Below are 55,387 nucleotides of genomic sequence, written 5' to 3'. Positions count from 1 at the left end.
TCAGCATGTGGTCGCAACCGATGTGGTGGACCTCAATTTCAATTATCCCGCATTACCCGATCAGGCCGATCGCCTGCGCGATGCCCTGCGCAATCTCTCCAATGCTGGCGATATTGAATCGCTGCTACGCTATCAGCCGCATGCCGGGAAAGAGAGCGACCGGCATACCATTGCATCATGGCTTAGCTCAACCGGGATCACGCCTTCGGCTGATGACATTTTGATTGTCAATGGCGCACAGCACGGCCTTACCATAGCGGTGATGGGATTGCTGAAACCAGGGGATGTTGTGGCAGTAGACGCGTTGATTTATCCCGGCTTTAAGGCGCTGGCGGCGCTTTATCATCTTGAACTTGCCGCCATACCTGCTGGGCCAGACGGTCCTGATTTCAATACATTAAAACAGATTTGTCAGCGCAGACGCGTCCGTGCGATTTATACCATGCCTACGTTGCACAACCCGCTTGGCTGGGTTCTGAGTGCTGCTCAGCGCAGAGAGATCGCCCTGATTGCCCGAACATTTGATCTTCTGGTAATTGAGGATGCCGCCTATGCTTATCTGGTGCCTTGTCCGCCGCCGCCAATGGCTTTTTATGCCCCTGAAAGGACCCTTTATGTAACCGGCTTTGCGAAAAATATCGCTACCGGGTTGCGCGTCGGCGCCGTCGTCTGCCCTGCTGGCATGCGTGCAGCGCTTGAGCGCGCTATTCGTGCCACTACGTGGAATACCCCTTCTCTGATGGTCTCGTTAGTGTGTGGCTGGATTAAGGATGGGACGATCAAACGTCTGGAAACACTGAAAAGACGGGATGCTCGTGAGCGCCAGTCGATCGCCCGCCAGATTCTTGCGCCCGAGGATTTTATCAGCCATCCCAACTCTTATTTTCTCTGGCTACCGTTGCCATGCGAAGTCAGGGCTGAACGGGTGGTACAGCGTTTAATCCACCAGCAGATCTCGGTATCTTCAGCTGAACCGTTCAGTACCTCAATCAATGTGCCGCATGCCATTCGTCTTGCGTTGGGATCGGTCAGCAAGGATAAACTGCGGCTTGCCGTGGCGGCGGTGAAAGAGACCATCGATTATGAAAGAGACCTATAAAAACACAGTCTCATCGCGTTATTGCGCCGCCGGGAAATTACGCTTGATGGGCGCAAACGCTTCCACGCTTTTCCCCAGCAGACGCTGCGGACGGAAATCGCTCAGCAGCTCACTTGCCACATCGCCGATCAGCTCTTCAGCCACCAGCTTGCCAATCAATGGCGAAAGGGTGATACCGCTGTGTGTCACCGCCACATACACGCGCTGATGCGCGGTGACATAGCCCAGCGCCGGTAAACCATCGGCAGGTCGTGCGCGTTGCCCCACCACAATCTGTTCAATCTGCAACTCGCCCGCATCCGCAAACAGCGCGTGGTAACGCGCGCGGAACTGCGCGGCGATATCGCTGGTGATTGAGGGTGGCGCAGCAGAATCGGCCAGGTGATCCAACTCTAAGGCTTGCAGCAGCAAACGTCCGCCGCCGTCCGGGCGTACGTTAAGTTGCGGAGAGATGAGATTGGCATTGAGCGATAACGGCTGCGGCGCGGTGCGCACCAGGAAACTACAAGCCACCGCGTTCGGTTTGCTGGTATCCAGCAACGCCAGATTAAGTCCCAGTGAATTTAGCAGCTGATTGGCCCAGCGTCCGGTGGCTAACACAATACGATCGCCCTGCCACTGCTCACCATTTTCCAGCTGCAGCGTAACCCGATCGGCACTTTCACTGATGCTATTGATACGCTGATGCTGGTACAGCACCGCACCGCGCGCTTTGGCTTCTGACCATAAGCGCGCCAGATAGAGCGCCGGATGCAGCACCGATTCTGTCGGGAAATGCCACACGCTGCCGCTGATGGCCTGCGCCCGCAGCTCCGGAATATCGCGCAGCACATCTGCTGGCGACACTTCACGCGCCGCATAACCTGCTGATTGCAGCGACGTGGCACGCTGCAGCAAACGTTGCTGCGCATCGCCCTCGGCGGCCCACTCCCATGTACCGCCAGTTTCCAGCCAGCGCAATCCGTTCGGCTGCGCTTGCTGCAGTTTGAGGTGCTCTTCCATCGAGAGCGCATTAAGCAGGTGATAACTGCACGGCTGTTTGCCATTGGAGTTTACCCAGGCAAACGTCGTGCTGCTGGTGCCCGCGCCAATGTGCTTTTGTTCGAAAACGGTGACTTCAACGCCCTGCAACGCTAAGGCGCGCGCCACCGCTAATCCGATAACGCCGCCGCCAATAATTGCAATTTTCTGTGCTGTCATAATGGGCTCCTGAATTAAGTGCCGATATCATAACAGCCTGGCTGAACGAAAATTGCTATCGCTAAATAGGGATTATTACGCAGGATATAAGAATTTCGTCTTAATCCGGATGCTTAAATTATACCGATGTCAGAATCTTCCCATCGGCAAAATAGGCCCGTAAATTCTCCAGCACATTATTGGTCATTTGCGCACGCGTTTCGTGAGTTGCGCTGGCAATATGCGGCGTTAACAGCACATTATTTAGTTCACGCAGCGCGGGATTAATTTTTGGCTCATCCGGATACACATCCAGCGCAGCCCCTTTAATGATTCCCTGCTGCAGTGCAGCGATCAGATCGGGTTCAGTGATTACTGTGCCACGCGCAATGTTGATCACCACGCCCTCTTGGCCGAGCGCCGCCAGCACCTTCGCGTTGACCAGTTGCACATTCTCTTTGCTGCCCGGCAGTGCCAGCACCAGAAAATCGCTAAAGGCGGCGAGCTGTTCGATCGTATCGCAGCGCTTATAGCTGACGTCTTTCGCCGAACGCGCGGTATACGCCACTTCCATACCAAAGGCTTCGGCACGGCGCGCGATGGCTAAGCCAATCGCGCCTAACCCGGCGATGCCAATTCTTTTTCCGCTGGCGCGGCTGGAGAGTTCGACGCCGTTATTTTCCCATGCCCCGGATTTCGCAAACTGATGGTAAGCGACCAAATTACGCGAGAACGCCAGCGTCATTGTCATTGCCAAATCGGCAACATCGTCAGTCAGAATGTCGCGGGTGATGCTGACCTGAATATCGTTTTCGGCAGTGTATTTCAGGTCAATACGATCGGTGCCGACACCGAATACAGCAATGACTTTACACTCCGGCAGTTGCTCCAGCAGTGCCGTTTCCACCCCGACATCGCCGCGCGTAACGATGGCATTGATCGCTTTGCCATGCTGCTGGATAAATAGCATTGCGTCATGCTGCTCATATAAACGATGGCAATGGAAATGTTGCGTGAGCTTTTCATCTAACTGCGGCATTAGCGGCTGAATAATCAGCACGGCAGGTTTGGTATTCGTCATTTTATGTTCCATTAGCGGTATTTATTGACCACCAGCCTAACGGAGTTATTTATGTTACGGCGTTGCTGTTACTTTTTTCGCTGATAAGATCACGCGGAAATAGATGGCATGCCGTGCAGCAGCGTAATGATTTAATCGTTGCTAAATGAGAAAACGAAACTTATCTAATGCGCTTACTGTCATCGGTAAACCCTGGCGTAATAACGAATCCAGATAAACCGTAACGCCCATTGCTGGTTGTCTAAAACTCGCGCGTTGCGCATTCACTGCCTTCAAAACCAGCGCCTGATTTAAGTCGAACAGATCCATGATGAATTCGTCAGGATGAAGAGCTTCAATTTCGAATTCAGCCATGAGGTTTCTCGGGAAATCCTCCAGATTCATTGTGACAATCACTTCAGCTTTACACCGTATAGCGGCAGCGACAACATGGCAGTCATTGGAATCAGGTAATGTAATGCCAGAAATAAGCGGTTCAAATCCCGATACCATTGCATCTGGAAGCGCTTTATTCATCAATGTCTGCGTGCGCGCCAACTGATCTTCAGCAATATCTGGTCTGTTAGTGCGTAAATTACGCTTCCATTCATCCTGAATGGTGGCCGTCATTTTGGCTGGTAGAGCCCCGTCAGACCGAGGCGAAGCAGTACATCGCGCAGTATGGATGGATACAACACACATGCATCCAGTACCACGGCATAGGGTGAATGGTTCATCAGTAGAAATTGAGATCCTGTCCCTGGTCTGCCAATTCCTGCATTGCATCATTGCTCTCTTGCGCACGCTTGTCTTTAAACTGCATAAGATCCGCAAAAAGCACGCGACGATGGCGACCTGTTTTATGGTACGGAAGCTGACCTTGCTCTAACAGTTTCACCAAATGTGGGCGTGAAACGTTTAAAATATTTGCCGCTTCCTGCGTAGTTAATTCAGCGTGTACAGGCACAACCTGAACCGCATTTCCCACCGCCAACTCGCCCAAAACAGCCATGAGTAGTGTCAGGGCAGACGTTGGCAGCTCAATCTGATGCGTTTCGTTGTGCGCATCCTGAATCGATATTTTTTGCGTTTCCTGCTTGGTGGATAGATAAGTTGCGAGCTCCCTCTGCCCGCGCGAAGCGGCCTCAATCCCCTTCGGAGCCGGAAGGCTCAAGCTATCCAGAATTGAGTGTTTCATGCGTTTTCCAATTGATAGTTTGTGGTTTCAAATTGCAGTCACCGAATGATAATCGCAATAAACGAAACAATCAATATTCGAAATAAACGAAATGATCTCTCTTTAGCCGACGCTTGAGCATTACTTCTCTACGTAATCCTCATCCATTATCGGGTTTGGAATGGTTTAACCACGCTGCCCTCGCTGGCAAACTTACCTTACGCAGTCTACGGTTAATCAAAAAGCATAATAATTTCATCAACCATGGATAGCCATTATGACCACCCATGTCGATAGCACAGCGCATCAGACAAGCGAACTGCTTCAGCTGCAGCAAATTTTACAGGCGCATCTCGAACATTTACTGCCTGCAGGACAGCAAAGCGATCGCGTGCGTGACGCGATGCGTGCCGGTACGCTGGCGCAGGGCAAGCGCATCCGTCCTTTATTACTGATGCTGGCAGCGCGCGATATGGGTTGCGAGCTGACGCAAAATGGCATTCTCGATCTCGCCTGTGCCGTGGAAATGGTGCACGCGGCATCGCTGATTCTGGATGACATCCCATCAATGGATAATGCGCAGATGCGCCGTGGTCGCCCTACCGTGCATCGTGAGTTTGGTGAAAACGTGGCGATTCTCGCCGCCGTCGCGCTGCTGAGCCGCGCATTTGAAGTGATTGCCATCGCACCCGATTTGCCTGCGGTGCACAAATCTGAAGCGATTGCCGAACTCTCCGCCGCCGTGGGCCTGCAGGGATTAGTGCAAGGGCAGTTTCAGGATCTGCACGACGGCACCCAGAGTCGCAGTCCGGAAGCGATCGCCTTGACCAATGAACTGAAAACCAGCGTGCTGTTTCGCGCCACGCTGCAAATGGCGGCGATTGCCGCTGACGCTTCACCGCAGGTGCGGCAACGTCTTAGCTTCTTTGCTCAGGATCTGGGCCAGGCGTTTCAGCTGCTCGACGACCTCGCCGACGGCTGCAAACACACCGGTAAAGATGTGCATCAGGATCAGGGTAAATCCACGCTGGTACAGATGCTCGGGGCTGACGGCGCAGAACGTCGTCTGCGCGATCATCTGCGCAGCGCCGATGCACACCTTGCCTGCGCCTGCCATCGCGGCATCGCCACTCGCCAATATATGCACGCGCTGTTTAATCAACAGCTAGCGATGTTCAACTGAGCGCGGCTAAGCCGTTGGGCCACTTTGCGGTGATCGCGCCGCCGCTTTACAGCCACTTTCACGCGTTGCAGGCGTTAGCACAAACGCTGCTGGCGCGTGGCCATCGCATCACCTTCATCCAGCAAGCCGACGCCCGCACCTTGCTCAGCGATGAACGCATCGATTTCGTCGCAGTAGGCCAGCAGACGCATCCGGCCGGTTCGCTGGCGCCTGTGTTGCATCGGCTGGCTTCGCCGGGCGGCCTGTCGCTGTTTCGCGTGATCAACGATCTCGCTTCCTGCACCGATATGCTGTGCCGCGAACTGCCAGCGGTACTGAAATCGTTGAACATTGATGGCGTGATCGCCGACGAGATGGAAGCAGCCGGCGGATTGGTCGCTGAAGCGCTGCATCTGCCGTTTGTTTCGGTGGCCTGCGCCTTGCCGGTCAATCGTGAGGCCGGTATTCCGCTGGCGGTGATGCCCTTCCGTTTTACTCAGGATGTGAACGCGCTAAAACGTTTTCAGGCCAGCAGCGATATCTATGACCGCATCATGCGTCGTCACGGCGACGTAATCCTCAAACACGCGCGGGCGTTTAATTTGACGGAGCGGCGCGGATTGCATCAGTGCCTGTCGCCACTGGCACAAATCAGCCAGATGGTGCCTGCTTTTGATTTTCCGCGTCAGCAACTGCCCGCCTGCTATCACGCCGTCGGGCCACTGCGCGCGCCGGTTGCACCTGCACCGCTCAATGCGCCCTGGCCGGCACTGCGCCAGCCGGTGGTTTATGCCTCGCTAGGTACGCTGCAAGGCCACCGCTTCCGCCTGTTTCTGCATCTGGCGCAGGCGTGCCGCCAGCAGCGGCTGTCGCTGGTGATCGCCCATTGCGGGGGATTGAATGCCGATCAGGCGCATCAACTTGAGCTCGCTGGCGCGGCGTGGGTGACGGATTTCGTCGATCAACGCGCCGCCCTGCAGCACGCGCAGCTGTTTATCACCCACGCCGGATTAAATAGCGCGCTGGAAGCGCTGGAATGCGGTACGCCGATGCTGGCGCTGCCGATTGCCTTTGATCAGCCCGGCGTGGCGGCGCGCATTGAGTGGCATGACGTTGGACGTCGCGCATCGCGCTTTAGCCGCGTTCTTCAACTGGAGCAGCATCTGCAACAGTTGCTGACCGACGATCGCTACGCGGTGCGAATGTCAGCGATACAAGCGCAACTGCAGCGCGCAGGCGGTTGTCAGCGTGCGGCCGACATTGTCGAGCAGGCGCTGTGCCAGCAGCAAGTTGTGCTGGCGGAGGCCACCTGATGCGCGCGCACTACGATGTGATCTTAGTCGGTGCCGGACTGGCGAACGGTTTGATCGCGCTGCGCCTGCGTCAACTGCAGCCGCAGCTCAAATGCCTGTTGCTGGAGGGCGACGCGCACCCGGCAGGCAATCATACCTGGTCATTTCATCACAGCGATCTCAGCGCCGAACAGCTGCGCTGGCTGCAACCGCTGATTACGGCGCGTTGGCCTGGCTATCAGGTGCGTTTTCCCGCGCTGCGCCGCAATCTGGACGGGGATTATTGTTCGATCGCGTCAGACGATTTTGCCCGACATCTTTACGCGGCGATGGGTGACAATCTGTGGACAAACGCGGCAGTCGAACAGGTAAAACCCTCGCAGGTGACGCTGGCGGATGGCCGTGAACTTGATGCGCAGGTGGTGATTGATGGTCGCGGCCTGCAGCCGACGCCGCATCTGCAGCTGGGTTATCAGGTGTTTCTTGGACAAGAGTGGCAGCTGGCGCAGCCGCACGGCCTGCAGCAGCCGATCCTGATGGATGCCACCGTCGACCAGCAAGCGGGCTATCGTTTTGTCTACACGCTGCCGCTCAGCGCCGATCGGTTACTGATTGAAGATACTCATTACGTTAATCAACCTACGCTGGCGGAGAACACCGCCCGCCAGCACATCGCCGACTATGCCAAACAGCAAAGCTGGCGGCTTGGTACGCTGCTGCGTGAAGAGCACGGCATATTACCGATTACCCTGAGCGGCGATATTGATCGATTCTGGCAACAGCAGCGCGGCCAGCCGTGCAGCGGCCTGCGCGCCGGGCTGTTTCATGCGACAACCGGTTACTCTTTGCCATCCGCCGTGGCGCTGGCGGAGTTGGTGACTAGGCTGTTGCCCACCGATGCCAGCACGCTCAGTCAACACATCGAACGCTTTGCCCGTCAGCAGTGGCGCGAGCAGCGATTTTTCCGCCTGCTGAACCGCATGCTGTTTTTGGCCGGTAAGCCGCAGCAGCGCTGGCGTGTAATGCAACGTTTTTACCGGCTCAATGCCGGGTTAATTAGCCGTTTTTACGCCGGACAACTTCGTCTGCATGATAAAGCGCGGATTCTGTGCGGCAAGCCGCCGGTGCCCATCGGTGAAGCGCTGCACGCGCTGTTGAATTCTGTCGAACCAGGGAAGAAAAAATGAAACGCACTTATGTGATTGGCGCAGGCTTTGGCGGCCTGGCGCTGGCGATTCGCCTGCAAGCGGCGGGCATACCAACCACCTTACTCGAGCAGCGCGACAAACCGGGCGGACGCGCCTATGTGTTTGAAGATAGCGGCTTTACCTTTGATGCCGGGCCCACGGTGATCACCGATCCCAGCGCTATCGAAGAGTTGTTCACGCTGGCGGGAAAATCGCTCAGCGATTACGTCGAGCTGATGCCGGTCACGCCCTTCTATCGCCTGTGTTGGGAAGATGGCAAACAGCTCGACTATGACAACAATCAGCCGTTGCTGGAGCAGCAGATCGCTACCTTCAATCCACAGGATGTCGCCGGTTATCGTCAGTTCCTCGCCTATTCGCGCGAGGTATTCAAAGAGGGTTATCTGAAACTCGGCACGGTGCCGTTTCTGCAGGTGCGTGACATGCTGCGTGTTGCACCGCAGCTGGGACGTTTGCAGGCGTGGCGCAGCGTCTACAGCATGGTGGCGAAATTTATTCAGGACGATCACCTGCGGCAGGCGTTTTCCTTCCACTCATTGCTGGTGGGCGGTAATCCTTTTGCAACGTCATCAATCTATACCTTAATTCATGCGCTGGAACGTGAATGGGGCGTATGGTTTCCGCGCGGCGGCACCGGCGCGCTGGTGAAGGGCATGGCGCGACTGTTTGAGGATCTGGGTGGCGAGCTGTTACTGAATGCCGAAGTGAGCCAGCTGGAAACCAATGAAAATCGTATTAGCGGCGTCCAGTTAAAGGATGGACGACGCTTCGATGCTGCAGCCGTAGCCTCCAATGCCGACGTGGTGCATACCTACGACAAGCTGCTACGCCATCATCCGAAGGCTAAGAAACGTGCGACATCGCTGAAGCGTAAGCGCATGAGCAACTCGCTGTTTGTGCTCTATTTTGGCCTCAATCAGCCGCATGAACAGCTCGCGCATCACACCGTCTGTTTTGGTCCGCGCTATCGCGAATTGATTGATGAGATTTTTAATAGCAGCCAACTGGCAGAGGATTTTTCACTCTACCTGCACGCGCCCTGCAGCAGCGATCCGTCGCTGGCACCACCCGGCTGCGGCAGCTTTTATGTGTTAGCGCCGGTGCCGCATCTCGGCACCGCTGACATCGACTGGCAACAGGAAGGACCGCGCTTGCGCGATCGAATTTTTGCTTATCTGGAGCAGCACTACATGCCGGGATTACGTCAGCAATTAGTGACACACAGAATGTTTACGCCGTTTGATTTTCGCGACACGCTGCATGCCCATCACGGCTCGGCGTTTTCGCTGGAGCCAATTTTGACGCAAAGCGCCTGGTTCCGACCGCATAACCGCGATGCCGATATCAGCAATCTCTATCTGGTGGGTGCGGGTACGCATCCGGGCGCGGGCGTGCCCGGCGTAATTGGTTCTGCCAAGGCCACCGCTCAGCTGATGCTGGAGGATCGCGCTGAATGAATCGACAGCCTTTACTCGAGCAAGTGACACAAACCATGGCGGTGGGCTCGAAGAGTTTCGCCACCGCCGCCAGGCTGTTTGATGCACCGACACGCCGCAGTACGCTGATGCTTTATGCATGGTGTCGTCATTGCGACGATGTGATTGATGGGCAAACGCTGGGCGAAGGCGGCACGCAGCATGCCGTCGAAGATGCACAGGCACGCATGCAGCATCTGCAGATTGAAACCCGCCGCGCCTACAGCGGCGCGCACATGGATGAACCGGCGTTTAGGGCGTTTCAGGAAGTGGCGCTTATTCATCAACTGCCGCAACAGCTGGCGTTTGATCATCTGGAAGGCTTCGCCATGGATGCGCGCGACGAACACTATACGAGTTTCGATGACACGCTGCGTTACTGCTATCACGTCGCGGGCGTAGTCGGTTTGATGATGGCGCGCGTAATGGGCGTGCGCGACGAAGCGGTGCTCGATCACGCCTGCGATTTAGGGCTGGCGTTCCAGCTTACTAACATTGCGCGCGATATCGTCGAAGATGCCGAAAATGGTCGCTGCTATCTGCCGCAAGCCTGGCTCGATCAGGCGGGATTACGCGGCGATATGCTGACAGCACCGCAACATCGTGCGGCACTGGCCACGCTGGCAGCGCGTTTAGTGACGGAAGCGGAACCCTATTATCACTCGGCGCGGTCCGGCTTGCCGGGTTTGCCGCTGCGCTCGGCGTGGGCCATCGCGACGGCACGCGGTGTTTATCGCGAAATCGGGGTGAAAGTTCAGCACGCCGGTGTTCACGCCTGGGATTCACGACAGCGCACCAGCCGCAGCGAAAAACTGGCGCTGCTGGTGAAAGGGGCCGGCCTGGCGATCACTTCGCGTGTGGCTCGTCCGGCGCCACGTCCGGCTGGTCTGTGGCAGCGTCCTCGTTGATTTTTCTCCCGTGGCGCTGACGCAGCGTGGCTTGCAGCTTATTGAGCGGTGGCGCGTAGAGGAAACCAAACGACACGCAGCCTTCACGCCCGCGCACTGCATGATGCATGCGGTGCGCCATGTATAAGCGCTTGAGATAGCCTTTGCGCGGGATATAGCGAAACGGCCAGCGTTGATGCACCAGGCCATCGTGCACCATGAAGTAAAGCGCGCCGTAGGTCGTCATCCCGGCACCAATCCACTGCAGCGGCCACATGCCTTGCACGCCGACATAGATCAGCACGATCGCCAGCACCGCAAACACCACCGCATACAGATCGTTAAGTTCAAACTTGCCGCTGTGCGGTTCGTGGTGCGACAAATGCCAGCCCCAACCCCAGCCGTGCATGATGTATTTATGCGACAGCGCCGCGACGATTTCCATCACCACCACGGTTGCCAGCAAGATAAGCACGTTCCATAACCAGAGCATTGTTCGTCCATTTTTGGAAAAGGGAAATACTAAAGGTGGACGCGGATGAGCGATGGCGCAAGGTTTACCATGTTTAGAAATTTTAAAAGTCCACAACACGTTAGAAAGCTGCATTGCAGAAAGCGCAGATTTCACCCATACTCACCACACTGATTTATACACGTGTTAACTACACGGGGGATTTATGCCTTCTACAGCCGTAAGACAAAAAAAAACTGTCAGCGTGACACTTGAACCTGCATTACTCGAGCAGGCTAGAGAAGCAGGGCTCAATTTATCCGCCATCCTATCTAAAGCTTTACATTATGAAATTCGCACAACCGAAGCGGAAAGATGGAAGCGTGAAAACAGTGAAGGTTTGCAGGAACTCAATCGCATAACCGAAGAACACGGTTTATTGTCGGATGAATACAGGACGTTTTAGACATGCAATATTTTATTTATCGCAATACCAATAGGAACAGCGAGTACCCTTATCTGGTAGACGTTCAAAGTGAGATTATCGGCGAACTGGCGTCACGAATCGTTATCCCGCTCTACCCTCTAAACCAGTTTAAAAAAAAGCAAGTTGAACGACTTAATCCGGTAATCAAGGTTGAAGGCGAGGAATTTCTGGTCATGACTCACGAAATGGCCAGTGTGCGCGTGTCGCTTCTAGGCGATCAGGTGATGGATGCACGTGTGTATCGCCAGCGGATTAAAGACTCGGTTGATTTTGTCTTTGATGGGTTTTGATACTTTACATCCTAAAAGCCCCTCGTTAGTATTGCCCTCCTTTCAGCAGTTAATCGCCGCTGCGTAAGCGTTAACGTCAACCAACGCACCATAAGCAGACTCGCTCTGCCTCATTGCTATGGTGCGAAAATATGACCCATACCGTTTTATCTGCGAATCCTGCTCTGCGTCGTTCTGGTTTTTTCCTGTTCTTACTGCTGCTGACAGCGGCCAACTTGCGCACGCCTATTACCGCGGTTGGGCCGGTGCTGGAAAACATCCGTATGACGTTTGGCTTGAGCGCCAGTGCGGCGGGCGTGATCAACTTCTTGCCGCTGTTGATGTTCGCTACCTTAGCGCCACCCGCAGCATGGTTCGGCAACCGTTTTGGTCTTGAGCGCAGTTTATGGGGCGCATTGCTGCTCATCACGCTGGGATCGATTCTGCGTATCAGCGGCAGTGAAAATGCGTTGTGGGTGGGAACGATCATCCTGAGCTCGGGGATTGCGGCGGCCAACGTGCTGCTGCCGCCGCTGATTAAGCGTGATTTCACCGAACACACCGCGCGATATGTTGGCTTGTACGCGATGACCATGGCGATCACCGCCAGCATTGCATCGGGCGTGGTGGTGCCGCTGGCAGAGCTGAGTCGCGCGGGTTGGCGACTTTCATTGGCGGTGTGGCTGATTCCGGCGATTATCGCACTGTTAGCCTGGCTGCCTTATCTGAAAAAGCCTGCATCTCAGACCAAAAACAGCGCCAATAGCACATCAACACGCTCACCGTGGCGCGCGGCCTTAGGCTGGCAGGTTTCGCTGTTTATGGCCTGCCAGTCGCTGGTGTTCTACACCTTGATCGGCTGGTTTACGCCTTTTGCGCAAGACAGCGGCATTAGCCAGCTGGAAGCGGGTGGCATGCTGTTTGTCTATCAGATTGTGGCCATCGTTTCGAACCTGGCCTGCATGAGCGCACTGAAAAAAATGCACGACCAGCGGATGATTGGTTTTCTCGCATCGCTATCGATTTTTATCGCCGTCGCGGGACTGTTAATGGCACCGCAATACGCGCTGCTGTGGCTGATTCTGGCGGGACTGGGCGCCGGTGCATCTATGGTGATTTGCCTGTCGCTGTTTAATCTGCGCACCCATGATCATTTGCAGGCTTCGAAATTGTCGGGCATGGCACAGTGCGTCGGTTACGGATTAGCGGCGCTGGGCCCGCTCTGTTTTGGGCTGCTGCATGATGTCAGCGGCAACTGGCAGTGGCCGCTGATGCTGTTGTTGGTGATTGCGGGGTTGCAGATGATTGTGGCTACGCTGGCTGGGCGTGCGCGGGTTATTTAACCTGGAAATCATCCAGCGTGGTGCGGGTCAGGGGATCTTGCTGGGTGGCGCTTAGCAGTGAATCAAGCAGACCCGGGAAACGGGCATCGAGATCGTCGCGCCGCAACGACAGCAGGTTTTCACGTCCAGAGGGTTTCTGCCAGATAATGCCGCCTTCGCGCAGCACGCGCCAGTGATGGGTCAACGTGGATTTGGAGACGCCTTTCAGCAGCGATCCGCAAGTATGTTCGCCGCCGTCCGCCAGAATGCTGATTACCGTCATACGCATCGGATTGCCCAACGCCGCCAGCACATTTTCCAGCCTGATTTCGTCGCGCTGTGGATGGTTTTCCAGCATGGCGTGCCTCTTAATAGTGGGTGAACCACGAATTATCAGGCAGGCAAGGCTCGATGTACAGAACACGGCGAGCGGTTGCCCGCCGTGAATTTGACATTACTGGCTAAGGGTTTGCTTGAGTGCCGCAATTGAGGAGGTTACGCCCGCTTCCACCGACATGGTGAGATCTTCCATTTCCAGCGATACCCAGTCGTTGTAGCCCATCATGCGTACCACCGAGAAGAACTCTTTCCACCACTGCAGATCCTGGCCGCAACCAACGGCAACATAGTTCCAGGCGCGATTGGCGACATCTTCCACCGGTTTGGTTTCCAGCAGACCGTTGATATCCACCAGCCCACGCTCCAGACGCACATCTTTGCCGTGACAGTGATGAATTGCCGGGCCGAGCGCGCGTGCTGCTGCAATCGGGTCCGCGCCCATCCACAGCAGATGGCTGGGATCGAGGTTGAGTCCCACCATCTCACCCACCGCGTCGCGCAGACGGAACAAGGTTTCCGGATTCCACACCAGCATCGAACTGAAATTCTCCAGCGCGAATTTCTCCACGCCGCTCTCTTTAGCGCGTTGCACCAGCCCTAGCCAGTAAGGGATCGCCACTTCATTCCACTGATAATCGAGGCAGTTTTTCAGCGTCGGCGGCCAGCTTACGGTGTAAGTGATCCAGTTTGGAATGGTGTCGTGCGGGCTGGCGGGTGGCAAGCCGCTCATCATGACGATTTTCTTCACCCCCAGTTCTCCGGCCAGCGCCAGCGCGTTTTCCGTATCGCGCTTATGTTTGTTACCTAATTCGCCTGGATCGAGCGGATTACCCGACACATTCAGCGCCGCAATCGACATGCCGCGGCTCTCCAGCGCCTGCAACAACTCTTGACGCTGCGTGGCGCTGCCGAGCAACGCTTCGGTACGCAGATGCGGCGCTGGTGACCAGCCGCCGGTCGTCATCTCAACGCCGTAAACACCTAGCTCCAGCAACTTATCCAGCATCTGTTCAAACGGCAGATGACCCAGGCTATCGGTACAAAACGAAAGTTTCATGGCAGTCCTTATTCGTAGTTAACCCAGCTCGCGCCGTTGTCCGCAGAACGCACGCAGTTTTCGATCCAGCGCACACCTTCAATTCCGGCGTTAATATCGGGATAGATCAGGTTATCAAGCGTGGTTTGGTCGCCCTGTTGGGTGGCGTGGATGGCGATAGCAAATTTCAGATAGATATTGGCCCAGGATTCCGCCAGACCTTCAGTGTGCAGCGCGCCCAAACGTTCATCGGCCAGGGCGCTTTCATGCAGGTACGGCATGCCGTGATGCATAATCTGATTCGGCTGGCCTTGCACTTCATATTTCAGCTCGCCTGGGTTGTAGTCGCTCCACTCCAGGCTTGCGCGCGAACCAATCACACGAATACTTTGGCTGTCCATCGAACCGGCATTAATCGATGAGGCCCACATGCGCCCTACCGCGCCGTTGTCGTAATGCATCAGCACCATGGCGTTATCTTCCAACGGCGCGCGCGAGGGAATGAAGCTTTGGCGATCGCACAGCAGCGATTTCACTTTCAGTTCTGGCAACACCAGCTGGGAGATGTAGAAGGTGTGCGTAGAGATATCGCCGAGCACAAAAGACGGACCGGCAATCTTAGGATCGACGCGCCATTTTTGCGCTTCGCTAAATTTGTCGGCGCTGTCATTAGCGCTGAAGCCGTGGGTGTATTGCAGCTCCACCATGCGCACATCACCAATTTCGCCGTTGGCGATCATCGCCCGCATCTGCATCAACAGCGGATGGCCGGAGAAACCGTAGGTCACGCCAACGATTAGCCCTTTTTCCGCCGCTAATGCTTTAATTTCCAGCGCTTCGGCGGTAGTGAAGAACAGCGGCTTTTCACAAATGACGTGAATACCGGCATTCAATGCCGCTTTGGTGATCTCAAAATGAGTGCCGTTTGGCGTGGCGATGGACACCACTTCAACGCCATCTTCACGCTTCGCCTCTTCGGCCAGCAGCTGCTGATAAGTGGCGTAGCAGCGATCCGCATCGAGCCCTAAGTTGACACCGAAATCGCGGCCACGCTCGGCATCGATATCAAAGGCGCTGGCCACCATCTGATACGCCGTGTTATCACGCAGCGCACCGCAACGGTGTTTATAACCCACCTGGCTGAGACGGCCGCCACCGATCATGGCCCAGCGCAGTGGGCGTGGAATACTCTTTTCACCGATGAGCATAACAACTCCTGTTTACTTTGCACTCGGGTGCAAAATGGTTTGAGGTAAGAGATCAGAGATTAATTTTTAGCGTTTTACTGTTTTGCTACCGAGTGCAAAATAAGCTGCACACGACAGGTAAAAACGAGATTTGCTTTGTAGTGGTGAGCAAAATGTCAGCTAAGACGACTTTTTAGTCAATCTGGCAAAGTGCAAATCAGCGAAATCGATCACAAAAAGTTAATGAAATGCACCTGATTGCAAAAAACGTTGCAATCGGGTGCAAAGATCAAACATAATCGCAACATCCTAAAAACAGGGTTATTTGTCGCGCTTTACGCCAATTGCGTGCGCTTAGGTGTTTATTTTCCGTTGGGTTTCACGTTCAATGCTGGGGGTCTCCGCTTTTTCCCCTATGCAGGTGCTATGAGTAAACCAACCGCAAAATCCCACAAAGCCACCGCCAGCGATGTGGCAAGACTGGCTGGCGTCTCGAAATGGACGGTATCGCGTGCCTTTACGCCCGGTGCGTCAATTTCCGAGAAAGCGCGCGAACGCGTAATCGCGATTGCCACCGAGCTGGGTTATCGCCCTAACCTGCTGGCCCGCAGCCTGTCGCAGAAGAAGACACAGATTATTGGCGTGGTGATCGACGAGCTTAAAAATCCGCACTCGATGCTGATGCTCGACACCGTCACCCGCCAGCTACAGCAGCGCGGCTACATGGCGCTGCTGCTGAATATTGGTAGCGGTGAAAACTACCGCGCGGTGCTGTCGCTGGCCGATCAGCTGCAGGTCGATGGCATGCTGTTTCTCGGCACGGTGCTGAGTGATGAGCTGGTCGCCGTGGCGCGTGAAATGCACCACATTCCGCTGGTGCAGGTGTGCCGTAACAATGACGAGCCGGATATTGAAGTGGTCAATATCGACGGCTTGCAGGCGGGCAAACAGCTGGGCGAACTGCTGCTGGCGCAAGGTTATACGCGCATCGGGTACATGATGGGCCCTGCCACCAGCAGCCATCACACGCTGCGTTTGGAAGGTCTGCAACTTGCGCTGAACCAAGCTGGCCTGGCGCTGGAAGTGCTGCTCACCGCCGGTGAATACGCCCGCGAACGCAGCTACGCGGCGTTGACTGAGTATCTCAACGCGCACGCGCCCGATCAGCGGGTTGAAGCGCTGTTTTGCGAAAACGATGTGCTGGCGCTCGGCGCGCTGGCGGCCTTACGCGAAGGTGCAGGCAACAAATTCATGGCGGTGGTGGGTTTCGATGACATCGATGAAGCCAGCTTGCCCAGCTGGCAGCTCACCACCTTCAGCCAGCGTATTGATTTGATCATCACTGAAGCCCTGAACCGGCTGATTGATGAACGTGCCACTCCGGGTGGCGTTTGGTCTCAGGGAGAATTGCGTATTCGACGCTCTCACCTGAAGCCGTGAGGTAACAAGGAGGAGAGATGAAGTTGTCGTTGCATGGCGTGTCTGTTTGGTACAGCAATGCCGTCACTCAGTTACGCATCGCCCATGAGACTGGCTTTAGCGGGCTGGAGATCCTGCCAGAACATCTGTATCGCTATCTGGATAACGGTGGCAGCTATGCTGCCTACCGCGATCTGATGGCGAAATACAGCGTCGATATTACCTGCATCAATGCGCTGAAACGTATTGGCCGCCATGAGCCGGAAGCGCGAGCTGAGCTGCTGCGCGAAGCGGAAAAAATCTGCCAGGCCGCGGTGGAACTGCGTTGTCCGGTGGTGCAAATCATGGCGCTGACCGAACTCGATCACCTTTCCGCCGCCGAGCGTGATGTCATCCTGCTGAAGAATATCTCCGCCATCGCCGATATCGGCGCACCGCACGGCATCAAATTCCAGATTGAAGTCGTCGCCTTTACCGCGTTCAATTCGCTGCAACACGCGCTGGATCTGATTAAACAGAGCGGCAAAGACAATCTTGGCGTGGTGGTAGATTTCTGGCACCTGCATGCCGGCGGCGGCACCACGCCGGCAGAAGTGGCGCGCATGGATAAAGATCTGATTTACGGCGTGCATTTCTGCGATGGCCGCGCGGCCAAGCCGGGTGAAGCCTGGGATGAGTGGGTACAGCGCGACTACGCACCAGGCCAGGGCGATGTGGATATTGCCGCCTGGGTGGCGGCGGTAAAAGCTACCGGCTACGACGGCGTTTGGTCACCGGAACTATTAAGCCCGCAAAACTGGGAAGACGATTTGTGGGATATTTCCCGTCACTGCTATGAAGATATGAATAAATATATTCATTAACATAAAGGAAGCCCGATAAACGGGTTTCCCGTAAATACGGTCACCATAAATGGCGACCGTATATTTACCCTACCTCTGAAAAAAACAATTACGAACGCAGATTCGTCGCTAGCGCCTGCGCGCTATTTGCGCACGGTCATTGCGTCTGAAATATCTGAACGTCGTGCTCTGTCAATATTCATCTGTTGAAGTTTAAGGGATAAAAGTATGAACCGAAGAGAAGCGCTCTTTTCGCTCAGTGGAATTGTGGCATCCCTCGCTGTCGCGCCGCAGCTACGGGCGAAAGAGCTGCACAATGTCCCGCTGGAAACCCAACTCAGCACCGATCACCTGCCGCAACCGGCATGGCAAGATGGTTATCAGGTGCTCACCAATCCGCTGGATCGCCAGAATCTGGCAGCCATCTTTGACCGCCTAATCCCCGCCGATGACCTTGGCCCGTCCGCCAGTGAAGCGGGCGCGATTGAATTCCTCGATAACCAGTTAGCCGGTGATTATGGCTCTGGCGCGGCGCTCTATTTGCAGGCGCCGCTGCATCCGGAAAATGAAGCGGCATTGATGGGCAGCCCGCAATTTCTTACCCCGCCAAAAGCGCGCTACTTAACCGGTTTAGCCGCGCTGGAAAAGTGGGCGCAGCAACAGCATCAGGCTTCATTCCATACCTTATCAGCTGAACAGATCGATACATTCCTGATAGCAATGGAAGACGGCAAGATCGATTTAGGAAAAGACGTGAATAGCCAGGCGCTGTTTGAATTAATGCTGCAAAACGCGCGCGAAAGCTATTTAGCGGATCCGATTTATGGCGGGAATAAAAATATGGTGGGTTGGAAGATGATCGGTTTTCCCGGCGCACGCTATGACTATCGCCCTTATATCGAACGCCGCAACGAAAATCTGGCGCTTATTCCCGTCAGCCTCATTCCTAACGATTAAATAGCCGGAGCTGAGTCAATGTCATTAGTAAGAAATAAAGCTGACGTGGTCATCGTCGGCTTAGGTTGGGCCGGTTCGGTGATGGCGGAAGAGCTCACCCGCGCTGGACTTAACGTGGTCGCCATTGAACGCGGTGCCTGGCGCGATACCTCGACCGATTTCCCGGTCGCCATTGATGCCGATGAACTGCGTTTCCACACGCGCCGCAAAATCCTGCAGCCGATGAGCGTGGAAACCACCACCTTCCGCAACCGCAGCGATCAGCTGGCAGCGCCGGTACGTAACTGGTCAGCGTTTCAGTTTGGCTGGAACGTTGGCGGTGCAGGCACGCACTGGGCCGGCATGTCATGGCGCTTTACGCCGTGGGATTTTGAAGTGGCGAAGCAAACCCGCGAACGTTACGGCGCGAAGAAGATGCAGGGTTTGCAGCTGCAGGATTGGGGCGTGACCTACGACGAAATGGCGCCATTCTACGATCGCTTCGAGCGTATTGCGGGCACTTCCGGTATCGCGGGCAATCTTAATGGCCAGCCGCAAAAAGGCGGCAATATCTTCGAAGGCCCGCGTTCACGCGACTATCCAACCCCGCCGCTGAAAGATACGCACTGGATGAGCAAGTATCGCAAAACCACCGAAAGCATGGGGTATCACCCGTTCACGGTGCCGGCCGGTAATCTGTCGCAAGCTTATGTCAATCCGCTCGGCGTCAGCATGGGTCCGTGCACCTATTGCGGCTTCTGCGACTTCCACGGCTGCGGCAACTTCTCCAAGTCATCGCCGCAAGCGTGCATTCTGCCGGTGTTGATGCGCCGTCCAAACTTCACGCTGCTGACCGAAACGGAAGTGTTGCACGCCGTAAAGCATGACGACGGTAAAACGGTGAAAGGTGTGAAATTTATCACCCAAGATGGTGTGGAGGGCTTCCAGCCGGCTGATATCGTCTGCATCACAGCTTATCAGATGGATAACGTGCGTCTGATGCTGCTCTCCGGCGTGGGTGAACAATACGATCCGCTGACCGGTCGCGGCACCATTGGCCGTAACTACAACTATCAAACCTGCTCCAGCGTCACCGGCTTCTTCGATAACGAATACATGAACCCGTTCATCGGCGGCGGCGCATTGGCGGTGCAGATTGATGACTTCAACGGCGATAACTTCGACCACAGCGATCTCGATTTCATCGGCGGTGCGGGCATCATGGGCTTCTCCACCAACGGTCGTCCAATTCAGAACATGAACGGCCTGCGTCCCGGCACCAAACGCTGGGGCAGCGAGTGGAAAGCGGGCTACAAGCGCGATTACCAAACCGCCGGTACCATCTTCTGTCAGGGCACCTCGATGCCGATGCGCGAAGCCTATCTCGATCTCGATCCCAATTACAAAGATCGTCACGGCCAGCCGCTGATCCGCACCACATTCGACTGGAACCAGAACGATGTGCGCATGGCGAAATTCGTTACCGATCGCGCCATCGACATCATGAAAGAGACCGGCGGCCAGCATATCGTGGTGGATAACCAGGCGGAGAAGAGCTGGAATCCGTACCAGCAGCACAGCTCGCACACCATTGGTGGCGCGGTGATGGGCAGCGATCCCAGCACCTCCGCACTCAATCCCTATCTGCAAAGCTGGGATGCGCACAACCTGTTTGTGGTCGGCGCATCCGCCTTCCCGAACAACGGTGGTTATAACCCGACCATCACCATTGGTGCGCTGGCGGTGCGTGCTGCGCAGGCGATCCACCAGAAGTACATCCATAATCCGGCACCGCTGGTGGGGGCGTAATCATGGCGAAAGCAAAGAAAATTACCTACACGCTCGCCGCATTGGCGGTGATTGCGGGCATCGCGGCGTCGGGCCGTTTGTGGGTGGTGTTAGACAGCGCGCGCTCAAACGTTGCCGACGACAACGTGCAGTTGGCCGATTTCCACAGCAATGACGATGCCGCTATTAAACGCGGTGAATACGTGATGCGCCTCGCCGACTGCGCCGCCTGTCACAATGCGGACTTCTCCGGCGGCTACACAATCGATACGCCTTTTGGCGCGCTGCAGACGTCGAACATTTCGCCGGATCGTGAAACCGGCATCGGCAACATGACCGAGCGCGATTTCTTTAACGCGGTGCGTCAGGGACGCGGCGAACACGGCTTCCTCTATCCGGCGATGCCGTACACCGCTTATACACAGATGAGCGATGATGATATGCACGATCTTTGGGCCTACTTTTCGGCACAAAAACCGGTGCACAACGCCATCGATGAAAATGCGGGCATGAATTTCCCCTACAACATTCGCCTGGCGATGGCTGGCTGGAACCTGTTGTTCTTCGATAACAGCGCGTTCAAGCCGCAAACCGCGCAGAATGATGAGTGGAATCGCGGCAAGTATATTGTTGATGGTCCGGCGCACTGCAGCGTCTGTCACACCGCGCGCAACGCGCTGGGCGGCGAAATCAGTAGCCACTATCTGCAAGGTGGCAATCTGGGAAGCTGGTACGCGCCGGATATTACGCCGAATCCTCATGCTGGCATTGGCAAATGGAGCGACGCGCAGATCGCTGACTACCTGAAAACCGGTTCGAACGGTGCAAGCGTGGCGGCGGGTCCAATGGCCGAAGCGGTCGAGCACTCGACGCAATATTTTAACGATCGTGATTTGCACGCTATCGCCACTTATCTGCGCAGCTTACCGGCTTCTTCCACGCCGCAAGCCGCCGGATTCGTGATGGATAAAACCCGTCACGATCGGGCCGCACTGCGCTATGAAGTGGATTGCTCGGCTTGTCACGGGTTGTCGGGTGAAGGTATCACCGGCATGGTGCCCGCCTTTGCGGGCAATGGCGCGATGCAGAACGATCCCACCAACATGATCCACGCACTGCTGGACGGTGCCCGCGCGCCGCACACCGCAGGCCGACCAACGTCCGCAGGCATGCCGGCATTTTCCTGGAAGCTTAACGATCAGGAGATGGCCGATGTACTGAACTACGTGAGGAATTCGTGGGGTAATCAGGCTACCGAGGTGAAAGCCAGCCAGGTCGCCGATCTGCGCAAAGCCACCGGCGCAGGCGCTAAGCTGAAAGTACTGGTGATGAAATAGCGTTTCTTCACCGAGCTTCTGGTTACCTTTCAGCGTCGTTGCTGGTCGCTAACCAGCAACACTTTCAGGATACAAGGGTTGCCATTTATGGCGTAATGTTCGTCAGTTAAGACATGAAAAACCCTCATTACCGAGAGCACACACTGTAGCGGCGCAATTTATTGCGCGATAAATCGCGCCGCTACGGAAGGTGCGGTAATGTGATATGGCGCTTAACAGCCAGGCATTACGCCATTTATGGCGATCTTTTTTATAAATCCATCAGCGCAGCAGCTGAGTAATCCCCCACAGCGCTAACGCATGATCGTCTGCAGACGGTAAACCGCTGATGGTGACTGCACCAATAATCGCGCCCTGAGCAGTGAGCAGCGGGAAAGAACCACCGTGATCGGTGTAATCTTCCTGGCGGATATTGCGCTGCTGCGCCATACGCTCGCCCTTCTGTTCATTCATAAGCCCCACATACATCGAAGAGTGGCCGGTCAACAGCACGGTATTACGCTTACGACGCATCCATTCCAGATTTTCTGGGGCGGATCCTGGCAACGCCGCCAGAAACAGCACCTGACCAAACGCATAGACTTCGATAGCCACAGGCGCATTGTCTTCACGCGCGCGCTGCTGGATGCTTTGGCCGATTTGCCACGCTAAATCGAAATCAAACTGCGGTAAACGATGCTCGGCTTCCTGCTGCTGCAAGGTTTCTAAGGACGGCAGCGATGACATGATAGAATCCTCTCAATTTGAAATAAATTTTCCATATTTTATATCATGGAATGAATTTTTCGCATGTGATGAGGTTCTCACTTCAGATTGTGCTAACCGGAATCGCACCGTAATGCACCGCGAGCCACACCGTTGGGCCCTTGCTGTCGGTCCAGTTGACGCGATGGCGGCAGCCAGCTGGGATCTCGACAAAATCACCGACCTGCAAGTGACGCTCCTGCGTTTCCCCTTCCAGCTGCAATCCTGCCGATCCTTGTAACACCAGCACCCATTCCCCTTGCCTCTGGCAGTACCAGAAATCGGGCGGACTGGCTTGTCCGGTAGAAACGATGCGTTCAATATGCAGATTGGGCTGCGTCAGCAGCGCTTCAAACGTCTCTGCGTTGCCGTTCTGTGCGGCGGCGGGGAAATCGCGAAACAGGTTAGTTATCATCGCGCGGGCTCGACATTTAATGAAATCAGCCCGCACTGTAACGCAGGCTTCACCCAGAAGGCTCACAGAATTTTGCGCCGCCGATTGACGCGCTGCGCGCAAATCACCATCATCCTGGCCAATATTGGTTACACGGAGTGTGAAGGTGTCGGAACTCAGTAATGCATTGCTAGAAGAGATTGTCAGCGAAGTTCGTCCGCTCACCCAGCAGGGAAAGGTGGCGGATTACATTCCGGCGCTGGCCGACGTGGATGCCGATCAGCTCGGCATCGCCATTTGCACGCCCGACGGACGCTGTTTTCAGGCGGGCGATGCCGCGACGCGCTTCTCCATTCAGTCGATCTCCAAAGTGCTGTCGCTCAGCGTGGCGCTTACCTTGTATGAAGAGGGTGAAATCTGGCAACGCGTCGGCAAAGAGCCGTCGGGACAGGCATTTAACTCGCTGGTGCAGCTGGAGCTGGAACAGGGCAAACCGCGTAATCCGTTTATCAATGCCGGTGCGTTGGTGATGTGCGATCTGCTGGAAAGCCGCCTGACAGCACCACGCCAGCGCATGCTGGAAATTGTGCGCCGTCTGGCGCAGCAAAATGACATCCATTACGACCGCGTCGTCGCGCGCTCCGAATACGAACATTCGGCGCGCAACGCTGCCATCGCCTGGCTGATGAAATCCTTCGGCAACTTCCATAACGATGTCAGCAAAGTGATGGAAACCTATTTTCACTACTGCTCGCTGGCGATGAGTTGCGAAGAACTGGCGCGCACCTTTCTCTATCTCGCCAATCATGGCCGCACGCAGGATGATGAATCGGCGGTGATCTCACCGCGCCAGGCACGTCAGGTGAACGCGCTGATGATGACCAGCGGCATGTACGATGGTGCCGGGGAATTCGCCTGGCGCGTGGGCATGCCGGCGAAGTCGGGCGTCGGCGGCGGCATTGTCGCGGTGATCCCCGGTGACATGAGTATCGCCGTCTGGTCGCCGGCGCTGGATCATTCGGGCAACTCCTTAGCGGGCACCGCCCTGCTGGAGAAACTTACCGAGCGATTGGGTAGATCGATTTTTTAGACAATGTGGTTAGTGTGATCCGAAGAATGCGCGCAATTGGTTTGCCAGATAAGGCACTCCGGCTTCGCCAGTTGCTGCCATGACCGTCAATTCGACTAATTCAGGCCGGTCATGTACGCGTATTCCATTACGCTTTAAAAACAACATGGTTACGTTAAGCGAGGTTCTCTTATTCGCATCGGCAGAAATATACCCGCGTGAGATTGCCACCCACTAGGTTGCTGTAAGCTCAAAAATATCCTGAATCCCTTCGTAATATTCACGATTAATAACGCGGGTAACAATAGCTTCTGCTCTTCCGGGATCGGGCATTCCTGCAACACCGGCATAACGCTTTAAAAGGTAATCGTGAAGTGCGATAACCTCCTCAGCAGAAACGTGAATCATCTATCTGTTAACGCTTTATTAGATGCATCAAACTCACCCATTAACTCTGCGAATTCAGCATCCAGTACGGCTTTTCGATACGCCTCGAAACTGGCTTTGCTGATGACAACCGCTGAGTCACCGCTGCGTCGAGTAATTTCAACGGCCTCGCCTGCAATCGCCTGGTCCAAAACCTGAGATAAATTCTCTCTGGCGCTGGTATAAGTAAACTTGTTCATAATACCTCCAACATGTACAGGTGAAAGGTACTTCTCTTGACCTTTGTCATCAATGGTATTTTCCTGACGCGATATTATGTTTCCGCTCTGTTTTTATCAGGTTGCATTAACGTTAACAGCCGCATCTCTTTAAGTGACTATTTTCAAAAGGTGCGAATTTTTTCTTAAATAGCCTCTATTTTTTTAACCCATCAACGTCAATCGCGTTACACTTCCGCCTCATTTACGGAATCATCCACTAGCAACCATGACGTTTACACATCACTTCCGCCAGCGTTTGACTGCCTGCGTCGCCATTTTGGCGGTGCTGCTGCTGTTCGTCGCGCCGATTGTGTCGAAAACGTTGATGGAGCGTCAAAGCCAGCTGCTGGCGATGCCGCAGCACAGCATGATGGATAGCTCAATGAGCCATCATGAAATGATGATGGCGGATATGCCGATGCCCGGCATGAGCCATCACATGATGGACGACGGCGAGTTTGCCTGCGGCTATTGTGATCTGCTGGTGCATGTCCCGCTCCTGATGTGGGTGTTTATTCCGTTTATCTGGCTGATCATGGTGATCTCGCGCGCCCCGCCGCTGCCCCACGTGGTTGCGCCGATTGTGCGTCGCGTTAGCAGCATTCATCGTCCGCGCGCCCCGCCTGCACCGCTTTCCTGCTGACCTCATTTATTGCAGTGCACGCTCAGCTTGAGCGATGTGCTAAGAAAATTTCTTTTTGGAAGGAAGACGGCTTTGTCTGCTGCTCACTCTGCAGCACCGCGCGGCGCGGTGCTTAATTTGCTACGTCGCTTACATTTTTATATTGGTCTGTTTGTCGCCCCGTTCATCTTTGTTGCGGCGCTCAGCGGCACGCTTTATGTGTTGACGCCCCAGCTGGAAAACCTGATTTATGCCGATGCGCTAACCGCTGAACCTCAAGGCAACGCGCAGCCGCTGTCGGCACAAATCAGCGCGGCCCGTGCCTATGCGGGCGAAAATCAGCACATCTACGCCGTGCGTCCTGCGCCGGGCACAACGGATACCACGCGCGTGCAGTTCAGCGACGCCACGCTCGGCGCATCACTGTCGCGCGCGGTGTTTATCGATCCCTATAGCCTGAAAGTGAAAGGCGATATGCCGGTTTACGGCACCAGCGGTGTGTTGCCGCTGCGCACCACCATCGACTTACTGCACAGCAGCCTGCTGCTTGGCGATTTCGGTCGTAACTACAGCGAACTGGCGGCGTCCTGGCTGTGGGTGGCCGCTCTCGGCGGCGTGGTGCTGTGGCTGGGAACGCGTCCGAAACGTAAGCTGAAACAGCCGCGCAGCAGTTTCGCCTTCAGCCGCCACTGGCACATTACGCTCGGTCTGACGCTGGCAATCGGTTTGGTGTTCTTCTCAGTGACCGGCCTGACGTGGTCGCAGTGGGCGGGCGGCAATATCGATCGCATGCGTACCGAACTGAACTGGCTGACGCCACAGGTGAATACCTCGCTCAACAGCGATGCGCCAGCTGCACCGGCCGATCCGCACGCCGATCACATGCCGGATAGGGATATGTCGGGCATGAGTATGCCGATGTCGTCGATGACCAAACCGGCAGCGGCGCCCGCCAAACCGGCGCGCAATAACGCCGCTGATGCCGACTGGGATCGCGTGCTGAATGCGGCGCGTCAGGATGGACTGAGCGCGGCGAAGCTCGAACTGCGTCAGCCGAAAAGCGCAGATAAAGCGTGGGCGGTGACGGAGATCGATCGCAGCTGGCCTACGCGAGTTGATGCGGTGTCGGTGAATCCGCAGGATTTTAGCGTGATGGATCACGTCTACTTTGCCCGTTTCCCGCTGGTGGCGAAGCTGACGCGCTGGGGCGTTGATGCGCATATGGGCGTGCTGTTTGGTTTACCCAATCAGCTGCTGCTGGCGTTCTTTGGCCTCGGTTTATGCAGCATGATCGTGTTCGGCTATCGTATGTGGTGGATTCGTCGGCCAAAAGATGTCGACGCGAATCCGGCACAGACCCTAACCGAAACCTGGATGGCGTTACCGCATTACGCCAAAGTCGCCTGGTTAATGGTGGCGCTGGCGCTGGGTTATGCGCTGCCGGTGATGGGCGCGAGTTTGCTGGCGTTCCTGCTGCTGGACATTCTGCGCTGGCGCAAACAGCAACGCGCACCGCTCGATGAAGCCGCGCTGTTGGCTTCACAGCAATCTCCGCTGGGCATTATTCGCGCGCGATTTGCCGTGAAGCGTAAAGAGATGCGCTACTTCCTGCGCGGTTTGTTTATCCTGGCGCTGATTGTCGGCACGGTGATGAGCAATGCGATTATCGGCGGCGTTATCGATCAATATGGCATTCCGTTCAGCCATTGGTCGCTGACCATGTACATCACGCAGGGCTTTATGATTGCGTTGTACACCACGGTATTTACCGCGCTGACGTCGATTCCGCTGTGGTATTTCTTCCTCGGCGAAAAGGATGATCGGGGATAAGTGCGTGGAGTTTAACGGTGCGCAGGAATGCGCACCGTTCGTCCTGAGATCGCCATTTATGGCGATCTGGTCATTGAGATTTAGAAATCGGCTTTCAACACTACGCGGTAATTGGCTTTGCCCGCGCGTACGTGATCCAGCGCTTCATTGATTTTAGACATCGGGAACTCTTCCACCTGCGGTGCGATATCCGCACGCGACGCCAGTTTCATCAGTGAACGCAGCTGGCCTGGCGAACCGGTAGAGGAACCGGTCACCGCGCGATCGCCCATAATCAGGCTGAACGCCGGCACTTCAAAAGGCTTCATCACTGCGCCGACGGTGTGGAATTTACCGTGCGGAGCCAGCGCCTGGAAGTACGGTGCCCAGTCAAGATCCACCGCCACCGTGCTGATGATCAAATCAAACTGACCGGCCAGCGCATTCAGCGCCTGCGGGTCGCGGCTATTTACCACGCGGTCCGCACCCATCGCTTTGATTGATTCGGTTTTGCTGGCGTTGGAGCTGAATGCCGTCACTTCTGCACCCATCGCACGCAGCAATTTAATCGCCATGTGGCCCAGGCCGCCGATGCCGATCACGCCGACGCGGCTGGTGGCGGTGACATGATGCATCAACAGCGGTTTGAACACGGTGATGCCGCCACACAGCAGCGGACCCGCCGAGGTGTAATCCATCGCTTCTGGCAGCGGGATCACCCATTGCCAGTCGGCGCGCAGATGGCTGGCAAAACCGCCTTTGTTCATGATGGTTGGCACCGAACCGTTCTCACAGTTAACGTGCTCGCCATTGATACAGGCATTACAGTGCTGGCAGCTTTTCGCCGTCCAGCCGATGCCCACGCGCTGGCCCACTTTCAAGCCTTTATTCTGCGCCGCATCGCCTAACGCGCTGATACGACCAATCACTTCGTGGCCGGCAATCACCGGGAACGAGGAGATGCCCCACTCGTTATCAATCATCGACAAATCTGAGTGACAAACACCGCAGTAATCGACCTCAACCTGCACCTCTTCAGCAGCCAGTTCACCGGCTTCATACTCATGAGGCACCAGCGCTTCACCCGCGTTCAAGGCGGCATAACTTTTGATTTTCATTACTGTCCTCTGTATCCACGTTTTTGACAGGGCAAGTCTAGCAGAGCGTGTTTCCCGCTCTTGACCATTAATCCGTCACTTAGCCGCTTTAACGCGATTAAACCGCTGAAAAGCATCAAGGGTTAAAGCGGATCGTGATTGAGCGGCGTGCGGTACGCGACGCGCGCCTCTTCAATCAGTTGGCTGGCGGTCACCGTGGGCGGCAAGCGCGTCAGCACTTTGCTCGCTTGCCAGTAACACAACACCATAAGTTCATCGGATTCGCTTTCCGCCATCTCCAGCAGCCGCTCGCGCAAAGTAGGAACGTCCAGCGTTTGGTGTTCATCCATTAACTCGGCAATAGTTTCATTGAGAACCTGATGAATGATTTTCCAGGAGAGATTGGCAAACACATTGAACCTCGATGCTCTTAACGTTTGGCTCCAGGCAAATGAATCAAAAATGCTACAAGTCAGAAGATTGAAACAGGATTAACTATAGCCGCTTATTTTCTGTGCAAGGCGGTTGCAGGCTGAGTTTCTTGTAGCTCGCGGATCTATAAAACGATTTTTTTTTCGCCACATTTGCAGCAATCGAATGGCTTTGTAACAAAAAAGCACAAGCCCATGCTGGCTGTTCGCGCCGCGCTTTGCCAAAGTAAGACAACTTTTATCGCTACAACAGGGAATGACCATGAGCCAATCCACCGCATTACACGCCGATCCGCTGGTTTGGGGCCACGGCCCAAAAGTGTTCGAAGTATTTCTGGAACCCACCTGCCCGTTCTCCGTGCGCGCATTCAACAAGCTGGACGCGTTGCTGCAACGGGTAGGCGAAGAGAAGATGACATTAAAAATTCGTTTGCAATCACAGCCGTGGCATATGTTTTCCGGCGTGATTGTGCGCTACATCCTTGCCGCCTCAACCTTGCCGGAGGGCAAAGCAGCCGCCAAAAAGGTGCTGCAGGCGGTGGCGGATCATCGTGAAGAGTTCGAGTTTACCGATCACAGCCACGGCCCGAATATGGATGCCACGCCGAATCAGATTCTCGATCGTCTGGAGCAATACAGCGGCGTTAACGCGCGCGAACCGTTTCTGCGTGCCGAGCTGCAGAATGAGATCAAATGGCACAGCAAATACTCGCGGCAAAACGGTATCCACGTTTCACCAACCTTCATCACCAACGGTTTGGTGCAGTTGGATATCGGCAGCGGCGACGAGATTGAATCCTGGGCTGAACGCATCCTCGCTTAACGCCATTGGCCCGTTGCGGCGGGCCTTTAGTATGATTTCGCAATAGATTTTCGCTTGCACTGCTTGCCTCAACGCCGACAATCTCTATCTCTCTAATTATGCTGTCACAGGCACGCGGTCGGGCACGGTTGCTTGTCGAACTGCTGCTGTTTACCTTGCCGATGCCGCTAATCTGTTTTGCACTGTCGCGCCGTAACTAACCAGGTCGCCATCAATGACGACCTAGTGCGTATTACTGAATGACTTTCAACGCATCCACCGCGCAGGCTTCATCCAGATGGCCGCCCGGTGCGCCGCCGATGCCGATTGCGCCAATCACCTGATCGCCGCTTTTCACCGGCACACCGCCCGCCAGCAGCAGGAAGCCTGGAATATCACGCATGTTTTGCGCACCAGCATTATTCTGTGCGGCTTCCATCACTTTACCGCTTGGGTTTTTGGTGCTCAGCGCGGTGTAGGCTTTCATCTGGCTGGCTTCAACAGTGTGCGGACCGGCGTTATCCATGCGCTGCACCGCTTTCACCAAACCAGCACGATCCACCACGGTCACCGTGACGTTGTAGTTTTTCGCCGCACACGATTGAACCGCGGCGCTCGCCAGCTTCTGTGTGTCAGCCAGAGACAGATTGGATTCGGTTAATGCAGCGTGGCTGCCGAAGCAAACCAGGGCCGCCGCAGCGGCAATCAGAGAAAGGCGGATGTTCATGTGTCACTCCTGTTTAATAGTGAGTGACACTGTAAAGCGCGGCGGGCAAAAGAAATATGCGGGCGATTACCCGTTCGGCCTGGTAGTTATACCTGGTTCAACTGCTGCCAGGCGTGAATCAACTGCGCGAGATTATTGAGTTCCAGCTTGGCAAACACCGCCGCGCGATGCGCTTCCACGGTGCGCGGTGATAGCGATAAATCACGCGCGATCTCTTTGCTGGTTTGCCCGGCAATCATCAACTGCATCACTTCACTTTCACGCGCCGATAACAGCGCAAACCGCGCCTGCAAACCCTGCTGCGACTGCCAGCGATCGGCACGCTGCTCACTTTCGCTGAATGCCAGATGAATGGTCTCCAACAGCGGTTCTATCTCCAGCGGCTTGGTGTAAAACTCAAATGCGCCCTGACGAAATGCGCGACGACAGGCATCAATGGTGCCGTGACCGGTCATGATGATCACCGGCAGCAGCGGATGGCGATCGCCCTGCTCCGCCAGCCAGCTCAGGCCACTGATGCCCGGCATGCGCACATCCAACAGCAAACAGCCGCGCAGCGGTTGTTGCGCCTGCGTAGCCGCTTCAAATGTGGCCAAATCGGCAAAATCGGCCACGTCGTAATCCAGCGTTTTAAGCAGAAAACCGAGCGATTCACGCACGGATAAATCATCATCCACTAACCAAACCTTTGCGACCATTCCGTTACTCCGCCAGTTGGAAAATTAAGGTAATCTCCGCGCCGCCTGCAGCGCGATTTGCCAGCCGCAGCTGGCCGTTCATGCGTAACATCAAGCTCTCGACCAGCGTCATGCCTAATCCCATGCTATTGGCGCGCGAGCTGTAAAACGGCATGCAAGCCTGCGCTAATCCTTCCGCCGAGAAGCCGGGACCATTATCGCTAATGATGATTTTGATGCCGTGAGGAATAGGTTCAGATGCCATGTTCACCCATGCATCGGGACGTCCTTGCTGCATGTGAATGGCGTTCTGCAACAGGTTATGGAACACCTGTTCCAGCCATTGGGGATCGCTCAATACTTTTGCCTGACCGTGCTGCCACTGCTGACGCAGCGTGACATCGCCGTCATCCAGTTCCTGTTGCAGCAGCACCGTCACGCGCCGCCAGATGGCTTCCGGATTCACGGCGGTCATCGCCACCGGACGTTCGCTCACGATGTCGCGAAAGCGTTGCAGCAACGCCGCGAGGCGCTCGGTTTGCAGGTTCATCGCGTTGAGCGCCTGCGGCAGATTCTCGTACTTGCCCTGTTTCAGCAGCAGCTCACTGCTGTGCAGCCAGGTGTTGATGGCTGTCAGCGGCTGATTAATTTCATGAATGATGCCAGCGGTAAACTCGCCCAATGCTTCACGTCGCGTCCGCTGGAAATAGTCCGCGCGCAGGCGCATCTCCACGTGCTGACGCCAGTGACGCAGCAGCCACCAGCCTAAACCGCCAATTACCAGCCATGCCAGCAGCGCCAGCATAAATGGCAGCGCATGCAGCGCACGCCAGTCGGGATTGGCGCTGCCTTTCAGCAAGAATGGCTGATAGTGATTGATGAACGGCCGCTGCCATTGCCAGCGCGCGGTGTCCGAATAGTTCACCGTTTGCATGGCGGGCGGTGCGTGGATATGAAAAGCCAGCGCCAGCGCCACATCCGAGGTTTGCAGGGCAAAATGCAAATCGATCAGCATGCGAATCTGGCGGTAAGGATTGTAGAGCCAATAGCGACCACCGCTTACTTCTTCAAAACGCGGCGCGGTTAACGGACGATTTACGGTGTGTTCCAACAGGACAAGCTGGGGGAATTTGCTCTGCAAAGAGGCGAGTTCCTCATCGCCATTCAGCAGCGGCAACAGCGTTTCATTCTGCGTTTGATAGGCGGCGAGACGGTTAAACTGCTGATTAAATTGCGCCTCGCCGACACGCTGCTGCTGCAAAATTTGATCGGTAAATAACGCTATCAAGGTGATCAGCGTTAACAGCAGCCAGACCAGCCAATACCTTTTCATCCATGGTCGGTAAGTGTGCGGCATAGAGTTCCGTGGTTATGCAGTAAAGAAGTACTCCAGTAAAGGAGGCCTGACTAAAGTCAAACGTTTTAACCCGCGCCGTAGAGGGATTCAACGACTTTTCCCGGTCGTCGCGTGTTTTCAGAAGTGTGCCTGGCGCGTGGTTGCTGCTATCCGGACCACCCGTTGCTAGAGCAATGGCTTCAATTAGGAAGAAATTTAGGTAAAACATGAGACGCAGAAGAAATGCACCAGCTCACTCTCGTTGCTGGTGCGAAGGGAAATGAAACTGTTGTTAACTATTGCGCTGTAAGTGGCTACTCACAAATGCGCGACAGCGCGCGGAGAGGGGATCGCTGAACACCTGCTGCGGCGAACCGGCTTCCTCAATCTTGCCCTGATGCAGGAACACCGCTTTGTTCGAGACATCGCGTGCAAAGCCCATTTCGTGTGTGACGATGATCATGGTGCGCCCCTCTTCCGCCAGGCTACGAATCACGCGCAACACTTCGCCTACCAGCTCAGGATCAAGCGCGGAGGTTGGCTCATCAAACAGAATGGCTTTCGGCTGCTGCGCCAGCGCACGGGCAATCGCCACGCGCTGTTGCTGACCACCCGAAAGCTGCGATGGCCACGCGTTACGCTTCTCGTACAATCCCACTTTTTGCAGCAGCGCTTCGGCCTCTTCAATCGCCTCTTTACTGCTGCGCTTCTGCACATGAATTGGCGCTTCGATGATGTTCTGCAGCACGGTTTTGTGCGGCCACAGGTTGAAGCTCTGGAAGACAAAACCGAGCTGCATACGCATCAGCTTGATACGGCGCTGCTGCTCGCGGCTCAGCTTCTCATCGGGATTATCGATAGTGACCACTTCGTCACCCACCGCGATTTCCCCGCCCTGCGGCACTTCTAAAAATGGAATGCAGCGCAATAAGGTACTCTTGCCAGAGCCGCTGGCACCAATCAGCGAAATCACGTCGCCATCCTGGGCCGTCAGGCTAATATCGTGCAGCACTTCGTGCCCGCTATAACTTTTTCTGAGATGACTCAGGGCGATAGTGGGTTTACTCATGGACGTGCTCCAACGTGATAAGGGGACAAACGGCGCTCCAGCAGCGCCACCGCTTTACTCACCAGCACGGTCAGTAGCAGATAGATAATCGCCGCGCTAATAAACACCTCCAGCGCGCGGAAGGTCTCAGAGACGATTGAATCAGCGATGCCGGTCATCTCCATCAAACTGATGGTGCTGACCAGCGAGGTCGATTTGATCATCGAGATAATTTCATTGCTGTAAGCCGGTAATGCCTGACGTACCGCCAGCGGCAGCGTAATGCGGCGCAGCGTGGTGAAGCGCGACATACCGCTCACTTTGGCAGCTTCCAGCGACTGCACGCTCACTGCGTTTAACCCGCCGCGCAGAATCTCCGAGGTGTAAGCCGCATCGTTAAGAATTAATGCAATCAAACCGCACCAATATGGATCGCGCAGCAGCGGCCACAGCACGCTTTCACGCACCGCCGGCAAGCTACCAAGGCCGTAATAGATCATGAAGATCTGAATCAGCAGCGGCGTGCCGCGAAACACCCAGACATAAAAGCGCGTAACGTAGCTACCAAAGCGGTTCTGCCGCAGTAGATTGAGCAGCAGCGCCAATACGCCGCCGCCCAACAGCGACAGCAGCGCCAGATTCAGCGTCAGCGGCAGGCCGCGCAGCAGTGCAGCTAAGGTGTGCTGCAGGAAAGTGACATCCATCGTGGCTCCTTACAACCGCGCGCGTTGTTGCCCGCGCATGGCCACTTTTTCCACATAGCGGAAAACAAAATCGGAACAGGTGGTGATGATCAGGTAGATCACCGCACCAACGCTGTAGAAGAAGAACGGCATTTGCGTCGAGTTGGAGGCGGTGGAGATCTGGTTCATGGTTTCCACCAAACCAGTGACCGAAACCAGCGCCGACTCCTTGATCACCGATTGCCACTGATTGCCCATGCCCGGCAGCGCGGTTTTCAGCGCCTGCGGCACAATCATGCGGCGGAACAGCATCAAACGGCCCATGCCCGTAACCGTTGCGGCTTCCAGCGTACCTTTCGGGATCGCGTAAAATGCACCGCGGAACACGCTACTTTGATATGCGCCGGAGATCAGGCCAATGGCAATCGCGCCGGCGACAAAGCCGTTCACGTCGAACGGACCTTGCAAGCCGAGACTTTCCCCGATAAACGACACCACCTGACGTCCACCAAAATAGAACAGGTAGATCACCAGTAGCTCCGGCACACCACGAAACAGCGTGATGTAGCCGTTGGCGAACCGCTGTTGCCAGCGCCCGCCAGCAATCTGCATCCAACACAGCAGGCTGCTAAGGATTGCGCCCAGCAGCCATGCACACAATGAAACGGTGACGGTCACTGTGGCGGCGTTAAGCAACACGCCGCCCCAACCTTCGTCACCAAAACCTAAGATTTGCCAATCAATAGCCATAAGCGCCTGGAATTACTCTTTAGGTGCGACGTTTTCGCCGAACCATTTTTCAGACAGCTGCTTCAGCGTGCCATCTTTGATCATGGAATTTAACGCTGAATCCAGCGCCGCTTTGAGCTCCGGATTGTTTTTCTGAATCGCGATAGCGGAACCCTGGCCCAACACGCCGCCCGAGAAACCGTAACCGGTGCTGTTCACCGTATTCGCATGCTTTTTCACATAGGCATTCAGGTTAGTGCGTGATGCCATGACCGCATCAACGCGGCCATTCAGCAGATCGGCGAAGGTTTCCGGGCCGGCCTGATACGTGCGAATCGTCGCCACATCCGCCAGATATTTGTTGAGGAAGTCCGCCTGAATGGTAGCAACCTGCACCGCAATGGTTTTGCCTTTGAATTTGGCTTTCAGCGCATCGATAGATTTGGTCATCGCGGCTTCGTCATCCGCCAGCACCACTTCGCCATTGCCTGGCAAAGTATCAACCGCGCTGCCCTTCAGGGTGACGAAACCTGAAACACTGACGGTGTACTGGCGGGAGAAATCTACCACTTCTTCACGCTTCGGCGTGACGGTCACGGCATCGATTACCGCGTCATATTTGCCGTCGACTAAACCCGGAATCATACCGGACCATTTCTGTGCCACGATTTCGTATTTGAAACCGGCTCGTTTAGCGATTTCAGCCACCATATCCGGCTCATAACCGACGATTTTGCCGTTCGGCGTAGATTGGTTAAATGGCGGATAAGCGGCTTCGGTGGCGAATTTCAGCGTGCCAAAATCTTTTGCCTGCACCAGAGCGGAAGAGGCAAGCAGCAGCATGCCCACAGAAGCGGTAAACAGTCCTTTACGCATCATCATAAAACCTCGAAGTTCGTTATTTTGAGAGTAAATCAATGGCTAAACGGGCTAATGCCTGCGTGCCGGCATGGATACTGCGCTCGTCGGGTTGGTAATCCGAATTGTGCAGATGGTCGTCGCGTCCCGGTGCGCCGGATCCAATGTGGATCTGGCAACCTGGCGCGCGCTCGGTAAACAGCGAGAAATCTTCGGCACCAAAGCTGGCGCTCGGTTTGGCGATAATCGCTTTACCAAACTGATGCGACAAAATCGGTTCCAACGCATCAATCAGCGCATCATCGTTCATCAACGGCGGTACGCCGCGCTGATAATTGACCTCAACGCGCACATTCAGCGACAGCGCGACGCCCGCGCAGATACGTTTGAACGCCTCTTCAATGTGCGCACGCGCCGCCGGTGATTTGGCGCGCACTGTGCCCTGAATCAGGCAGCTATCGGAAATAATATTGTGAGTGGTACCGCCATGAATATGGCCGATGGTCAGCACCGCTGAATTGGCGGGATCGAGTTCGCGCGAAATAATGGTTTGCAGCTGGCTCACCAGATTGACGGCAGCAATGATCGGATCGGTTCCCATGTGCGGACGGGCCGCGTGCGTTGATTTACCGTGCACTACCACATCAAACTCATCGCTGGAAGCGGTGCTGGCGCCGCGCGTTAGGCCGATTTCACCGGCGGCCAGTTCCGGTTTGTTGTGCAGCGTGATGGCCAGATCGACGCCATCTGCCGCGCCATCAGCAATCATCGCTTCGGCCCCGCTATCGGGCGTCTCTTCTGCTGGCTGGAAAATCAAACGTAACGTGCCATGCAGCTGCGCGCGATAGTGCGGCACTATCGCCGCCACGCCGAGCATCGTCGCGGTGTGAATATCGTGGCCGCAGGCGTGCATTTTGCCGGGATAGTGGCTGCTGAAAGGTAAGCCGGTTTGTTCGTGGATTGGCAACGCATCCATATCCGCGCGTAACAGCACGGTTTTACCGGGATGCGCGCCGACAATGTCAACCATCACGCCACTTCTGCCAACGCCGGTTTGCGGCGTCAGACCCAGGCGCAGCAGTTCCTGCTCAACGATGTGTGCAGTGCGGACGGTGTCGAAACCCAGCTCCGGATGCGCGTGTATATCACGGCGGATGGCGATGAGATGCGCCTGCATGCTTTCACTTTTGGCGCTGATGTCCCTGGCTAAAACATCTTTATAATCGGTCATATGCAAAGATCTTTTTCAGGCGTAAACCTGGCCTTTATGGCATTTTTATTAAAATTGACTCCGTATTTATTCACACCCCCCGGCAGAATGCAACGCGCAATCCGTTGCTTTACTTGCTGAATTTTCGCGATATTTTGCTAATTCACTGCCTTGACAGGATAAAACCCCATGTCTGCATCATTAAGCAGTTATAACATTCATGATCCTGCGTGGATCATCAGTTTTACTGATTTCGTTATTGAACAAATATCAGCCGCTAACCTGCGCTAAAAGCCAATCGCGCACCGCCATCACCGGCGCCTGCTGGCGCGGACGACGCGGCCACACCAGATACCAACCGGCATCCAAGGTCATTTGCTGCGTAAACGCGGGCACCAACCGTCCGCTGGCGAGATCGTTCTGCACGAAATGCGGGCTGGTGAGCGCAATACCCTGCCCGCTGATCGCCGCTTCCAGCGCCAGCGCGGTTTGATTGAAACGCAGGTGATGCTGATGATGCAGCGATAAATTCGGGAAGGTAAACGCGAGAAATGCTGGCCACAGATGGTGACCATCGTGCAACAAGGCGTAGCGCTGAAAGTTGTCGCTTGCAGCCGGATCGCCAAGCTTGGCTAACAGCGCAGGACTCACCACCGCTAATACTGTTTGGCTAAACAGCAAAGTGGCATCAAGACCCGCGCCAAACGGTGGCCTGCCATAACGCACCGCTAAATCGACGCCTTCATGATGAAACTGCACCAGCCGCTCAGAAGCCAACACGCGCAGATCGATATCCGGCCATGCGGTGGTAAAGCCCGGTAAACGCGGCAGCATCCAGCGGCTGGCAAAGGTGGGTGTAACGCTCAGCGTTAAGCGATTAGGTTCTGGTCGCAGCGTGCGCGTGGCTTCATCGATCAATTCAAATGCCTGACGAATGCTGACCGCATAGCCCGCACCCGCGCCGGTCAGCGCCAGCGTGCGCGGCAATCGATCAAACAATTTCAGTCCAAGGCTGGCTTCCAGACCACGAATTTGCTGCGCCACCGCGCCCTGTGTGACGCCTAACTCTTCCGCTGCCAGGCGAAAGTTAAGATGGCGCGTCACCGCTTCAAACACTTTCAACCCATTGAGCGGCGGTAGTTCGCTGAATCCCTGACTCATCCTGTAGTTTTCCTATCGTCAATTGGCAAACAGACTGACTCTCTGCTACCAAAATTACCTTTTATACTGGGTTTAATCGATGTTTAATTAACAGGAAGATTAATGATGACAGTAGAAAAAGTTGCAATAATCGTCGCCGGTGGCAGCGGCATGGGTGCAGCAGCAGCCGAGAAACTGGCAAGCGATGGCTATAAAGTGGCAATCCTCTCCTCCTCCGGCAAAGGTGAAGCGCTGGCGGAGCGTCTGGGCGGTTTGGGCGTGACCGGTTCTAATCAATCGGTAGCGGATCTGCAGAAGCTGGTGGATCAAACGCTGGCGCGCTGGGGCCGAATAGATGTGCTGGTGAACAGCGCCGGTCATGGTCCGCGCGCGCCGATTTTGGCGTTAACCGATGAGCAGTGGCAGCTTGGCATGGAAACCTATTTTTTAAATGTGGTACGCGCCACGCGTCTGGTCACGCCAATTATGCAGAAACAAGGCGGCGGCAGCATTATCAACATCTCCTCCGCTTGGACGTTTGAGCCAACCGATATGTTCCCGACCTCGGCGGTGTTCCGCGCCGGCCTGGCATCCTTCACCAAAATCTTTGCTGATGCCTACGCGGCCGATAACATCCGCATCAACAATGTGCTGCCCGGTTGGATCGACAGCTTGCCGAAAACCGATGAACGTCGGGATAGCGTGCCATTGCAGCGTTACGGTACGTCTGAAGAAGTGGCGGCGACCATCGCCTTCCTGGCTTCACCTGGCGCGGCCTATATTACCGCTCAGAATATTCGTGTTGATGGTGGCGTGACGCGCAACGTTTAGCGAGTAAATGCGTAGTGTTCAGCCCCTCAGAGATCAGCGCCCTGCGCGGCTTTTCTTTTATTTATGGTTTACATTCCAGACCAAAAACAAGACTGGTCTCGTCGATTTCATTACCTCATAAAAGACAGAATAGTCTGATTCGCTGACAGGGATTTCTTACTTCAGCCAACGAACTTTCTTCTTAAATTCTGATTTGAGGTCGCAATGCAATCGATTTTACGTTCACGTTTCTCTTCTTTTCTGACAGTTGAACGCCGTGTAGTTTGGCAAATGATGTTTACCGGCTGCGCGGTATTCTGGATTTTGATGGTCGTCGCCATCATGAGCATTCGCTAAGCTAATGCGCCTGTAATCGGCCGGACAGCTGCTCCGGCGGTAACAACTCAAACGCCCGCTTCATCTCCCGCGCCTCTTCTGCCGGACTGCGACCAAACAGCCTTTTGAACTCACGATTAAACTGCGAATCACTTTCATAGCCGACGCGCGCTGCGGCACCTGCGGCGGTGAGATTGTCGCGGATCATCATCAGACGCGCCTGATGCAATCGCAGCGATTTTAGATATTGAATCGGCGAGGTTTGCGTCACCGTTTTGAAATGCAGATGGAAGCGCGGCACGCTCATCCCGGCTTCATTCGCCAGATGCGGTACATCCAGCGGCTGACGCCAGTCGGCATGTATACGCTGCAAAGCCCGCGCGATACGACCAAAATGGCCTTGATAAGTTAACGCTGCACGCACCGCGCCACCCTGCTCGCCCATTAATACGCGAAAACAGATCTCTTCGACCCGCGCGGGTCCCAACACTTTGGCTTCAAGCGGATCGCTCAACGCTTCCAATAACGCAGTGTGCTCTGCGCCAGGATTTCATTGATTGGTGTGGAGATGATGCCCGCCGGCGCAGCGGTTACCGCCGATTCACTGCTGGCCAGCTGCGCCACCAACCTCGCTACCATGGCAACATCCAGACGAATTGCGATGCCCAGCAGCGGCTCTTCTGATGTGGCTTCCGTCTCGGCAGAAAACGGCAGCGGCACTGACAACACCAGATAGTGCTGCGCATCATAGCGATACATCTTGTCGGCGAGGAAAGCTCGTTTTGATCCCTGGCAAATAATAATGATGCTCGGCTCATACAGTACCGGCGTGCGCGCCCACTGCCGATCGGCCCGCATAAAGCGCACGCTATCAAGCAGTGATTCGGTATAGCCTTCCTGACGCGCCAGCTGGCTGAGTAAAGCGCAGGTGCGCTGTTGCACGGATTGCGACATAAATAATTTCCACTGAGATATTCAGGCAAAGCATAGCCATCAAGCTGCTGTTTGCACAATGCACGCGAGAGGATCAGGCAAAGATGCGCCACAATCCGGTCTGTTGCGCATTGCGTGATTTATCAACAATAGCCTCGTCAATTCAACAAGGAATGCATCATGAACACAGCGAAGAAAGTGATTATTTTGACAGGTGCCAGCAGCGGCATAGGCGAAGGCATTGCACGTCATCTGGCGCAGCAAGGCCATCAACTGGTGCTTGGCGCGCGCCGCACCGATCGTCTGCAAGCGTTAAGTGAAGAGCTGCGCTTTGGCGGCGCGAACGTGGATTATCTCGCTACCGACGTCACCCAACGCGCTGATATCCAGCAGCTGGCCGATTTTGCACGGGAAAAATATGGCCGTATTGATGTGATGATCAACAATGCCGGCGTCATGCCGCTGTCACCCATGAGTTCAATGAAAGTCGATGAATGGGACTTGATGCTCGACGTCAATGTTCGCGGCGTGCTGTATGGCATTGCGGCGGTGCTGCCGACCATGCAGGCGCAGCAGTTTGGTCACATTATTAATATCGCTTCGGTTGGCGCGCTAACCGTTTCGCCGACCGCCGCCGTTTACTGCGCGACTAAATTCGCCGTACGCGCGATTTCCGATGGCCTGCGTCAGGAGTCGCAACATCTGCGGGTTACAGTGATCAATCCCGGCGTAGTCGAATCTGAACTGGCGGATAGCATCACCGATAGCACCGCGCGTGAAGCGATGAAAAGCTATCGCCAGATCGCGCTCCAGCCAGCAGCGATTGCCAACGCGGTGAGTTGGGCCATCGATCAACCTGGCGAAGTGGATACCAGTGAAATCACCGTGCGCCCTACTGCCAGCGCACATTAAGCAGTAACAACTGTGGCGATTTCAGGCTGAAATCGCCAGCTTTCACTCCTCGCGCCTGAGCCGTGCAGCGGCACTTTCTGTCGCCGCACGTCGGCGAGCAATAAAATCCTGCATCTGGCTTTTTGCCTCGGCCAAACGTTGCGGCGAGGCGCTGCGCGGTGAACCTGAATGGAATGGCGGCGCCGGATCGTACTCCATCTGCAGCTGGATATTTTCTGCGATTTCACGTCCAAGCAGCTCTTCCGCTACGGTTAACGCAAAATCAATGCCCGAGGTGACGCCCGCGCCAGTGATGCGGTTGCGATCGCGCACCACGCGTTCGGCTACCGGCGTGGCACCGAGCAAGCTCAGCTGATCAAGCGAACCCCAATGCGACGTCGCGCGATATCCCTGCAACAATCCCGCAGCACCTAACACCAGCGAACCAGTACACACCGAAGTTACCCACTTGGCGTTCTCCGCCATACGACGGACAAAATCCAGCGTTTCGTCATCGTCCATCAGCGCAATTTGTCCGGGACCGCCGGGAATGCAGATCAAGTCGAGTTGCGGGCAATCGGTAAAGGTCACGGTGGGTACGATCGCCAGACCGCGATCCGACATCACCGGCTGGCGATCTTTCCAAATCAGATAATTGTTAGCGTTGGGCATGCGGGCAAACACTTCCCACGGACCGGTGAGATCGAGCTGCGTGAGGTTGGGGAACAGCAGCAGACCAATATTAAAGGACATCTTTCGCTCCAGATCGCAGGAAGTTGTAAAAAATGCAGGCATTCAGCGGTTAAAGCCAACCGGCCTTTTTCAGCCGCCACCACATCACGCAGCAGATAACAACAGTAATGCCCACCACGGCGGGATAGCCAAAGTGCGTGTGCAACTCCGGCATATCGGGGAAGTTCATGCCGTACATACTGAAAATGATGGTGGGCACAATCAGGATCGCCCCCCAACCGGCGAGCTTTTTGTTTACTTCGCTTTGCTGCACCGACACCAGCGCCAGATTCACCTGCATCGCGCTGGTGAGCATTTCGCGCATGTCTTCCGCATCGATCATCACGTGATGCGCGTGGTCCTGTACGTCACGCAGATAGGCGCGCAGATTTTTCGGGATGATATCTTCGTGGAAGCGCACCAGCTGCTGGCAGATTTCCGTCACCGGCAGCGCCGCATTGCGTAGCGCCAGCAGTTCACGGCGCAGGTGATAAACGTTTTGCAACGCGTCGCTGTCAAAACGCGTAGTAAACATGCCCTGTTCCAGCCCGCCAATGCGATCGTTAAGTGATTCGGTGATTTTGCTGTAGTTATCGACGATGAAATCGAGGATGCAATAGAGCGCATAACCCGGACCTTCACACAGTAATGCGTGGTTCTTTTCGGCTTTGGTGCGGATGTCAGCATAACCTTCCGATGAACCGTGACGCACGGTGATCAGGAAGTTTTTGCCAAGGAAGAAGTGGGTTTCGCCGAAAGTGATGCGCTGCAAATCGTCCATGTGCGCGGTTTTTACCACAATAAATACCGAATCGCCGTACTGCTCAATCTTTGGTCGCTGATGCGCCACCAGCGCATCTTCAATCGCCAGTTCGTGCAGGCTGAACTCCTGCTGCAGCGTCTGCATAAAAGCCGGTTCGGGTTGGTACAAACCCATCCAGACGAAGGATTTCTCTTCTTTTAATACTTCACTAATATCAGCGATGTCGACATGCTCTTCACGCTTACCGTGGCGATACGCTACGCAATTAATGACCATATTCGCGCCGTCCTTGTTGTTTTCACTTTTTTTCATTTTAGCCTTAAAGCTCGCGTACCATTTCTACGCAGGGAAGATCGGCTTGTGCCAGCGCCGAGGGATAAAGCGTCTCACGCACCATACGAAAACCGTGACGCAGATAAAAGCCGCTCGCGTTGGGCGTGGCGGCGAGCGTCAGTTTATCAAAACCCCGCTGACGCGCTTCATCGATGATTGCCTGCATGATGACGCTGGCATAACCTTTGCCGTTGCAGGCGGGCAGCGTGAAGATCGCTTCAACGCTGCCGTTGTGCAAGTCAAGAAATCCGGTCGCGGCCACGCCATATTCAGCATCCTCAACCACATAAAACGGATGGCTTCTGACCGCCTCGAAATAGCCGGACGGTAACGCATCGGGTGTCCATGCACTGATAACATCAGCGGGATAAACGCCCCGGCAACCGTGGCGAATGGCAAGGTTGCGGATGCGCCACAACGTGGCCGTTTCATCACAGCGGGCTAAACGCGGTTTCATACGTTTTCCTCTATGCTAGTAATCCGTGGAGTATCACAGTAACAAAACTCATCAGGAAGATAACGCCGGTTCCGGCTACAAAAGGTTACGACAATGCAACTCACTTCATCACGTTTGTTTCTTCGTCCGGTTGAACCCACCGATGTTCAGCGCCTGTTTGCCATCTATGGCGATCCCGCTACCAATATGTTCAATCCGGCGGGTCCGTTTCCCGATTTAGCCTTTGCAGAGGAGGTGTTAAATCGCTGGCTGGCGCACTGGCAATCCTTTTCCTTTGGTAACTGGGCAATTTGCCTGCGGGAACAGCCGGATGAGGTTATCGGATTTGGTGGTTTATCGGTGCGCGAGTTTGCTGGCAAGCCGGTAAACAATCTTGGCTATCGTCTGGCGAAAGAGGCGTGGGGAAAAGGTTTCGCCACCGAGTTTGCACGAAGGGTTATCGCTTATGGCTTCGATGAATGCCAGCTTCCGGTTATTGATGCGGCGGTGCGTCAGGATCATATAGCATCACAGCAGGTACTGGAAAAGGCGGGACTGCGCTGTTACGGCCAGGTTCACGATGTTCCGGGCGCGCCCGCCAGTTTGGTATATGAATTACGTGCGCAAACCTGGCGCGATCAGGGCACGCCGAAGTAACGTAGCAACGCGGTCATTAGCGCGGCACCGATAATCACCAGGATTAGCGGTGTGCGGCGCCAGGCCAAAAACACCGCAAACAGCACGCCGGCGATGCGCGCCACGCCGGCAAAATGCGTGCCTTCAAACAGCGCGGTGGTAACGGCCACCGCCAGCAGCAAAACGGTGGCAGCATCGGATAGCATATTGCGTGCGCGATCCGACATCTGCATGCGGCTGCCCAGACGATAACCGGCGAAACGAATCGCATAAGTGCCTACCGCCAGCAGCGCGATGCCGCCAATGATCAGATTATTTTGCATTTTTACGCTCCCGCCAGCTCAGTAATCCCAGCAGTGAAAACAGCACCGGCATGCCCGCTGGCACAAACGGTGTCGCCAGCACAGACAGCGTGGTGCCCAGCGTAGCGGGGATCAGCGTACGACGCTGACGCAGCGCCGGGAATATCAGGGCAATCAGGATCGCTGGGAACACCGCATCCAGACCAATGGCCGATACGTCGGGAATAAAGCGCCCGATCACCGCACCGCCAATGACCGACAGCGGCCAGATGGTGAAAATACCTAATCCGCAAATCCAGTACGCGGCACGACGTTGCGCCAGTTTTGGCTGGGAAATACCAAACACCACGCTTTCATCATTCATGATGTGGCATCCCAACAAACTGCGGCTGCCTTTACCAACCAGATCTTTCACCGCAATGCCAAACGGCAGATGACGCGCGTTGACCAGCAAACCCGCCGCCGCCGCCGTTAACGGACTGCCGCCGCCAGCCACGATGCCGATAAACAGGAATTCCGACGCGCCCGCCAGCACCAGCGTTGATAGTGCAATCGGCACCCACAGCGGAAACCCTTCCGCTGCCGCCAGCGAACCGTAAGAGAGCCCGACAATGCCGTCGGCAAGACAAACCAGGAAAATGGCTTTTATTACTCCGCGATCAAGCGGTACTGCACCCAGACGCATCACAATTTGATCTCATATCGAACAGGAAAGCCGTTATAATGAACGCGCCAGAATCGTTTTACAAGACGAACAAATCGTTCGATATAAAGAACAGGAGAGGGTTTGACCACGCCAATTGATATTATTGCTGTCGGATTACTGCGCGAACGTCAGCGCGCGGGGCTTTCACTGACAGAGGTGGCGCGTCGCGCCGGTATCGCCAAATCTACGCTGTCGCAGCTCGAAGCGGGCAATGGCAATCCCAGCCTTGAAACGTTGTGGGCGCTGTGTGTGGCGCTGAACATTCCTTTCGCGCGTTTGATGGAGCCGGAAGTGAAGCGATTGCAGGTAATTCGCCGTGGCGAAGGCATGATCGTCTCGGCGGAGATGGCGGATTATCAGGCAGCATTGCTGGCAAGCTGCCCGCCCGGCGGACGCCGCGATCTCTATCTGGTCACCAGCCAACCGGGCGCGCCGCGCGATTCAAAACCGCATCCGCCGGGCTCGGTGGAGCATGTGATTATCGCGCGTGGCCGGGCGCTGGTTGGGCCGCGCGATGCGCCGGTCGAACTGCATCCCGGCGACTACATTTGCTATCCCGCCGACGAACCGCATGTTTTCGAAGCCTTAGAGGCGGATACCATGGCGGTGCAGCTGTCGGAGCAGAATTGAGCGTTGGTGGGTCAGGTCGCCATAAATGGCGCCACTATGGAATTGCAGAGTGACCATCAGAATTTCCTATTATCAAATCCGATGATTCGCGTGCGGCGCGGTGGCATGCTGTGGTTTTCGCCGCTAAGAATCAGGAACATATGGACATTATTCCCGCCCGACCTCATCACGCCGCTGCCATTCAGAAAATCTACGCCTGGCATGTGCTGCACGGCACCGCGACCTTTGAAACTGAACCACCTTCGGCGAGCGAAATGCAGAATCGCGTGCAGGATGTGCAGCAGCGCGGCGGTTTTTGGCTGGTGGCGCAGGAGGATGATCAGGTGCTGGGTTACTGCTATCTGGCGCCGTATCGCCCGCGCTATGCCTATCGCTTTACGCTGGAGGATTCGATTTACCTCGATCAGCAGCAAACCGGCAGAGGCATTGGTCGCGCACTGTTGCAAAAAGCCATTGCGCTGGCGGAAGCGGCGGGATTTCGCCAAATTATCGCGATTATTGGCGATAGCGCGAATGCCGGATCGCTGGGATTACACCGGGCGCTCGGTTTTGAGCACACCGGTGTAATGAAATCGGTGGGATTCAAACATGGCCGCTGGCTGGATACCGTAGTGATGCAGCGTTCTCTCGGTCACGGCGACAGCCAGCCGCCAGAACGTTAAGCGATCGCCTCCATCGCGATCATACGATGCGTGGCCTTTTCCAGCAGATCGCGATCGTGGCTCACCAGCAACACCGCGCACTGTTGCTCGCGCGCCAGCGAGGTGATGAGCTGGAGGGTTTGCTGCTGCACCAGCGGATCCAGACGCGATGTGGGTTCATCGGCAAACAGAAATACCGGATCCAGCAGCATCACGCGTAACAGCGAGAAGCGCTGCAGCTCGCCGCCCGACAGTGAATCGGGACGGCGCGTCAGCAGTTCTGGTGACAGCGCCAATTGCTCCATCAGCGCATCCCGCCGCGTGGAAGCAATGTGATGACTGCGCAACACATCGTCCAGGCTTTGCGCCAGCGTGCGGGTCGGCGGAAACAGCGCTGACGGATCCTGATAAATCTTCTGGTATTTCAGCGCATTGACCGCCGCATGGCGCGTCACCTTGCCTTGCTGAGGCGTTAGCAGCCCGAGCAGCACATCGCCAAAGCTACTTTTACCGCTGCCGCTGGCACCGTGTAATCCAACGATTTCCCCGGCGTGCAGCCTGAAGTTTTGCGGCACGCCGAGCGATTTACCGCCGCGCTGCAAGCGGATGCCCTCAGCACTCACCACCGGTTTGCTGCCAATAACGGTTTGTTGCCGTGCAGGCCAGGCGGTGGGATCGGCGGCGAGTAACTCACGCGTATAGCGCTGCTGCGGTGCATGTAACACCTGTTCCGCCCTGCCCTGCTCAATCACCTTCCCTTTATGCATCACGATCACCTCACCGCTCAACTGGCGGGCCAGCGCGATGTCGTGGGTGATGGTGAGCAGTGTGCCGCCGTCGGCCACTTCCCGGCGCAGTAAGGCCGCTACCTCATCACGACGCGCCACATCCAGCCCTTTGGTTGGTTCATCGGCAATCAGTATCTCCGCGCCACCTGCTCGTGCGGCGGCAAAGGCGGCGCGCTGCGCCATCCCTCCGGAGAGTTGCCACGGAAAACGCGGCGCCGCGTCCTGTAAACCAAGCTGCTGTAAATCGCGCTGGGCCGACAGTGCGCTGGTGGATTTCGCGTTTCCGCGTACATAACGATAGCCTTCCGCAACCTGCTGCTGCACTGACATGGTGGGATCCAGCGACAGCCACGGCTCCTGCGGCAGCGACGCTAATGTGCGGCCCCATAATTCACGCAACAATCCGGCATCCTGCGGCAGGGTAAAACGCTGTTCGTTGATGATTAGCGTACCGCTGGACTGTAAATCGTCAGGCAAAATGCCCATGACCGCTTGTGCCAGCAGGCTTTTACCTGAACCGGTTTCACCCAGCAAGGTCAGCGGTTGTCCGGGCTGCAGGGTGAAATCAACCGGTTCCACCAGCGTAGCGCTGGCGGTTGTGACGCTGATGCCGATAACCTGTAATCCTTTCATTTACGCTCCTCTTTCATTAACAGATTCAGGCTGATCAACAGCAGAAACAGCGCGATTACCGGCTGCATTAGCAGCCACGGTGCTTCCCAGGCAAACGGCAGCAGTTCGGTCATCATCAAACCCAGTTCTGGCGTCGGCGGACGTACGCCGACGCTGATAAAGCCAAGCGCAGAGACCGCCATGATGGCGCTGCTGAACGAGAACAGAGTCAACGTGGTTAATACCGGCGCTAACGCTGGCCACAGGTGTCGGCGGAAACGGTAGAACGCCGAAAAACCGAGCAACTTTGAGGCCTGCATGCCGGGTGCCTGCACAATCGGGCGCAGGGTTGCGCGCGTGACGCGGAAGAACTCCACCCACAGCACCAGCGAAATCCCCAGCCACAACATGCCGGGAGAATCCGGCGCAATCGCCGCTAACAGCAGCACCAGCAGCAATCCCGGCAGCGCCAGACACATATCGCCGAGCATGCTGAGCAGACGATCCAGCCAGCCGCCATACAGTGCGCTGAATACGCCAGCCAGCACGCCCGCAAGCAGTGCGCTCATCACACAGAGCGCCGCGAGACCCAGCGAAAGGCGCAACGCGGCACTGAGGCGCGGCAGCATGTCGCGACCAAGATGATCAAACCCGAGAAGATTGGCACCGCTCGGCGCGTGCAGCATCTGCAGCAGATCCTGTTCCAGCGGGTCGCCGTGATGAATCAGGGGCAGCAGGAAGGCGAAACCAAGCAGCAAGCACAACAGCAGCAGGCCGATAAGACGCGAAAATGAAATTGTCATGCGCGCGCTCCTCTGGGATCAAGCAGATGACAACCCGCATCCACCAGCATATTCAGCAGCACGAACAGCAGTCCGAGCGTCATGGCGCTGGCCTGAATCACCGGCACATCGCGGGCGAAGATGGCATGCACCAGCGCGTGACCAATGCCAGGCCAGGCAAACAGCGTTTCTACCACCACCACGCCTTCCACCAGCCAGACAAACTGCATGCCGAACCAGGTCAATACCGGCGATGCGAGGTTGCGCAATCCATGACGGCGCAATAGCGTTGCGGGCGCTAATCCTTTCTGCGCGCCCCAGCGGTAATAGCCCGAGCTGACAACCTGATACGTGGCTTCACGCACCACGCGCACGCCCACCGCGGTTAACGACAATGCCAGCGTCAACGATGGCAACATAAAATGACGCAGCTCGCCATGCCCGGCGCTGGGCAGCCAATCGAGCTGCAGCGCCAGCAGGACAATCAGCAGCATGCCCAGCGCAAAATGCGGCACCGATTTCAGCAGCGCGCTCAGCCAGAATAACGCGCGGTCGAGCTTGCCATTGGCGTGACATCCCGCCCAAATACCCAGCGGCAAGGTGAACAGAATCGTCAGGAAAAGCGATGAACCTGCCAGCGCCAGCGTTTGACTCAGCTGCCAGCGCAGTTCATCCATCACCGGTTCGCCGGAGACCAGCGAACGACCAAAGTTGAACTGCAGCAGATCGAATAGCCAGTGCAGCAACGCGCTGCCCTGCTGCAGCGAGTCACTTAGCTCCTGCTGCACCCGCGCCACCGCACTGGCATCCACCCGATCGTAGCCATAACGACCGCTGGCAATGCGCCACGCCATATCGCCGGGCAAGGACTGCACCAAAAACCAGGTGAGTAATCCCACCGCCAACACCACAAAAGCCGCCTGCGCTACGCGCCAGCCAAGTAGTTTGAACATCATTGCTCCCACTGCATCTGACGCAGACCAAAGTGGCGTTCAAACGGATCGAGCGTGACGTTTTTCAGCTTGCTGTTAATCGCGGCCGATTGCTGATACCAGGCAATCGGGATCACTGGCAGATCCTGCTGTAACGAGGCAGTGATCAGGTTACGCGCCTGCGCACGTTCTGCCGAGTCAGTGGATTGCGTTAAGCTGTGCAACGCCGCGCTAAAACCGGCCGGATGCCAGTTCATCGCGCCCCAGTCGCCGCCCTTTTCCGCATAATCCTGCAGTAACGTGCCGGTGGGATCAGGCGTGAGTGCAAAGTTGCGGGAAAACAGCGCCAGTTGTAGACGATTGCTGTGATGCTGCGCCGGAATTTCGCTAGCGTTGGTGGAATTGATCTTCACTTCAATGCCGACTTTGCGCAGCTGCTGCTGGATAACCATCGCCATCAGCGGCAGTTCGGGACGATCGGGGAAGGTCAGCAGCGTCACACTAAAGCGCTGGCCGTTACGTGCTAACACGCCATCTGCACCCATTTTCCAACCCGCCGCCTGCAGTTGCTGTGCCGCCTGCTGCGGATTGAATTGCAACGGTTGCAATGCGTTGTTGTGCCATTCACCCATATTCGGCGGGAATAACTGACTGGCCGCGCCTGGATAACGCAATACCGCCATCGCCAGCGCGTTACGGTCAATCGCCATGCTGATCGCTGCACGCACCGGCTGTTCGGCTAACAGCGGATCGCCCGCATTCAGTTTTAGCATCAGCGTGCGCGGCACCGGAATGGCGGGCAGCTGTAGCGCTGGCTTGCGTGCTAAACGCTGACGGCTGGCAGCATCCAGGTTGAATACGTAATCCGCGTCCCCGCTCTCCGCCAGCAAGGCGCGGGTTTCGGCGCGTCCGGAAGAGAGATAGCTGGCGGCCGCAATCGCCGGCTTTTCGCCCCAGTAATCTTCAAAACGTTTTACTGCCAGCGATTGCGGTGGCTGGAATGACGTCAGCATAAACGGGCCGCTGCCGATGATGCGGGTGATGTTGCCCTGCGCATCCCAGCTAGCCAACGCCAGAATCTGGGAACGGCTCTCTGCTAATACCGAAAGCAGCGGCGTAAATGGTTCACGCAACGTGATAGTGACGTGCAGCCCTTCCCCGCTGATAGCGGTGATCGGTGTTTTATCCAGCAGACCCGCTTTGCTGCGCGCGGTGTTGAGTGATTTCACCACCGCAGCTGCATCCAGTGGCGATTCATCATGGAAACGCACATTGGGACGCAAATTAAATTGCCATTCCAGTCCATCTGCCGATACCTGCCAGCTTTGCGCCAGCGCCGGAATGGGCTCGGCGCATTCGTTCACTTCCACCAGAGTTTCCACCACATCCATCCGCAACAAAATGTCGCCGGAGAGCGCGGGATCGGCGCCTTTGATTTCAAACGGTGCCGCAATGCGCACCGTTTTATCCTGATGTTCAGCCGCCATTGAGGCGTAAGAAGCCAAGCCTAACGCCGAAGCGATAAGCAAATTTTTCATTGATTTCATTAAGATTTCCGACTGAAGCCGCTACAAATTATGTGAGTTAATTACGTTATAACATAACAATACACATTTCAACACAGATTGCTGGCAAAGACGGGTGATTGACGCTGCACGCAGTGCTTTTGCTGCGCTATGCTGAAAACGAACGTTTACTTTAAGGAGCAGCAGAGATGCCAGAAATCGTTGTGTATGCGGCAGAAGGTCGCACGATTGAGCAGAAAAAGAAGTTGTTAAAAGCCGTCACCGCGGCGGTGGCAGATTCGTTTGAGATCGATGCTAATTCAGTGACGGTTTCCATTATCGAAACGCCAAAACATCATAAGTCGAAAGGTGGCGTGCCGTTTGATGAGCGTTGAGTCGGGTGTATGCCTAAAAGCCCCAATGGGGCTTTTATTGTTTTTAAAGTGATTATTCGTGATATTCATACTCATCGAGTGCTTCGCGAACGTCGAAATATCAGTATCATAGACGTTCTGCCGCATATCAGGATAAGTGAACCCGCACACTATGACCGACCAAACTCCACTATTTTCGCGGCTGACTTTTACCCTTGCTGATAACAGCCGCACACCGCTGTACAAACGCTTTGCCACTGCAATTAAAGATGCGGTGCGTGATGGCGTGTTAGTGCATGAAGAGATCCTGCCGAGTGAGCGTGACTTCAGCCAGTCGCTGAACATTTCGCGCATTACCGTGCGTAAAGCCATGGATGCGCTGGAAAAAGAGGGCGTGGTATTGCGCTCTCGAGGCTACGGTACGCAGATCTGCAGCCAGTTCGAGTATTCGCTGAAAGAGCCGAAAGGCTTGTCCCAGCAAGCAGTGTTGCGTGGTAAAAAGCCCGATACCGTGTGGATTAACAAAAGCAAAATCCAATGCGACGCAGCAATCGCAGAGAAATTGGGGCTGAACACTGGCAGCGAAGTGTATCTGCTGAAACGCATTCGTTATGTCGATCAGCAAGCGGTGTCGGTGGAAGAATCCTGGGTACCGGCGCGCTATATCGCTAATGCGGATGAGATTGGCATTTCGCTTTACGACTATTTCCACCAGCAACAAATTCTGCCGGTTAAATCGCAAAGCAGAGTGAGTGCTCGCATGCCTGATGAGTCGCTGCAGCAGCAGATCGCCCTACCCGACAACGTGCCTGTTTTGGTGATCAAGCAGCTGGCGTTAGATGCGCAGGGCAATCCGCTGGAGTACAGCATTAGCTACTGTCGTAGCGATATGTATGTGTTTATTGCGGAGTAAGGCGCTGTTGCCAGTAAGCTGTTAGTGTGGCGCGATCGGGCGCGCAATCGCCGCCGCGTTGTGACACCACATAAGATGCCACCGCGTTGCCCAGCGCGACGCTTTCTGCCAGTGACCAACCCGACGCTAATCCCGCCAGTAATCCTCCCGCGTGGCTGTCGCCTGCGCCGATGGTATCGACCACTTTTGTCGGCAGCGCCGGCATCCAGCCCTGTGTTTCCGCGTTAACGAAACCGGCGCCTTCGCTATCAAGTCGCACCACCATCGCGCCGCCGAATCGCTGCTGCCAGCACGTCATTAACTGATGCGCATCAATGGGTTCTGTTTGATTCAAACGTTCATGCCACAGCAGTTCGGCTTCCTGTCTGTTCACTGTAATCAGTGGATGGCACGCCATAACGCGTTCGAACTGCGCATCACCGATATCCGCCAGACGCGGACCGAAATCCACCAGCAGCTGATACGGCTGGCTTTGCTGCTTCAGCCAGTCGATCAGCACATCACCGCTTTTGCTGGTGAGCTGATAGCCGGAAAGGTAGATCCAGCGATTGGCCAGCTGCGGCAACGTGTTCAGCAGCGCTGCATCCCACTGATTTTCCACGCCGCTCACTGACAGAAAAGTACGCTCGCCATCAGGTTCCACTAACGCTAAACACCAGCCGTTATCGCCTTTCGCCGTTTCCAGCACGCTGTGGATGCCATATTCCGTCAGCTTCTGCCGCACAATGCTGGCCCAAGTGCCGTTGCCGAGCGGCAGCGCATTGATGGACGGGATGCCAAGCCGGTGCAGCGCAATCGCCACATTCAGCGCACAGCCGCCTACGTTGACGCCCTGCTGGTGGAGCTCAATATCGCTGCCACGATGGGGCAACGAGTAAGCATCAGCAATCACATCCACTACAGCCGCACCAATCACAAGCACTGGCAGACGGCTTTCAAGTCTCTGCAGATCATCAGGCGTCAACATAAGCGGCCTCGCGCTGCTGGCGGAAACGCGTGAATGCAGCGCTATAACGAGTAAAATCCAGCGCGTTAGCGGCATCCAGCTCGGCTTTCAAGGCAACGTCGATGCTGTCGATGCCGTGCAGCGCGCCGCAAATGGCCACCGCCATCGCGCCGATGGTATCGGTATCGCCGCCGAGGTTAGCGCAAAGGATCGCGCAGCGATTAGGATCGGTCTCGGCCAATTCCACCATCGCAATCGCCGCCGGTACCGATTCAATGGTGCTGGTGCCGGTGCCTACCAGATCGTAAATCTGCTGCATGGTGGATTCCACGCCCCTGCCCTGCACGACCACGCTTAACGCCAGTTCGATGCGTGCCGCCATCGACGCGCTAAAGGTGGTGACACGCTTTTCCTGCGCCGCGCGAGCGATCGCGGGCAGTTCATCGCGGATCGTTGCCCAGCTGGCACCGTCAATGGCGCGTGAAACTGCCCACGCAATCACCGTCGCGCCGGAAATTGCGACATCCGATTTATGCGTTGGGCTCGACGCCAGTGCGACGGCATTGATGAAAGCCGGTAAATCGCGTGCTGGCAGCAGACAGCCGAGCGGTGACACACGCATCGCTGCGCCGTTAGTCATGCCGTTATTTTCCAGCTGCGACACCGGCGTGCCGGCTTTCATGGCGTTGAGCGCGATTTTTGAGGTCGGTCCAAGCACGTTTTTGTTGAAGGCATCAAACGACTCAGCCCACTGCAAAATATTCGCGCCGATGGTTTCCACGTTGATCTCTCCATCGTGCGATACGATCGCATCAGCCAATGCCAGCGCCATCGAAGTGTCGTCGGTAAAGGCCGCCCGGCCAAAGTAGCAGGCGGCGTTGTTCTCAGCCGGACCGGGCAGGAAGCGATCGATCCAGCCAAAGTGCTGCTTCACGCGTGAGCGCGGCCACAATTCCGATGGCATGCCCATCGCATCGCCCAGCGCCTGGCCGTAAAACGCGCCTAAAATCCGTTTTTCTTGCGTTGTCATCGTCATGGTGAAATCTCTTATTTATGGCTGTCAGCGGTTGCTGAATTTTCGAAAGCGGTAAGTTCATCGCTGCGTTTTTTTCCGTCGCGGAACAGGACGATAAAGGCGATGGTGATCATTACGATCATCACGCTGCCAAACATCCACATGCCGGCCCAGTTGAAAGTCTGCCCGTTGCGGGGTTGATCGTAGGCGAACATTTCCTGCATCAGATAGCCGCCAAGGCGATAACCGAGCAGGCTGCCGATGCCCTGACAAGCCAGCGTGATCAGCCCTTGCGCGGCATTACGCATCGCCACTGGCGCTTTCTTATCAACATAGATGTAAGCGGTGATGAAGTAGAAATCGTAGCTGACGCCGTGCAGCAGAATGCCCATGAACAGCAAGCCGTAAGTCAGCATGTTTTGATCGCCACCGAACACGAAGAACACGTAGCGCAGTGCGGCGGTGGTTAATCCCAGCAGCAGCACTTTGCCGATGCCAAAGCGTTTGATGAAGAACGGCAGCGCCAGCAGGAAGAAGATTTCCGAAACCTGGCCGAGCGTCATCCAACCGGTGGCGTGCGGTAAGCCGACTTCCGTCAGATAGCCTTCGGCAAAAATGTAGTAAAACGCCAGCGGCATGCTGAACAGGAAGGAGCAGACGAAGAATACGAGGAAGCTACGATCCTTCAGCAGATGCAGCGCATCCAGACCAAGCGCGACGCGCAGGCTGAATTTGCCGGTGCTTTTCGGCTCGGTGGCGGGCAACGTCAGGGCAAAAATGCCCAGCAACAGCGAGCTTGCGGCGGTGATCAATAACGGCACGTTGCTGGCTGAGATATCGCCATAGCCCAGCAGCGGCGGCAGGAAACCACAAACGATGCCGGACGCGATCCAGCCAAGGGTGCCCATGACGCGAATGCGCGGGTAATCACGCTCCACATCCGCGACGTGCGAAAACGCGATGCTATTGGTTAAGGCGATGGTTGGCATGTAAGTGAGCGCATACAGCAATAGCAACGGGAAGAAACCGCCGAAATGCGTTTGCTGAGCTGCGAAGAACATCAGAATCGATCCGACGATTGTTAGCAGCGACAACACTTTTTGCGCCTGGAAGAAGCGATCGGCCAGCGATCCGACAAGGATCGGCGACAGGATGGCGGCTATCGAAGTACATGCGTAACACCAGGCGATCTCAACCGGCGAGAAGCCGTTTTTGCTGAGAAATGCCCAGAGCGGTACAAACCATGCGCCCCAGATAAACCACTCAAGAAACATCATGAACGACAGTTTTGGGATTGTTGTTTTCATTTAAAAGGACTCCCCGGTGTAGGTGGGGCCAATCTAACACCAGAGATAATACCTTTATAATACCTTTGGTGGGTTTTTTGAACTGGTCC

The 55,387-nt window shown here is 55.7% G+C and carries 60 protein-coding genes and 2 pseudogenes (1 of these 62 only partly in view); 26 read left to right on the top strand and 36 right to left on the bottom strand.

Going from position 1 to position 55,387, the window contains the following annotated elements; translation table 11 throughout:
• Positions 1-1,099, top strand: partial view of a PLP-dependent aminotransferase family protein gene (locus K5Y33_RS13260; protein ID WP_222234205.1) — the 3' portion only. 236 nt of this gene lie to the left of the window's left edge; the window shows 1,099 of its 1,335 coding nt (coding positions 237-1,335); the start codon falls outside the window, past its left edge; the stop codon is at positions 1,097-1,099.
• Positions 1,100-1,117: 18 nt separating this feature from the next.
• On the opposite strand, the gene K5Y33_RS13255 is transcribed toward K5Y33_RS13260, so the two are convergent.
• The 4 genes from K5Y33_RS13255 to K5Y33_RS13240 form a co-directional block, all read right to left on the bottom strand.
• Positions 1,118-2,299 (bottom strand): FAD-binding oxidoreductase, encoded by a 1,182-nt coding sequence (locus tag K5Y33_RS13255; RefSeq protein ID WP_222234204.1) that lies wholly within the window; start codon positions 2,297-2,299, stop codon positions 1,118-1,120.
• 118 nt (positions 2,300-2,417) lie between these two features.
• Complete coding sequence (locus K5Y33_RS13250) at positions 2,418-3,359, bottom strand: 2-hydroxyacid dehydrogenase (protein WP_222234203.1); 942 nt, start codon at positions 3,357-3,359, stop codon at positions 2,418-2,420.
• Between the two features lie 141 nt (positions 3,360-3,500).
• Complete coding sequence (locus tag K5Y33_RS13245; RefSeq protein ID WP_255610311.1) at positions 3,501-3,968, bottom strand: PIN domain-containing protein; 468 nt, start codon at positions 3,966-3,968, stop codon at positions 3,501-3,503.
• 106 nt (positions 3,969-4,074) lie between these two features.
• Positions 4,075-4,536 carry a helix-turn-helix domain-containing protein gene (locus tag K5Y33_RS13240; protein WP_222234202.1) on the bottom strand — a complete coding sequence of 154 codons (462 nt, stop codon included), beginning with the start codon at positions 4,534-4,536 and terminating at the stop codon, positions 4,075-4,077.
• 256 nt (positions 4,537-4,792) lie between these two features.
• Here K5Y33_RS13240 and K5Y33_RS13235 point away from each other — a divergent pair, with 256 nt between their 5' ends.
• From K5Y33_RS13235 to crtB, 5 genes are read left to right on the top strand one after another with little or no spacing between them, the layout of a single operon-like run.
• Positions 4,793-5,698: a polyprenyl synthetase family protein gene (locus tag K5Y33_RS13235; protein ID WP_222234201.1), complete on the top strand. Its 906-nt coding sequence runs from the start codon at positions 4,793-4,795 to the stop codon at positions 5,696-5,698.
• A gap of 14 nt (positions 5,699-5,712) precedes the next feature.
• Entirely contained in the window at positions 5,713-6,990 is a 1,278-nt protein-coding gene (locus K5Y33_RS13230) for a glycosyltransferase (protein ID WP_222234200.1), read from the top strand.
• Positions 6,990-8,156 (top strand): lycopene beta-cyclase CrtY, encoded by a 1,167-nt coding sequence (gene crtY, locus K5Y33_RS13225; RefSeq protein ID WP_222234199.1) that lies wholly within the window; start codon positions 6,990-6,992, stop codon positions 8,154-8,156. Before K5Y33_RS13230 ends, crtY begins: the two co-directional genes overlap by 1 nt.
• The gene (locus tag K5Y33_RS13220) at positions 8,153-9,634 is read left to right on the top strand and encodes a phytoene desaturase (RefSeq protein WP_137387192.1); all 1,482 of its coding nucleotides are present in this window, start codon (positions 8,153-8,155) and stop codon (positions 9,632-9,634) included. The genes crtY and K5Y33_RS13220 overlap by 4 nt, the downstream gene beginning before the upstream one ends.
• Positions 9,631-10,560 (top strand): 15-cis-phytoene synthase CrtB, encoded by a 930-nt coding sequence (crtB, locus tag K5Y33_RS13215; protein ID WP_222234198.1) that lies wholly within the window; start codon positions 9,631-9,633, stop codon positions 10,558-10,560. The genes K5Y33_RS13220 and crtB overlap by 4 nt, the downstream gene beginning before the upstream one ends.
• Here crtB and K5Y33_RS13210 read toward each other — a convergent pair.
• The gene (locus K5Y33_RS13210) at positions 10,499-11,032 is read right to left on the bottom strand and encodes a sterol desaturase family protein (RefSeq protein ID WP_192413434.1); all 534 of its coding nucleotides are present in this window, start codon (positions 11,030-11,032) and stop codon (positions 10,499-10,501) included. The two genes, crtB and K5Y33_RS13210, sit on opposite strands and share 62 nt — an antisense overlap.
• Positions 11,033-11,216: 184 nt before the next feature.
• On the opposite strand from K5Y33_RS13210, the gene K5Y33_RS13205 reads away from it, so the two are divergent.
• From K5Y33_RS13205 to K5Y33_RS13195, 3 genes are all read left to right on the top strand, one after another.
• Positions 11,217-11,456 (top strand): type II toxin-antitoxin system CcdA family antitoxin, encoded by a 240-nt coding sequence (locus tag K5Y33_RS13205; protein ID WP_137387190.1) that lies wholly within the window; start codon positions 11,217-11,219, stop codon positions 11,454-11,456.
• 2 nt (positions 11,457-11,458) lie between these two features.
• Entirely contained in the window at positions 11,459-11,767 is a 309-nt protein-coding gene (locus K5Y33_RS13200; protein ID WP_137387189.1) for a CcdB family protein, read from the top strand.
• Between the two features lie 131 nt (positions 11,768-11,898).
• Positions 11,899-13,089 carry an MFS transporter gene (locus K5Y33_RS13195; protein WP_222234197.1) on the top strand — a complete coding sequence of 397 codons (1,191 nt, stop codon included), beginning with the start codon at positions 11,899-11,901 and terminating at the stop codon, positions 13,087-13,089.
• Here the strand turns inward: K5Y33_RS13195 and K5Y33_RS13190 are convergent.
• The 3 genes from K5Y33_RS13190 to K5Y33_RS13180 form a co-directional block, all read right to left on the bottom strand.
• Positions 13,082-13,426, bottom strand: a complete 345-nt coding sequence (locus tag K5Y33_RS13190) for a helix-turn-helix transcriptional regulator (protein ID WP_110867017.1) — start codon at positions 13,424-13,426, stop codon at positions 13,082-13,084. The two genes, K5Y33_RS13195 and K5Y33_RS13190, sit on opposite strands and share 8 nt — an antisense overlap.
• Before the next feature lie 96 nt (positions 13,427-13,522).
• The gene (locus tag K5Y33_RS13185) at positions 13,523-14,464 is read right to left on the bottom strand and encodes a sugar phosphate isomerase/epimerase (protein WP_222234196.1); all 942 of its coding nucleotides are present in this window, start codon (positions 14,462-14,464) and stop codon (positions 13,523-13,525) included.
• An 8-nt stretch (positions 14,465-14,472) separates the two neighbouring features.
• The gene (locus K5Y33_RS13180) at positions 14,473-15,651 is read right to left on the bottom strand and encodes a Gfo/Idh/MocA family protein (RefSeq protein WP_110867019.1); all 1,179 of its coding nucleotides are present in this window, start codon (positions 15,649-15,651) and stop codon (positions 14,473-14,475) included.
• A 405-nt stretch (positions 15,652-16,056) separates the two neighbouring features.
• Between K5Y33_RS13180 and K5Y33_RS13175 the strand changes: the two genes are divergently transcribed.
• The 5 genes from K5Y33_RS13175 (at position 16,057) to K5Y33_RS13155 (ending at position 21,952) form a co-directional block, all read left to right on the top strand.
• Positions 16,057-17,070, top strand: a complete 1,014-nt coding sequence (locus K5Y33_RS13175) for a LacI family DNA-binding transcriptional regulator (protein WP_110867234.1) — start codon at positions 16,057-16,059, stop codon at positions 17,068-17,070.
• A 17-nt stretch (positions 17,071-17,087) separates the two neighbouring features.
• Entirely contained in the window at positions 17,088-17,912 is an 825-nt protein-coding gene (locus K5Y33_RS13170) for a sugar phosphate isomerase/epimerase (protein WP_222234195.1), read from the top strand.
• A 207-nt stretch (positions 17,913-18,119) separates the two neighbouring features.
• Complete coding sequence (locus tag K5Y33_RS13165) at positions 18,120-18,848, top strand: gluconate 2-dehydrogenase subunit 3 family protein (RefSeq protein ID WP_222234194.1); 729 nt, start codon at positions 18,120-18,122, stop codon at positions 18,846-18,848.
• A gap of 18 nt (positions 18,849-18,866) precedes the next feature.
• Entirely contained in the window at positions 18,867-20,636 is a 1,770-nt protein-coding gene (locus K5Y33_RS13160) for a GMC family oxidoreductase (protein WP_222234193.1), read from the top strand.
• A gap of 2 nt (positions 20,637-20,638) precedes the next feature.
• Positions 20,639-21,952, top strand: coding sequence for a cytochrome c (locus tag K5Y33_RS13155; RefSeq protein ID WP_222234192.1), 1,314 nt, complete (start codon positions 20,639-20,641; stop codon positions 21,950-21,952).
• A gap of 261 nt (positions 21,953-22,213) precedes the next feature.
• Here the strand turns inward: K5Y33_RS13155 and K5Y33_RS13150 are convergent, their stop codons facing one another.
• Positions 22,214-22,678 carry a heme-degrading domain-containing protein gene (locus K5Y33_RS13150; protein ID WP_210080080.1) on the bottom strand — a complete coding sequence of 155 codons (465 nt, stop codon included), beginning with the start codon at positions 22,676-22,678 and terminating at the stop codon, positions 22,214-22,216.
• A gap of 82 nt (positions 22,679-22,760) precedes the next feature.
• Positions 22,761-23,111, bottom strand: coding sequence for a cupin domain-containing protein (locus K5Y33_RS13145; protein ID WP_222234191.1), 351 nt, complete (start codon positions 23,109-23,111; stop codon positions 22,761-22,763).
• Between the two features lie 145 nt (positions 23,112-23,256).
• On the opposite strand from K5Y33_RS13145, the gene glsB reads away from it, so the two are divergent.
• Positions 23,257-24,180, top strand: a complete 924-nt coding sequence (gene glsB / locus K5Y33_RS13140; RefSeq protein WP_210080081.1) for a glutaminase B — start codon at positions 23,257-23,259, stop codon at positions 24,178-24,180.
• A gap of 9 nt (positions 24,181-24,189) precedes the next feature.
• On the opposite strand, the pseudogene K5Y33_RS13135 reads toward glsB, so the two are convergent.
• Together K5Y33_RS13135 and K5Y33_RS13130 are read right to left on the bottom strand one after the other, a co-directional pair.
• Positions 24,190-24,567: pseudogene (locus tag K5Y33_RS13135) on the bottom strand (type II toxin-antitoxin system death-on-curing family toxin).
• Positions 24,564-24,785 carry a type II toxin-antitoxin system Phd/YefM family antitoxin gene (locus K5Y33_RS13130; protein ID WP_110867236.1) on the bottom strand — a complete coding sequence of 74 codons (222 nt, stop codon included), beginning with the start codon at positions 24,783-24,785 and terminating at the stop codon, positions 24,564-24,566. Before K5Y33_RS13130 ends, K5Y33_RS13135 begins: the two are co-directional and overlap by 4 nt.
• 247 nt (positions 24,786-25,032) lie before the next feature.
• On the opposite strand from K5Y33_RS13130, the gene K5Y33_RS13125 reads away from it, so the two are divergent.
• Complete coding sequence (locus K5Y33_RS13125; RefSeq protein WP_222234190.1) at positions 25,033-25,449, top strand: DUF2946 domain-containing protein; 417 nt, start codon at positions 25,033-25,035, stop codon at positions 25,447-25,449.
• 72 nt (positions 25,450-25,521) lie between these two features.
• Positions 25,522-27,258 carry a DUF2534 family protein gene (locus K5Y33_RS13120; protein WP_222234189.1) on the top strand — a complete coding sequence of 579 codons (1,737 nt, stop codon included), beginning with the start codon at positions 25,522-25,524 and terminating at the stop codon, positions 27,256-27,258.
• A gap of 80 nt (positions 27,259-27,338) precedes the next feature.
• Here the strand turns inward: K5Y33_RS13120 and K5Y33_RS13115 are convergent, their stop codons facing one another.
• A complete protein-coding gene (locus K5Y33_RS13115) occupies positions 27,339-28,355 on the bottom strand; it encodes an NAD(P)-dependent alcohol dehydrogenase (RefSeq protein WP_008108001.1) in 1,017 nt (338 codons plus the stop codon).
• 122 nt (positions 28,356-28,477) lie between these two features.
• Entirely contained in the window at positions 28,478-28,747 is a 270-nt protein-coding gene (locus K5Y33_RS13110) for a hypothetical protein (protein ID WP_101761136.1), read from the bottom strand.
• 280 nt (positions 28,748-29,027) lie between these two features.
• Between K5Y33_RS13110 and K5Y33_RS13105 the strand changes: the two genes are divergently transcribed.
• Positions 29,028-29,588, top strand: a complete 561-nt coding sequence (locus tag K5Y33_RS13105; RefSeq protein WP_210080084.1) for a thioredoxin — start codon at positions 29,028-29,030, stop codon at positions 29,586-29,588.
• Positions 29,589-29,820: 232 nt separating this feature from the next.
• Here the strand turns inward: K5Y33_RS13105 and K5Y33_RS13100 are convergent, their stop codons facing one another.
• The 9 genes from K5Y33_RS13100 to K5Y33_RS13060 all read right to left on the bottom strand — a co-directional run bounded on the left by K5Y33_RS13100 (position 29,821) and on the right by K5Y33_RS13060 (position 37,996).
• A complete protein-coding gene (locus K5Y33_RS13100; RefSeq protein WP_222234188.1) occupies positions 29,821-30,294 on the bottom strand; it encodes a heme-binding protein in 474 nt (157 codons plus the stop codon).
• Between the two features lie 86 nt (positions 30,295-30,380).
• Positions 30,381-30,992, bottom strand: a complete 612-nt coding sequence (locus tag K5Y33_RS13095; protein WP_210080085.1) for a response regulator transcription factor — start codon at positions 30,990-30,992, stop codon at positions 30,381-30,383.
• Positions 30,993-30,996: 4 nt separating this feature from the next.
• Entirely contained in the window at positions 30,997-32,304 is a 1,308-nt protein-coding gene (locus K5Y33_RS13090) for a sensor histidine kinase (protein ID WP_245250641.1), read from the bottom strand.
• A gap of 295 nt (positions 32,305-32,599) precedes the next feature.
• Complete coding sequence (locus K5Y33_RS13085; protein WP_192235441.1) at positions 32,600-33,376, bottom strand: ABC transporter ATP-binding protein; 777 nt, start codon at positions 33,374-33,376, stop codon at positions 32,600-32,602.
• Positions 33,373-34,059, bottom strand: coding sequence for an ABC transporter permease (locus tag K5Y33_RS13080; RefSeq protein ID WP_061719022.1), 687 nt, complete (start codon positions 34,057-34,059; stop codon positions 33,373-33,375). Before K5Y33_RS13080 ends, K5Y33_RS13085 begins: the two co-directional genes overlap by 4 nt.
• Before the next feature lie 9 nt (positions 34,060-34,068).
• Positions 34,069-34,788, bottom strand: a complete 720-nt coding sequence (locus K5Y33_RS13075; protein ID WP_222234187.1) for an ABC transporter permease — start codon at positions 34,786-34,788, stop codon at positions 34,069-34,071.
• Positions 34,789-34,800: 12 nt separating this feature from the next.
• A complete protein-coding gene (locus K5Y33_RS13070; protein ID WP_222234186.1) occupies positions 34,801-35,649 on the bottom strand; it encodes a transporter substrate-binding domain-containing protein in 849 nt (282 codons plus the stop codon).
• Between the two features lie 16 nt (positions 35,650-35,665).
• Positions 35,666-36,856 (bottom strand): M20 family metallopeptidase, encoded by a 1,191-nt coding sequence (locus K5Y33_RS13065; protein ID WP_222234185.1) that lies wholly within the window; start codon positions 36,854-36,856, stop codon positions 35,666-35,668.
• 249 nt (positions 36,857-37,105) lie between these two features.
• A complete protein-coding gene (locus K5Y33_RS13060; protein ID WP_222234184.1) occupies positions 37,106-37,996 on the bottom strand; it encodes a LysR substrate-binding domain-containing protein in 891 nt (296 codons plus the stop codon).
• Positions 37,997-38,101: 105 nt separating this feature from the next.
• On the opposite strand from K5Y33_RS13060, the gene K5Y33_RS13055 reads away from it, so the two are divergent.
• Positions 38,102-38,806 (top strand): SDR family oxidoreductase, encoded by a 705-nt coding sequence (locus K5Y33_RS13055; protein WP_110867237.1) that lies wholly within the window; start codon positions 38,102-38,104, stop codon positions 38,804-38,806.
• Positions 38,807-39,010: 204 nt separating this feature from the next.
• Positions 39,011-39,142, top strand: a complete 132-nt coding sequence (locus K5Y33_RS23690) for a hypothetical protein (protein WP_255421535.1) — start codon at positions 39,011-39,013, stop codon at positions 39,140-39,142.
• 1 nt (position 39,143) lies between these two features.
• On the opposite strand, the pseudogene K5Y33_RS13050 reads toward K5Y33_RS23690, so the two are convergent.
• Positions 39,144-40,075, bottom strand: a pseudogene (locus tag K5Y33_RS13050) (AraC family transcriptional regulator N-terminal domain-containing protein).
• A 159-nt stretch (positions 40,076-40,234) separates the two neighbouring features.
• On the opposite strand from K5Y33_RS13050, the gene K5Y33_RS13045 reads away from it, so the two are divergent.
• Positions 40,235-40,966, top strand: a complete 732-nt coding sequence (locus K5Y33_RS13045; RefSeq protein ID WP_222234183.1) for an SDR family oxidoreductase — start codon at positions 40,235-40,237, stop codon at positions 40,964-40,966.
• A 42-nt stretch (positions 40,967-41,008) separates the two neighbouring features.
• On the opposite strand, the gene K5Y33_RS13040 is transcribed toward K5Y33_RS13045, so the two are convergent.
• The 3 genes from K5Y33_RS13040 to K5Y33_RS13030 are packed head-to-tail and all read right to left on the bottom strand — an operon-like array spanning position 41,009 to position 43,230.
• Complete coding sequence (locus K5Y33_RS13040) at positions 41,009-41,698, bottom strand: DJ-1/PfpI family protein (RefSeq protein WP_222234182.1); 690 nt, start codon at positions 41,696-41,698, stop codon at positions 41,009-41,011.
• A 49-nt stretch (positions 41,699-41,747) separates the two neighbouring features.
• Positions 41,748-42,716 (bottom strand): magnesium/cobalt transporter CorA, encoded by a 969-nt coding sequence (gene corA / locus K5Y33_RS13035; RefSeq protein ID WP_101761767.1) that lies wholly within the window; start codon positions 42,714-42,716, stop codon positions 41,748-41,750.
• A 43-nt stretch (positions 42,717-42,759) separates the two neighbouring features.
• Entirely contained in the window at positions 42,760-43,230 is a 471-nt protein-coding gene (locus K5Y33_RS13030) for a GNAT family N-acetyltransferase (protein ID WP_222234181.1), read from the bottom strand.
• Between the two features lie 93 nt (positions 43,231-43,323).
• On the opposite strand from K5Y33_RS13030, the gene K5Y33_RS13025 reads away from it, so the two are divergent.
• A complete protein-coding gene (locus tag K5Y33_RS13025) occupies positions 43,324-43,866 on the top strand; it encodes a GNAT family N-acetyltransferase (protein WP_192235428.1) in 543 nt (180 codons plus the stop codon).
• Here K5Y33_RS13025 and K5Y33_RS13020 read toward each other — a convergent pair.
• The gene (locus tag K5Y33_RS13020; RefSeq protein ID WP_008109204.1) at positions 43,848-44,168 is read right to left on the bottom strand and encodes an AzlD domain-containing protein; all 321 of its coding nucleotides are present in this window, start codon (positions 44,166-44,168) and stop codon (positions 43,848-43,850) included. The genes K5Y33_RS13025 and K5Y33_RS13020 overlap by 19 nt on opposite strands.
• On the bottom strand, positions 44,158-44,832 hold the full coding sequence (locus K5Y33_RS13015) for an AzlC family ABC transporter permease (protein ID WP_110867038.1): 675 nt from the start codon (positions 44,830-44,832) through the stop codon (positions 44,158-44,160). Before K5Y33_RS13015 ends, K5Y33_RS13020 begins: the two co-directional genes overlap by 11 nt.
• A 102-nt stretch (positions 44,833-44,934) precedes the next feature.
• On the opposite strand from K5Y33_RS13015, the gene K5Y33_RS13010 reads away from it, so the two are divergent.
• Positions 44,935-45,483: a helix-turn-helix domain-containing protein gene (locus K5Y33_RS13010; protein ID WP_061719009.1), complete on the top strand. Its 549-nt coding sequence runs from the start codon at positions 44,935-44,937 to the stop codon at positions 45,481-45,483.
• A gap of 140 nt (positions 45,484-45,623) precedes the next feature.
• Positions 45,624-46,145 carry a GNAT family N-acetyltransferase gene (locus K5Y33_RS13005; RefSeq protein WP_176970618.1) on the top strand — a complete coding sequence of 174 codons (522 nt, stop codon included), beginning with the start codon at positions 45,624-45,626 and terminating at the stop codon, positions 46,143-46,145.
• On the opposite strand, the gene K5Y33_RS13000 is transcribed toward K5Y33_RS13005, so the two are convergent.
• Genes K5Y33_RS13000 through K5Y33_RS12985 form a run of 4 tightly spaced genes read right to left on the bottom strand, consistent with a single transcriptional unit; the run spans position 46,142 to position 50,785 of the window.
• Entirely contained in the window at positions 46,142-47,545 is a 1,404-nt protein-coding gene (locus K5Y33_RS13000; protein ID WP_222234180.1) for an ABC transporter ATP-binding protein, read from the bottom strand. The two genes, K5Y33_RS13005 and K5Y33_RS13000, sit on opposite strands and share 4 nt — an antisense overlap.
• Positions 47,542-48,327, bottom strand: a complete 786-nt coding sequence (locus K5Y33_RS12995) for an ABC transporter permease (RefSeq protein WP_101761154.1) — start codon at positions 48,325-48,327, stop codon at positions 47,542-47,544. Before K5Y33_RS12995 ends, K5Y33_RS13000 begins: the two co-directional genes overlap by 4 nt.
• Positions 48,324-49,259: an ABC transporter permease gene (locus tag K5Y33_RS12990; RefSeq protein ID WP_192235622.1), complete on the bottom strand. Its 936-nt coding sequence runs from the start codon at positions 49,257-49,259 to the stop codon at positions 48,324-48,326. Before K5Y33_RS12990 ends, K5Y33_RS12995 begins: the two co-directional genes overlap by 4 nt.
• Entirely contained in the window at positions 49,259-50,785 is a 1,527-nt protein-coding gene (locus tag K5Y33_RS12985; RefSeq protein WP_222234179.1) for an ABC transporter substrate-binding protein, read from the bottom strand. The genes K5Y33_RS12990 and K5Y33_RS12985 overlap by 1 nt, the downstream gene beginning before the upstream one ends.
• Before the next feature lie 167 nt (positions 50,786-50,952).
• On the opposite strand from K5Y33_RS12985, the gene K5Y33_RS12980 reads away from it, so the two are divergent.
• Positions 50,953-51,138 carry a tautomerase family protein gene (locus K5Y33_RS12980; protein ID WP_110867041.1) on the top strand — a complete coding sequence of 62 codons (186 nt, stop codon included), beginning with the start codon at positions 50,953-50,955 and terminating at the stop codon, positions 51,136-51,138.
• 151 nt (positions 51,139-51,289) lie between these two features.
• A complete protein-coding gene (locus K5Y33_RS12975; protein WP_222234178.1) occupies positions 51,290-52,030 on the top strand; it encodes a GntR family transcriptional regulator in 741 nt (246 codons plus the stop codon).
• On the opposite strand, the gene K5Y33_RS12970 is transcribed toward K5Y33_RS12975, so the two are convergent.
• From K5Y33_RS12970 to K5Y33_RS12960, 3 genes are read right to left on the bottom strand one after another with little or no spacing between them, the layout of a single operon-like run.
• Positions 52,017-52,997, bottom strand: a complete 981-nt coding sequence (locus tag K5Y33_RS12970; RefSeq protein WP_222234177.1) for a PfkB family carbohydrate kinase — start codon at positions 52,995-52,997, stop codon at positions 52,017-52,019. The genes K5Y33_RS12975 and K5Y33_RS12970 overlap by 14 nt on opposite strands.
• The gene (locus tag K5Y33_RS12965; protein WP_222234345.1) at positions 52,984-54,006 is read right to left on the bottom strand and encodes an ADP-ribosylglycohydrolase family protein; all 1,023 of its coding nucleotides are present in this window, start codon (positions 54,004-54,006) and stop codon (positions 52,984-52,986) included. Before K5Y33_RS12965 ends, K5Y33_RS12970 begins: the two co-directional genes overlap by 14 nt.
• Before the next feature lie 17 nt (positions 54,007-54,023).
• A complete protein-coding gene (locus K5Y33_RS12960; RefSeq protein WP_101761161.1) occupies positions 54,024-55,298 on the bottom strand; it encodes a nucleoside permease in 1,275 nt (424 codons plus the stop codon).
• Positions 55,299-55,387: the final 89 nt, after the last annotated feature.

The organism is Pantoea sp. DY-17 (assembly GCF_019795975.1).
Taxonomy (GTDB): domain Bacteria; phylum Pseudomonadota; class Gammaproteobacteria; order Enterobacterales; family Enterobacteriaceae; genus Pantoea; species Pantoea leporis.
The sequence above is the reverse complement of the archived record's forward strand: the minus strand, read 5'-3'. Positions and strand labels throughout refer to the sequence as shown.

Bases quoted from the DNA above. Each gene is read 5' to 3' on its own strand.
- K5Y33_RS12965 (WP_222234345.1), bottom strand. From the start codon at position 54,006: ATGACAACGCAAGAAAAACGGATTTTAGGCGCGTTTTACGGCCAGGCG.
- K5Y33_RS13125 (WP_222234190.1), top strand. From the start codon at position 25,033: ATGACGTTTACACATCACTTCCGCCAGCGTTTGACTGCCTGCGTCGCC.
- K5Y33_RS13195 (WP_222234197.1), top strand. From the start codon at position 11,899: ATGACCCATACCGTTTTATCTGCGAATCCTGCTCTGCGTCGTTCTGGT.
- K5Y33_RS13030 (WP_222234181.1), bottom strand. From the start codon at position 43,230: ATGAAACCGCGTTTAGCCCGCTGTGATGAAACGGCCACGTTGTGGCGC.
- K5Y33_RS13155 (WP_222234192.1), top strand. From the start codon at position 20,639: ATGGCGAAAGCAAAGAAAATTACCTACACGCTCGCCGCATTGGCGGTG.
- K5Y33_RS13100 (WP_222234188.1), bottom strand. From the start codon at position 30,294: ATGAACATCCGCCTTTCTCTGATTGCCGCTGCGGCGGCCCTGGTTTGC.
- K5Y33_RS13060 (WP_222234184.1), bottom strand. From the start codon at position 37,996: ATGAGTCAGGGATTCAGCGAACTACCGCCGCTCAATGGGTTGAAAGTG.
- K5Y33_RS23690 (WP_255421535.1), top strand. From the start codon at position 39,011: ATGCAATCGATTTTACGTTCACGTTTCTCTTCTTTTCTGACAGTTGAA.
- K5Y33_RS13160 (WP_222234193.1), top strand. From the start codon at position 18,867: ATGTCATTAGTAAGAAATAAAGCTGACGTGGTCATCGTCGGCTTAGGT.
- K5Y33_RS13065 (WP_222234185.1), bottom strand. From the start codon at position 36,856: ATGACCGATTATAAAGATGTTTTAGCCAGGGACATCAGCGCCAAAAGT.
- K5Y33_RS13085 (WP_192235441.1), bottom strand. From the start codon at position 33,376: ATGAGTAAACCCACTATCGCCCTGAGTCATCTCAGAAAAAGTTATAGC.
- K5Y33_RS13245 (WP_255610311.1), bottom strand. From the start codon at position 3,968: ATGACGGCCACCATTCAGGATGAATGGAAGCGTAATTTACGCACTAAC.
- K5Y33_RS13220 (WP_137387192.1), top strand. From the start codon at position 8,153: ATGAAACGCACTTATGTGATTGGCGCAGGCTTTGGCGGCCTGGCGCTG.
- K5Y33_RS13070 (WP_222234186.1), bottom strand. From the start codon at position 35,649: ATGATGATGCGTAAAGGACTGTTTACCGCTTCTGTGGGCATGCTGCTG.
- K5Y33_RS13095 (WP_210080085.1), bottom strand. From the start codon at position 30,992: ATGGTCGCAAAGGTTTGGTTAGTGGATGATGATTTATCCGTGCGTGAA.
- K5Y33_RS13020 (WP_008109204.1), bottom strand. From the start codon at position 44,168: ATGCAAAATAATCTGATCATTGGCGGCATCGCGCTGCTGGCGGTAGGC.
- K5Y33_RS13145 (WP_222234191.1), bottom strand. From the start codon at position 23,111: ATGATAACTAACCTGTTTCGCGATTTCCCCGCCGCCGCACAGAACGGC.
- K5Y33_RS12960 (WP_101761161.1), bottom strand. From the start codon at position 55,298: ATGAAAACAACAATCCCAAAACTGTCGTTCATGATGTTTCTTGAGTGG.
- K5Y33_RS13175 (WP_110867234.1), top strand. From the start codon at position 16,057: ATGAGTAAACCAACCGCAAAATCCCACAAAGCCACCGCCAGCGATGTG.
- K5Y33_RS13235 (WP_222234201.1), top strand. From the start codon at position 4,793: ATGACCACCCATGTCGATAGCACAGCGCATCAGACAAGCGAACTGCTT.
- K5Y33_RS13250 (WP_222234203.1), bottom strand. From the start codon at position 3,359: ATGACGAATACCAAACCTGCCGTGCTGATTATTCAGCCGCTAATGCCG.
- K5Y33_RS13080 (WP_061719022.1), bottom strand. From the start codon at position 34,059: ATGGATGTCACTTTCCTGCAGCACACCTTAGCTGCACTGCTGCGCGGC.
- K5Y33_RS13015 (WP_110867038.1), bottom strand. From the start codon at position 44,832: ATGCGTCTGGGTGCAGTACCGCTTGATCGCGGAGTAATAAAAGCCATT.
- K5Y33_RS12970 (WP_222234177.1), bottom strand. From the start codon at position 52,997: ATGTTGACGCCTGATGATCTGCAGAGACTTGAAAGCCGTCTGCCAGTG.
- K5Y33_RS13055 (WP_110867237.1), top strand. From the start codon at position 38,102: ATGACAGTAGAAAAAGTTGCAATAATCGTCGCCGGTGGCAGCGGCATG.
- K5Y33_RS13205 (WP_137387190.1), top strand. From the start codon at position 11,217: ATGCCTTCTACAGCCGTAAGACAAAAAAAAACTGTCAGCGTGACACTT.
- K5Y33_RS12990 (WP_192235622.1), bottom strand. From the start codon at position 49,259: ATGTTCAAACTACTTGGCTGGCGCGTAGCGCAGGCGGCTTTTGTGGTG.
- crtY (WP_222234199.1), top strand. From the start codon at position 6,990: ATGCGCGCGCACTACGATGTGATCTTAGTCGGTGCCGGACTGGCGAAC.
- K5Y33_RS13185 (WP_222234196.1), bottom strand. From the start codon at position 14,464: ATGAAACTTTCGTTTTGTACCGATAGCCTGGGTCATCTGCCGTTTGAA.
- K5Y33_RS12995 (WP_101761154.1), bottom strand. From the start codon at position 48,327: ATGACAATTTCATTTTCGCGTCTTATCGGCCTGCTGCTGTTGTGCTTG.
- K5Y33_RS12985 (WP_222234179.1), bottom strand. From the start codon at position 50,785: ATGAAATCAATGAAAAATTTGCTTATCGCTTCGGCGTTAGGCTTGGCT.
- corA (WP_101761767.1), bottom strand. From the start codon at position 42,716: ATGGTCATTAATTGCGTAGCGTATCGCCACGGTAAGCGTGAAGAGCAT.
- K5Y33_RS13200 (WP_137387189.1), top strand. From the start codon at position 11,459: ATGCAATATTTTATTTATCGCAATACCAATAGGAACAGCGAGTACCCT.
- K5Y33_RS13180 (WP_110867019.1), bottom strand. From the start codon at position 15,651: ATGCTCATCGGTGAAAAGAGTATTCCACGCCCACTGCGCTGGGCCATG.
- K5Y33_RS13115 (WP_008108001.1), bottom strand. From the start codon at position 28,355: ATGAAAATCAAAAGTTATGCCGCCTTGAACGCGGGTGAAGCGCTGGTG.
- K5Y33_RS13165 (WP_222234194.1), top strand. From the start codon at position 18,120: ATGAACCGAAGAGAAGCGCTCTTTTCGCTCAGTGGAATTGTGGCATCC.
- K5Y33_RS13005 (WP_176970618.1), top strand. From the start codon at position 45,624: ATGGACATTATTCCCGCCCGACCTCATCACGCCGCTGCCATTCAGAAA.
- K5Y33_RS13025 (WP_192235428.1), top strand. From the start codon at position 43,324: ATGCAACTCACTTCATCACGTTTGTTTCTTCGTCCGGTTGAACCCACC.
- K5Y33_RS12975 (WP_222234178.1), top strand. From the start codon at position 51,290: ATGACCGACCAAACTCCACTATTTTCGCGGCTGACTTTTACCCTTGCT.
- K5Y33_RS13040 (WP_222234182.1), bottom strand. From the start codon at position 41,698: ATGTCCTTTAATATTGGTCTGCTGCTGTTCCCCAACCTCACGCAGCTC.
- K5Y33_RS13000 (WP_222234180.1), bottom strand. From the start codon at position 47,545: ATGAAAGGATTACAGGTTATCGGCATCAGCGTCACAACCGCCAGCGCT.
- K5Y33_RS13210 (WP_192413434.1), bottom strand. From the start codon at position 11,032: ATGCTCTGGTTATGGAACGTGCTTATCTTGCTGGCAACCGTGGTGGTG.
- K5Y33_RS12980 (WP_110867041.1), top strand. From the start codon at position 50,953: ATGCCAGAAATCGTTGTGTATGCGGCAGAAGGTCGCACGATTGAGCAG.
- K5Y33_RS13075 (WP_222234187.1), bottom strand. From the start codon at position 34,788: ATGGCTATTGATTGGCAAATCTTAGGTTTTGGTGACGAAGGTTGGGGC.
- crtB (WP_222234198.1), top strand. From the start codon at position 9,631: ATGAATCGACAGCCTTTACTCGAGCAAGTGACACAAACCATGGCGGTG.
- K5Y33_RS13105 (WP_210080084.1), top strand. From the start codon at position 29,028: ATGAGCCAATCCACCGCATTACACGCCGATCCGCTGGTTTGGGGCCAC.
- K5Y33_RS13090 (WP_245250641.1), bottom strand. From the start codon at position 32,304: ATGAAAAGGTATTGGCTGGTCTGGCTGCTGTTAACGCTGATCACCTTG.
- K5Y33_RS13045 (WP_222234183.1), top strand. From the start codon at position 40,235: ATGAACACAGCGAAGAAAGTGATTATTTTGACAGGTGCCAGCAGCGGC.
- K5Y33_RS13255 (WP_222234204.1), bottom strand. From the start codon at position 2,299: ATGACAGCACAGAAAATTGCAATTATTGGCGGCGGCGTTATCGGATTA.
- K5Y33_RS13190 (WP_110867017.1), bottom strand. From the start codon at position 13,426: ATGCTGGAAAACCATCCACAGCGCGACGAAATCAGGCTGGAAAATGTG.
- K5Y33_RS13170 (WP_222234195.1), top strand. From the start codon at position 17,088: ATGAAGTTGTCGTTGCATGGCGTGTCTGTTTGGTACAGCAATGCCGTC.
- K5Y33_RS13240 (WP_222234202.1), bottom strand. From the start codon at position 4,536: ATGAAACACTCAATTCTGGATAGCTTGAGCCTTCCGGCTCCGAAGGGG.
- K5Y33_RS13130 (WP_110867236.1), bottom strand. From the start codon at position 24,785: ATGAACAAGTTTACTTATACCAGCGCCAGAGAGAATTTATCTCAGGTT.
- K5Y33_RS13150 (WP_210080080.1), bottom strand. From the start codon at position 22,678: ATGTCATCGCTGCCGTCCTTAGAAACCTTGCAGCAGCAGGAAGCCGAG.